The 56,944-nt window shown below is 67.7% G+C and carries 49 protein-coding genes, 2 pseudogenes and 1 riboswitch (2 of these 52 running past the window's edge); of the genes and pseudogenes, 23 read left to right on the plus strand and 28 right to left on the minus strand.

The window, feature by feature from the left end; genetic code table 11:
- Positions 1-656, minus strand: partial view of a CYTH and CHAD domain-containing protein gene (locus tag RHA1_RS23910; RefSeq protein ID WP_011597184.1) — the start only. 880 nt of this gene lie to the left of the window's left edge; only the first 656 of its 1,536 coding nucleotides appear in the window; it begins with the start codon at positions 654-656; the stop codon falls past the left edge of the window.
- 45 nt (positions 657-701) lie between these two features.
- Positions 702-1,601 carry a pseudouridine synthase gene (locus RHA1_RS23915; protein WP_050787367.1) on the minus strand — a complete coding sequence of 300 codons (900 nt, stop codon included), beginning with the start codon at positions 1,599-1,601 and terminating at the stop codon, positions 702-704.
- A 139-nt stretch (positions 1,602-1,740) separates the two neighbouring features.
- Here RHA1_RS23915 and RHA1_RS23920 point away from each other — a divergent pair, with 139 nt between their 5' ends.
- Both RHA1_RS23920 and RHA1_RS23925 read left to right on the plus strand, forming a co-directional pair.
- Positions 1,741-3,783: a CocE/NonD family hydrolase gene (locus tag RHA1_RS23920; protein WP_011597186.1), complete on the plus strand. Its 2,043-nt coding sequence runs from the start codon at positions 1,741-1,743 to the stop codon at positions 3,781-3,783.
- A gap of 40 nt (positions 3,784-3,823) precedes the next feature.
- Complete coding sequence (locus RHA1_RS23925) at positions 3,824-4,702, plus strand: oxidoreductase (RefSeq protein WP_011597187.1); 879 nt, start codon at positions 3,824-3,826, stop codon at positions 4,700-4,702.
- 21 nt (positions 4,703-4,723) lie between these two features.
- On the opposite strand, the gene RHA1_RS23930 is transcribed toward RHA1_RS23925, so the two are convergent.
- Entirely contained in the window at positions 4,724-5,146 is a 423-nt protein-coding gene (locus RHA1_RS23930) for an organic hydroperoxide resistance protein (protein ID WP_011597188.1), read from the minus strand.
- Positions 5,143-5,601, minus strand: a complete 459-nt coding sequence (locus RHA1_RS23935) for a MarR family winged helix-turn-helix transcriptional regulator (protein ID WP_029539588.1) — start codon at positions 5,599-5,601, stop codon at positions 5,143-5,145. The genes RHA1_RS23930 and RHA1_RS23935 overlap by 4 nt, the downstream gene beginning before the upstream one ends.
- Before the next feature lie 73 nt (positions 5,602-5,674).
- Positions 5,675-5,779: riboswitch (TPP riboswitch) on the plus strand.
- Between the two features lie 48 nt (positions 5,780-5,827).
- On the opposite strand from RHA1_RS23935, the gene RHA1_RS23940 reads away from it, so the two are divergent.
- The 3 genes from RHA1_RS23940 (at position 5,828) to RHA1_RS23950 (ending at position 9,413) form a co-directional block, all read left to right on the plus strand.
- Positions 5,828-6,592 (plus strand): 3-oxoacyl-ACP reductase, encoded by a 765-nt coding sequence (locus tag RHA1_RS23940; protein ID WP_050787514.1) that lies wholly within the window; start codon positions 5,828-5,830, stop codon positions 6,590-6,592.
- Between the two features lies 1 nt (position 6,593).
- Positions 6,594-7,889, plus strand: coding sequence for an LLM class flavin-dependent oxidoreductase (locus RHA1_RS23945; protein ID WP_011597191.1), 1,296 nt, complete (start codon positions 6,594-6,596; stop codon positions 7,887-7,889).
- Between the two features lie 120 nt (positions 7,890-8,009).
- On the plus strand, positions 8,010-9,413 hold the full coding sequence (locus tag RHA1_RS23950) for a CitMHS family transporter (protein WP_011597192.1): 1,404 nt from the start codon (positions 8,010-8,012) through the stop codon (positions 9,411-9,413).
- Position 9,414: 1 nt separating this feature from the next.
- Here RHA1_RS23950 and RHA1_RS23955 read toward each other — a convergent pair.
- Positions 9,415-9,596 (minus strand): annotated as a pseudogene (locus RHA1_RS23955) (hypothetical protein).
- Positions 9,597-9,736: 140 nt separating this feature from the next.
- Between RHA1_RS23955 and RHA1_RS23960 the strand changes: the two are divergent.
- A complete protein-coding gene (locus RHA1_RS23960) occupies positions 9,737-10,081 on the plus strand; it encodes a histone-like nucleoid-structuring protein Lsr2 (RefSeq protein WP_009477961.1) in 345 nt (114 codons plus the stop codon).
- Between the two features lie 68 nt (positions 10,082-10,149).
- Here RHA1_RS23960 and RHA1_RS23965 read toward each other — a convergent pair whose 3' ends face one another.
- A complete protein-coding gene (locus RHA1_RS23965) occupies positions 10,150-10,554 on the minus strand; it encodes a C40 family peptidase (RefSeq protein ID WP_011597193.1) in 405 nt (134 codons plus the stop codon).
- A 282-nt stretch (positions 10,555-10,836) separates the two neighbouring features.
- Here RHA1_RS23965 and RHA1_RS23970 point away from each other — a divergent pair, with 282 nt between their 5' ends.
- Complete coding sequence (locus RHA1_RS23970) at positions 10,837-11,058, plus strand: hypothetical protein (protein ID WP_016883895.1); 222 nt, start codon at positions 10,837-10,839, stop codon at positions 11,056-11,058.
- A 26-nt stretch (positions 11,059-11,084) separates the two neighbouring features.
- Here RHA1_RS23970 and RHA1_RS23975 read toward each other — a convergent pair whose 3' ends face one another.
- From RHA1_RS23975 to RHA1_RS23990, 4 genes are all read right to left on the minus strand, one after another.
- The gene (locus RHA1_RS23975; protein WP_011597194.1) at positions 11,085-12,011 is read right to left on the minus strand and encodes a VOC family protein; all 927 of its coding nucleotides are present in this window, start codon (positions 12,009-12,011) and stop codon (positions 11,085-11,087) included.
- Between the two features lie 11 nt (positions 12,012-12,022).
- Positions 12,023-12,904 (minus strand): fumarylacetoacetate hydrolase family protein, encoded by an 882-nt coding sequence (locus RHA1_RS23980; protein ID WP_011597195.1) that lies wholly within the window; start codon positions 12,902-12,904, stop codon positions 12,023-12,025.
- Between the two features lie 38 nt (positions 12,905-12,942).
- Positions 12,943-14,208 (minus strand): MFS transporter, encoded by a 1,266-nt coding sequence (locus RHA1_RS23985; protein ID WP_050787368.1) that lies wholly within the window; start codon positions 14,206-14,208, stop codon positions 12,943-12,945.
- Between the two features lie 144 nt (positions 14,209-14,352).
- Entirely contained in the window at positions 14,353-15,717 is a 1,365-nt protein-coding gene (locus RHA1_RS23990) for an amidohydrolase family protein (protein ID WP_011597197.1), read from the minus strand.
- 93 nt (positions 15,718-15,810) lie between these two features.
- Here RHA1_RS23990 and RHA1_RS23995 point away from each other — a divergent pair, with 93 nt between their 5' ends.
- Positions 15,811-16,734: a LysR family transcriptional regulator gene (locus tag RHA1_RS23995; protein ID WP_005572706.1), complete on the plus strand. Its 924-nt coding sequence runs from the start codon at positions 15,811-15,813 to the stop codon at positions 16,732-16,734.
- A 59-nt stretch (positions 16,735-16,793) separates the two neighbouring features.
- On the opposite strand, the gene RHA1_RS24000 is transcribed toward RHA1_RS23995, so the two are convergent.
- Both RHA1_RS24000 and RHA1_RS24005 read right to left on the minus strand, forming a co-directional pair.
- A complete protein-coding gene (locus RHA1_RS24000; protein WP_011597198.1) occupies positions 16,794-18,293 on the minus strand; it encodes an FAD-dependent oxidoreductase in 1,500 nt (499 codons plus the stop codon).
- A gap of 6 nt (positions 18,294-18,299) precedes the next feature.
- Positions 18,300-19,235: an alpha/beta hydrolase gene (locus tag RHA1_RS24005; RefSeq protein WP_011597199.1), complete on the minus strand. Its 936-nt coding sequence runs from the start codon at positions 19,233-19,235 to the stop codon at positions 18,300-18,302.
- Positions 19,236-19,474: 239 nt separating this feature from the next.
- On the opposite strand from RHA1_RS24005, the gene RHA1_RS24010 reads away from it, so the two are divergent.
- Positions 19,475-20,062, plus strand: a complete 588-nt coding sequence (locus RHA1_RS24010; RefSeq protein ID WP_041811924.1) for a carboxymuconolactone decarboxylase family protein — start codon at positions 19,475-19,477, stop codon at positions 20,060-20,062.
- Between the two features lie 18 nt (positions 20,063-20,080).
- Here RHA1_RS24010 and RHA1_RS24015 read toward each other — a convergent pair whose 3' ends face one another.
- Positions 20,081-22,402: an ATP-binding cassette domain-containing protein gene (locus RHA1_RS24015; RefSeq protein ID WP_011597201.1), complete on the minus strand. Its 2,322-nt coding sequence runs from the start codon at positions 22,400-22,402 to the stop codon at positions 20,081-20,083.
- Between the two features lie 133 nt (positions 22,403-22,535).
- Here RHA1_RS24015 and RHA1_RS24020 point away from each other — a divergent pair, with 133 nt between their 5' ends.
- Complete coding sequence (locus RHA1_RS24020; protein WP_011597202.1) at positions 22,536-23,300, plus strand: ABC transporter permease; 765 nt, start codon at positions 22,536-22,538, stop codon at positions 23,298-23,300.
- Between the two features lie 91 nt (positions 23,301-23,391).
- Entirely contained in the window at positions 23,392-25,008 is a 1,617-nt protein-coding gene (locus RHA1_RS24025) for an FAD-dependent monooxygenase (RefSeq protein WP_011597203.1), read from the plus strand.
- On the opposite strand, the gene RHA1_RS24030 is transcribed toward RHA1_RS24025, so the two are convergent.
- Positions 24,977-27,001: an APC family permease gene (locus RHA1_RS24030; RefSeq protein WP_009477967.1), complete on the minus strand. Its 2,025-nt coding sequence runs from the start codon at positions 26,999-27,001 to the stop codon at positions 24,977-24,979. The two genes, RHA1_RS24025 and RHA1_RS24030, sit on opposite strands and share 32 nt — an antisense overlap.
- Positions 27,002-27,095: 94 nt before the next feature.
- Between RHA1_RS24030 and RHA1_RS24035 the strand changes: the two genes are divergently transcribed.
- Both RHA1_RS24035 and RHA1_RS24040 read left to right on the plus strand, forming a co-directional pair.
- A complete protein-coding gene (locus tag RHA1_RS24035) occupies positions 27,096-27,494 on the plus strand; it encodes an arginase family protein (protein ID WP_011597204.1) in 399 nt (132 codons plus the stop codon).
- A gap of 37 nt (positions 27,495-27,531) precedes the next feature.
- Positions 27,532-29,955 (plus strand): ATP-dependent Clp protease ATP-binding subunit, encoded by a 2,424-nt coding sequence (locus RHA1_RS24040; protein ID WP_011597205.1) that lies wholly within the window; start codon positions 27,532-27,534, stop codon positions 29,953-29,955.
- A gap of 263 nt (positions 29,956-30,218) precedes the next feature.
- On the opposite strand, the gene RHA1_RS24045 is transcribed toward RHA1_RS24040, so the two are convergent.
- The gene (locus RHA1_RS24045; protein ID WP_011597206.1) at positions 30,219-30,686 is read right to left on the minus strand and encodes a DIP1984 family protein; all 468 of its coding nucleotides are present in this window, start codon (positions 30,684-30,686) and stop codon (positions 30,219-30,221) included.
- Positions 30,687-31,009: 323 nt separating this feature from the next.
- On the opposite strand from RHA1_RS24045, the gene RHA1_RS24050 reads away from it, so the two are divergent.
- Positions 31,010-31,795, plus strand: coding sequence for an IclR family transcriptional regulator (locus RHA1_RS24050; protein ID WP_011597208.1), 786 nt, complete (start codon positions 31,010-31,012; stop codon positions 31,793-31,795).
- Here RHA1_RS24050 and RHA1_RS24055 read toward each other — a convergent pair.
- The 5 genes from RHA1_RS24055 to RHA1_RS24075 are packed head-to-tail and all read right to left on the minus strand — an operon-like array spanning position 31,761 to position 37,395.
- Positions 31,761-32,753, minus strand: coding sequence for a glycerate kinase family protein (locus RHA1_RS24055; protein ID WP_009477973.1), 993 nt, complete (start codon positions 32,751-32,753; stop codon positions 31,761-31,763). The genes RHA1_RS24050 and RHA1_RS24055 overlap by 35 nt on opposite strands.
- Entirely contained in the window at positions 32,750-33,745 is a 996-nt protein-coding gene (locus tag RHA1_RS24060; protein ID WP_011597209.1) for a 2-hydroxyacid dehydrogenase, read from the minus strand. Before RHA1_RS24060 ends, RHA1_RS24055 begins: the two co-directional genes overlap by 4 nt.
- Positions 33,742-34,680 (minus strand): hydroxymethylglutaryl-CoA lyase, encoded by a 939-nt coding sequence (locus tag RHA1_RS24065; protein WP_011597210.1) that lies wholly within the window; start codon positions 34,678-34,680, stop codon positions 33,742-33,744. The genes RHA1_RS24060 and RHA1_RS24065 overlap by 4 nt, the downstream gene beginning before the upstream one ends.
- Positions 34,677-35,930: a CaiB/BaiF CoA transferase family protein gene (locus tag RHA1_RS24070; RefSeq protein ID WP_011597211.1), complete on the minus strand. Its 1,254-nt coding sequence runs from the start codon at positions 35,928-35,930 to the stop codon at positions 34,677-34,679. The genes RHA1_RS24065 and RHA1_RS24070 overlap by 4 nt, the downstream gene beginning before the upstream one ends.
- A gap of 25 nt (positions 35,931-35,955) precedes the next feature.
- Positions 35,956-37,395, minus strand: coding sequence for a GntP family permease (locus tag RHA1_RS24075; RefSeq protein ID WP_011597212.1), 1,440 nt, complete (start codon positions 37,393-37,395; stop codon positions 35,956-35,958).
- 123 nt (positions 37,396-37,518) lie between these two features.
- Between RHA1_RS24075 and RHA1_RS24080 the strand changes: the two genes are divergently transcribed.
- Positions 37,519-38,526 (plus strand): AraC family transcriptional regulator, encoded by a 1,008-nt coding sequence (locus RHA1_RS24080; RefSeq protein WP_009477978.1) that lies wholly within the window; start codon positions 37,519-37,521, stop codon positions 38,524-38,526.
- Between the two features lie 43 nt (positions 38,527-38,569).
- Here RHA1_RS24080 and metE read toward each other — a convergent pair whose 3' ends face one another.
- Together metE and RHA1_RS24090 are read right to left on the minus strand one after the other, a co-directional pair.
- Positions 38,570-40,831 (minus strand): 5-methyltetrahydropteroyltriglutamate--homocysteine S-methyltransferase, encoded by a 2,262-nt coding sequence (gene metE / locus RHA1_RS24085; protein WP_011597213.1) that lies wholly within the window; start codon positions 40,829-40,831, stop codon positions 38,570-38,572.
- A gap of 153 nt (positions 40,832-40,984) precedes the next feature.
- Positions 40,985-42,039, minus strand: a pseudogene (locus tag RHA1_RS24090) (ABC transporter ATP-binding protein).
- Between the two features lie 281 nt (positions 42,040-42,320).
- Between RHA1_RS24090 and RHA1_RS24095 the strand changes: the two are divergent.
- Positions 42,321-43,409, plus strand: a complete 1,089-nt coding sequence (locus tag RHA1_RS24095) for a 3-deoxy-7-phosphoheptulonate synthase (protein ID WP_011597216.1) — start codon at positions 42,321-42,323, stop codon at positions 43,407-43,409.
- Here RHA1_RS24095 and RHA1_RS24100 read toward each other — a convergent pair whose 3' ends face one another.
- The 3 genes from RHA1_RS24100 to thpD form a co-directional block, all read right to left on the minus strand.
- A complete protein-coding gene (locus RHA1_RS24100) occupies positions 43,410-44,057 on the minus strand; it encodes an alpha-ketoglutarate-dependent dioxygenase AlkB (RefSeq protein ID WP_011597217.1) in 648 nt (215 codons plus the stop codon).
- A gap of 167 nt (positions 44,058-44,224) precedes the next feature.
- Positions 44,225-46,375, minus strand: coding sequence for an MMPL family transporter (locus RHA1_RS24105; protein WP_041811929.1), 2,151 nt, complete (start codon positions 46,373-46,375; stop codon positions 44,225-44,227).
- A 169-nt stretch (positions 46,376-46,544) separates the two neighbouring features.
- On the minus strand, positions 46,545-47,456 hold the full coding sequence (thpD, locus tag RHA1_RS24110; RefSeq protein ID WP_011597219.1) for an ectoine hydroxylase: 912 nt from the start codon (positions 47,454-47,456) through the stop codon (positions 46,545-46,547).
- Between the two features lie 145 nt (positions 47,457-47,601).
- Here thpD and RHA1_RS24115 point away from each other — a divergent pair, with 145 nt between their 5' ends.
- The 3 genes from RHA1_RS24115 to RHA1_RS24125 all read left to right on the plus strand — a co-directional run bounded on the left by RHA1_RS24115 (position 47,602) and on the right by RHA1_RS24125 (position 49,862).
- Positions 47,602-48,249: a LysE family translocator gene (locus RHA1_RS24115; RefSeq protein WP_011597220.1), complete on the plus strand. Its 648-nt coding sequence runs from the start codon at positions 47,602-47,604 to the stop codon at positions 48,247-48,249.
- Positions 48,250-48,329: 80 nt separating this feature from the next.
- On the plus strand, positions 48,330-49,373 hold the full coding sequence (locus RHA1_RS24120; protein WP_011597221.1) for a zinc-binding dehydrogenase: 1,044 nt from the start codon (positions 48,330-48,332) through the stop codon (positions 49,371-49,373).
- A gap of 63 nt (positions 49,374-49,436) precedes the next feature.
- Positions 49,437-49,862, plus strand: a complete 426-nt coding sequence (locus RHA1_RS24125; RefSeq protein ID WP_011597222.1) for a VOC family protein — start codon at positions 49,437-49,439, stop codon at positions 49,860-49,862.
- A gap of 7 nt (positions 49,863-49,869) precedes the next feature.
- Here RHA1_RS24125 and RHA1_RS24130 read toward each other — a convergent pair whose 3' ends face one another.
- Both RHA1_RS24130 and RHA1_RS24135 read right to left on the minus strand, forming a co-directional pair.
- Positions 49,870-50,907, minus strand: a complete 1,038-nt coding sequence (locus RHA1_RS24130; RefSeq protein WP_011597223.1) for an AraC family transcriptional regulator — start codon at positions 50,905-50,907, stop codon at positions 49,870-49,872.
- Complete coding sequence (locus tag RHA1_RS24135) at positions 50,904-52,091, minus strand: pyridoxal phosphate-dependent aminotransferase (protein WP_041811931.1); 1,188 nt, start codon at positions 52,089-52,091, stop codon at positions 50,904-50,906. The genes RHA1_RS24130 and RHA1_RS24135 overlap by 4 nt, the downstream gene beginning before the upstream one ends.
- A gap of 120 nt (positions 52,092-52,211) precedes the next feature.
- Between RHA1_RS24135 and RHA1_RS24140 the strand changes: the two genes are divergently transcribed.
- Positions 52,212-52,811 (plus strand): carboxymuconolactone decarboxylase family protein, encoded by a 600-nt coding sequence (locus RHA1_RS24140; protein WP_041811934.1) that lies wholly within the window; start codon positions 52,212-52,214, stop codon positions 52,809-52,811.
- On the opposite strand, the gene RHA1_RS24145 is transcribed toward RHA1_RS24140, so the two are convergent.
- The gene (locus RHA1_RS24145) at positions 52,786-53,706 is read right to left on the minus strand and encodes a sigma-70 family RNA polymerase sigma factor (RefSeq protein WP_011597226.1); all 921 of its coding nucleotides are present in this window, start codon (positions 53,704-53,706) and stop codon (positions 52,786-52,788) included. The genes RHA1_RS24140 and RHA1_RS24145 overlap by 26 nt on opposite strands.
- A 281-nt stretch (positions 53,707-53,987) precedes the next feature.
- Between RHA1_RS24145 and RHA1_RS24150 the strand changes: the two genes are divergently transcribed.
- The 3 genes in view from RHA1_RS24150 to RHA1_RS24160 are tightly spaced (at most 38 nt apart) and all read left to right on the plus strand, a layout consistent with a single transcriptional unit that may run on beyond the window.
- Positions 53,988-55,058, plus strand: a complete 1,071-nt coding sequence (locus RHA1_RS24150) for an ABC transporter substrate-binding protein (protein WP_011597227.1) — start codon at positions 53,988-53,990, stop codon at positions 55,056-55,058.
- 38 nt (positions 55,059-55,096) lie between these two features.
- A complete protein-coding gene (locus tag RHA1_RS24155; RefSeq protein WP_011597228.1) occupies positions 55,097-56,185 on the plus strand; it encodes an ABC transporter substrate-binding protein in 1,089 nt (362 codons plus the stop codon).
- Positions 56,182-56,944, plus strand: partial view of an ABC transporter ATP-binding protein gene (locus tag RHA1_RS24160; protein WP_011597229.1) — the 5' portion only. Its footprint extends 74 nt past the window's final position; 763 of the gene's 837 nt are visible here — the first part of the coding sequence; the start codon lies at positions 56,182-56,184; its stop codon lies beyond the right edge, outside the window. The genes RHA1_RS24155 and RHA1_RS24160 overlap by 4 nt, the downstream gene beginning before the upstream one ends.

Genomic DNA, 56,944 nt, shown 5'->3' on the forward strand with positions numbered 1-56,944 from the left:
CGCTTCTTCCTACCCGCGGGGCGCGGGGTGCCGGTCACCGCGTCGCCGAGCGCCCGCCGCAACTTCGACGGCGCATCCGAACGGGTGATTCCGGCATCGGTCAGCCGGGAGTCGATGGCGTCGAACAGGTTTCGGTCACCGGCTGCGAGTTCGACCTCGACCTCACGCCACACCCGCTCGTCGGATCCGGTCCCCGTCTCGGGGACGGCGGCGATCACGACGTCCGAGACGACCTCGGCGAGCGTCGTTCCCGCCGCGTCCACGAGCCGCCGCCGCTCCCGGTCGGTGCTGATGAGCGCGACCGGGTTCAGGGCCGCGCCGCGGGTGACGGCCGTGAGCAGCTCCGCGAATTCCCGGGGCACCTCCGTCTCGGGGTGCTCGGCGTCGGGCGCCAACTGCAGCTCGGTCCGTTCGTCCGCGCCTGCCGGGATCTTCAGGTGCCAGCCGGCGTCGTCGCCGCCTTCCCGGCGGCGGAGGGTGATTCCGGCGCGGAGCAGCAGGAGTTCGCCCGTGTCGTAGTACAGGGCGGACAGCTGGATCGAGTCGAGCAGAGGTTCGCCGTCCACACCGGGCAGTCCCGAGAGGCTGGGTATCTGCTGCTCCGAACCGGCCTCGTACTTGCGTTCCACTTCGGAGACGGATGTCGCGGTACTCATGTCACCATCCTTCCGGCTGAGCGGGCCGGGGGAAAGAAGCCGAGGTCAGCTCGGCCAGTCGAGGCTACGGACGCTCGCGAAGCGTCGCGTGACTCCGGAGTAGGGGTCGACGAACTCGACGGACCGGGCCAGCAGCCGCAGCGGCGTCGAATAGTCGTCGGCGGCAACGTCGTAGAAGTCGGGATAGAAGTTGTCGCCGTGGATCGGGATGCCGAGCGAACTCATGTGCAACCGCAACTGGTGCGTCTTGCCGGTGTGCGGCAGCAGCCGGTACCGGGCCGCGTCGCCGTGGATCTCGAGAAGTTCGATGCGGCTTTCGCTGTTCGCGGGACCGTCCATCTCGTACGCCTTCAAGACGCCCCGCTCCTTGACGATTCGACTGCGGACGGTGGCGGGGAGCCGGAGATCGGGGTCGTAACGGGCGACCGCCTCGTACTCCTTGACCACCCGGCGCTGATCGAACAGCGACTGGTAGTCGCGCCGGACCTCCCGCCGCACCGTGAAGATCAGCACCCCGGCGGTCAACCGGTCGAGCCGGTGCGCGGGTGTCAGTTCCGGAAGGTCGAAGTCTCGGCGCAACCGGACCAGCGCCGACTCCGCGACGTACGCGCCGCGCGGCGTGCTGGCCAGGAAGTGGGGCTTGTCCACGACGAGGAGATCCTCGTCGCGGTGCAGGATCTCGATGTCGAACGGGACCCGCTTCTCGACCGGCGGATCCCGGTACAGGTACACGAATTTGCGGGGTGCGAACGGGGTGGCCTCGGTGATCGGCTGCCCACGCTCGTCGACGACTTCCGCTGCGGCGACCTTCTCGCGGAGGCGGGTTTCGTCGTGCGGAAAACGTGCGACCAGGTACTCGAGCACGGTGGGCCACGCGCCGACGTCCGGCATCCTCAGCCGCGTCGGGTTGAGGCCGTCGCGGACGGGAAGCGGGGCGTCGGGCACCTCGTCACGGTAGTCGACAGGCTGCGGAAATCCGTCGTTGACCGCCGGGGGACTCGAGGTTACTATCCGGTAAGTTTGTGACGCGGGCCACCCTGACTGGCCGCTGAGGCGCGTCATCGGGATTTCACGGGGGTTCGAAGTGATCGTGCGTCGATGGGCGTTTCGACCGGGCGCGGTGGCAGTCGCTCTGGCGGTGGGGGTGGGGCTCGCGGTGGTGCCCACGGTGACGGCGTCGGCGGATCCGACGGGTGGGGCGGCCGGGGCCGCGTGGACCGCGGCGGTCGACGCGCCGCCCGAGTACCCGGTGATCGCGATCGACTGGGACGTCCCCATCACCATGAGCGACGGAACGGTGCTGAAGGCCAACGTCTATCGCCCCGCGGACGCCTCCGGCACGCCGATCGACACCAGGATGCCGTCGGTTCTGGGCGTCACGCCGTACACGAAGCTGGTCGGCAACGTCGTCGATTCCGTGTTCGCGGTGCCGGGACTCGAGGACACGGTCGTCGACCTGGTGAACTCGTTCGATCTCGCCGGCACCCCGTTCGACGGTGTCGGGGAAGCGGCGAAGGTGCTCACCGGTGGCGGCATGCGCGTCTTCGGCATCAACCGCGACCTCATCCGGAACGGGTACACCCAGGTGGTGGTCGATGCCCGGGGCACCGGCTTCTCCCAGGGGGAATGGCAGGCGCTCGGTCCGCTCGAGCAGCAGGACTCCGTCGAGATCATCGACTGGATGAGCAAGCAGGGATGGTCCGACGGCAGGGTCGGCATGGCGGGGGTGTCCTATTCGGGAATCAACTCGCTGCAGGCCGCGGGGCATCAGCCGCCGGCATTGAAGGCCATCTTCCCGACCGAACCGGGCAACGATCTGCTCCGCGACATCGTCGGAACGGGCGGTGGTCTCGGTGTGGGATTCATGCCGCTGTGGCTGTCGCTGGTCAACGGTCTCAAGTTCGTTCCCGACATCCAGGCCATCGCGCAGGGGCGTTTCGACCAGCGGTGGCTGCAGGATCGGTTGCGGGATCCGCTGACGCTCTTCCCCGCGCTGATCGAGGCCATGACCGCGCCGGACATCAACGGTCTCGACCCTGGCACGCTGCGGGTGGCGCAGGACGGCCAGTTCTACGAGGAGCGGAAGGCGCAGGCCGCGAACATCGAGGTGCCGACGATGCTCTACGGCGCGTGGCACGACATCTTCGCGAACAGCGAGCCGCGGGTCTACAACGACATCCCGCTGCCCGCCGGGGAGAAGCAGCTGATCATGAGCGACGCCTACCACATCTCGTTCGGGGGCGGCTTCGGTGAGCAGGGTGCCCCGCCGCGACTCGACGTCCTCGAACGCGCCTGGTTCGACAAGTGGCTGAAGGGCATCGACAACGGCATCGACGAGTACGGTCCGGTCACGCTGTATCAGCAGGGCAACGGCTGGACCACCACCGATCAGTTCCCGCGGGCGGGTGTCGACTACCAGCGGATGTACCTGTCGGGTGTCTCCAGCGGCACCGCCGGGCACGCCGCCCACGACGGCAGCCTGGTGTCGGCGAAACCCGGCGACGCGGCACAGCTCACCGTCGCACCCGGACTTCGCGGGCTCTGTTCCCGCGACGGCGCGCAGGGCACCGCAGGCGCGGCCGTCGTCTTCGGATCGGTGTGCAGCAAGGACTCCCGGTTCGCCGAGGCCGAGGGACTGACGTTCACCAGTGCCCCGGTCACGCAGCCGACCGAGCTGTCGGGTCCGGTCAATCTGCACCTCGAAACCGTGCTCGACGCCCCGGACGGATTCTGGGCGGTGACGCTCAACGACGTCGCACCGGACGGCACGTCGACTCCGCTCACCAACGGCGCTCTCACCGCTTCCATGCGGGCCGTGGACGATTCGAAGAGCACCAAGTCGGCGAACGGCGACTACACCGAACCGCACCACTCTCTGACGGTGGACGCCCGTCAGCCGCTGGTCCCGGGTGAAGTGACACCGGTCGATATCAACTTCGTGCCCACCGACGCGGTCCTCGAACCGGGGCATCGGCTGCGCGTCGACGTGTACGCGGGCAGCGTCCCCCGGTACCTGCCGCTCGGACCGATGCTGGCCGACAGCCAACTGAAGCCGCAGCACGTCGCGTTGTCCCCGGATCGCCCGAGTTTCCTCAATCTGCCGCTGGTCGGAGCGCAGGCGTGGTGAAAGGTTCACGCCATGTCCCGAGATCCGTAGGGTTGACGCCATGACCAAGTGGACAGCTTCGGACATCGTCGATCAGAGCGGCCGCACGTTCGTCGTCACGGGCGCCAACAGTGGTCTGGGGGAGGTGGCCGCGCGGGCTCTGGGCAAGGCTGGCGCGCACGTCGTGCTGGCCTGTCGTAACACCCACAAGGGGGAGGTCGTCGCCCGGTCGATCGGTGACAACGCCGAGGTGCGCCGCCTCGATCTGTCCGACCTCGCCTCGGTGCGCGAGTTCGCCGCCGGCGTCGAGTCCGTCGACGTGCTCGTGAACAACGCCGGCGTGATGGCGGTGCCGCAGCGCACGACCGCCGACGGATTCGAAATGCAGATCGGCACAAACCATCTCGGGCACTTCGCGTTGACCGGCCTGCTGCTCGACAAGATCACCGACCGGGTCGCCACCATGTCGAGTGCCGCACATCAGGCGGGAACAATTCACCTCGACGACCTCAACTGGGAACGCCGCAAGTACAACCGCTGGAGCGCGTACGGACAGTCGAAGCTCGCGAATCTGCTGTTCACGTACGAGTTGCAGCGCAGGCTGTCCGCGGCGGGGTCACCCGTCAAAGCGGTGGCCGCGCACCCCGGTTACGCGTCGACCAATCTGCAGGCCCACACCGAGTCGGTGCAGGACAAGCTGATGGCCGTCGGCAACCGGATCTTCGCGCAGTCGGCGGAGATGGGGGCGCTGCCGATGCTGTACGCGGCCACCGCACCCGACGTGATCGGCGGCAGCTACATCGGGCCGGACGGCCTGTTCGAGCAGCGTGGCCACCCGAAGGTGGTGGGCTCCAACAAGAAGTCGCGGGACGAGCACACCGCGGGGGCGTTGTGGTCTCTGTCGGAGGACCTGACGGGCGTCGAGTTCACGTTCCGGTGACCCGACGCCCGTGAGGGTCTCTCAGTCTTCGGTGACCTCGAGGGTGACGTCGATGTTGCCGCGGGTGGCGTTGGAGTAGGGGCACACCTGGTGTGCCTTCTCGGTCAGTTCGAGCGCCTCGGCGCGGGGCAGGTGGGGGAGGGAGACCTCGAGGGTGACGGCGAGACCGAAGCCGCCGCCGTCCGTGGCGCCGATGCCGACGCGGGCGCCGACGGCGGAGTCGGCGACGTTCGCCTTCGCCTGACGGGCGACCAGCTGGAGTGCGGAGTGGAAGCAGGCCGCGTATCCGGCGGCGAACAACTGCTCAGGGTTGGTGCCGTCGCCGGACCCGCCCATCTCGGTGGGGATCGCGAGATTCAGGTCGAGCCGGCCGTCGGACGTGCGGGCGTGGCCGTTGCGGCCTTCTCCGGTGGCGAGAGCCTCGGCGGTGTAGACGATCTTCATGGTTTCTTCTCTCCTGTAGGGGTGTTGAAGCGGTGGAGCGATTCGGTGAGCTGCGACAGGGTGTCCCGCAGGGCGACGAGTTCGTCGACCTCCATTCCTGTCGACTGAGCGAGTTCCGCGGGGATGCCCTCCGCGGCGGCGCGGAGGGCCGCGCCCTTTTCGGTGAGGTGGATCCCGACCCGGCGCTCGTCGGCCGAGGAGCGCCGGCGTTCGACCAGGCCCAGGGTGTCGAGCCGCTTGAGCAGTGGCGACAGCGTGCCGGTGTCGAGTTCGAGGGCGTCGCAGATCTCACGTACTCCGCGGCCGTCCTGTTCCCAGAGCACCAGCAGCACGAGGTACTGCGGGTAGGTCACTCCCAGCGAGTCGAGCATCGACCGGTATCTCGCCGTCATGGCGCGGGAAGCCGAGTACAGCGCGAAGCACACCTGGCGGTCGAGGGCGAGGTTGTCGGTCACCACTGAATAGTTGCACACAACTAGGTTGTGCACAATAGAAAAAGGTCAACCGGTGAGGGGGCTTACACTGTTGGCCAGTGACACGGGGTGCTGCCCGGCGACGAGCCGGGCGGCTGAGACCACACCCGTCGAACCTGAACTGGGTAATGCCGGCGAAGGGATGTCGCGGAGACGGCCGTATGCGCTCATCCGATGTCTCGTCGCCGACCGAACGGAAGGTGACAGCATGCAGCTCGACAAGCAGATCGTCCTGGTGACCGGCGGTGGGCGGGGCCTCGGCGCCGCCATCGTGCGGTCGTTCGCGGCGCAGAACGCGCGGGTGATCGTGAACTACCGGAACAGCCGGGATGCGGCCGAGGAACTCGCGGCGTCCCTGGGCGCGGACCGTGCGGTCGCGCTCCGGGCCGATGTCACCGACGCCGAACAGGTGGCGGCGCTGTTCTCCGCGGCGGAGGAGCACTTCGGTTCCCCGGTGACCACGGTGATCAACAACGCGCTCGCCGACTTCTCCTTCAACGGCGACGCACGCGACAAGGCGGACGTCATCACATGGGAGTCCTTCGACTCGCAGCTGCGTGGCAGCGTGAAGGCGACATTGCACACGACGCAGGCCGCGCTGCCGGGAATGCGTTCGCTCGGGTTCGGCCGGATCGTGAACATCGGCACCAACCTGTTCCAGAACCCTGTCGTCCCGTACCACGACTACACGGCCGCCAAGGCCGCGGCGCTGTCGCTGACCCGCACCCTCGCCGCCGACCTCGGTCCCGACGGCATCACCGTCAACATGGTCTCGGGCGGGCTGCTCCGCACCACCGACGCGAGCGCCGCCACTCCCGACGAGGTGTTCGACCTCATCGCGGCGAGCACCCCGCTGCAGCGCGTCACCACCCCGGACGAATTCGCCGACGCGGTGCTGTTCTTCGCGTCCCCGTGGTCGCGGTCGGTGACCGGCCAGAACCTCGTCGTCGACGGCGGACTGGTCAAGGACTGACATGACCGACGCCCGGCAACTGCACTTCAACGCATTCCTCTACAGCTGCGGGCACCACGGTGCCGCGTGGCGGCACCCCTCGTCCCCGGTGGAGCGACTCTGCGACATCGCCTACTACGAGGAGTTGGCGCAGATCGCGGAGCGGGGCTGCCTCGACGCGGTGTTCTTCGCGGACGGGCATTCGGTGCGCGACCCCGCATCCGGAGGCATGTGGTTCCTCGAACCGCTCACCGCGCTGTCCGCGATGGCGCGGGCGACGGAGCGGGTCGGACTGGTGACGACGGTGTCCACTACGTTCTACACACCGTTCCACGCCGCCCGGATGCTGGCGTCGCTCGACCACATCAGCGGCGGCCGCGTCGGCTGGAACGTGGTGACGTCGATGTTCGACGCCGAAGCGCGCAACCACGGGCTCGACGAGATGCCGCCGCACGACGAACGCTATTCGCGTGCCGCGGAATTCGTCGACGTGGCACTCGCTCTGTGGGATTCGTGGGGGCCCGACGCGCTCGTACTCGACCGGGACGGCATCTTCGCGGACCCGGCCGAGGTGAAGGCGGTCGAGCATCGGGGCAAGCACTTTCTCGTGGACGGTCCGCTGAACGTGCCGCGCTCGCCGCAGGGTCGTCCCGTGCTGTTCCAGGCGGGCGCGTCCGATCAGGGCCGCGACCTGGCCGCCCGGTGCGCCGAGGGAATCTACGCCGTCGCCTACGACCTCACGGCCGCGCAGAGCTACTACGACGACGTGAAGCGGCGCATCCGCGCGGCAGGCCGCGACGCCGACGCGGTGACCGTGATGCCCGGTCTCGTGACCTACGTCGGCTCCACCACCGAGGAGGCCCGACGGAAGAAGGCGGAACTCGACGCGCTCCTGCCCGTCGAACAGTCGCTGGCGCAGTTGTCGATGTTCGTCCAGCAGGACTGCAGTGCCTGGGAATTGGATGCACCCGTTCCCGCGCTGCCGCAGCTGTCGGAGTTCACCGGGCCGCAGGGCCGGTACGACACGATCCTGCGGATCATCGAGAAGGACCGTCCCACCGTGCGGTCGCTGCTGGGCACGTTGGCGGCCGGCGGCGGGCACTGCACCATGATCGGAACCCCGGAATCGATCGCCGACGAGATCGAAACGTGGTTCCGCGACGGCGGGGCCGACGGCTTCAACCTGATGCCGCCGCTCTACCCGAACGGCCTCGCCGACTTCGTCGACGAGGTGATCCCCGTCCTGCAGAAGCGGGGGCTGTTCCGCGCGGAGTATGAGACAGAGACTCTGCGCGACCATCTCCGGGGGCGCCCGTAGTTGCCACCACAAAGAACACAACCTTCTCTAAGTACGCAACAGTGACTGTGAGCGTCCCTCCCCCCGACACTGGCTGTTATCGCGATCACACCACGACGCGAGTTCGGACGAGGAGTGGCAATGCTGGTAGCACTCGGCTTTCTGATGGTGGCCGTGTTCATGTTCCTGATCATGTCCAAACGGGCCACTCCCGTGGTCGGGTTGATCGCCGTCCCGGTCGCATTCGGCATCGCGGCCGGGGCGGGCCTCGGAATCGGCGACATGATCACCGACGGGATCAAGGCGCTGGCACCGACGGCCGCGTTGCTGTTCTTCGCGATCATCTTCTTCGGAATCATGATCGACGTCGGCCTGTTCGACCCGCTGGTGAAACTCATCCTCCGGCTCGTCCGCAACGACCCCATGCGGCTCGTCGTCGGCACCGCGGTGCTCGCGATGGTGGTGTCGCTGGACGGTGACGGATCCACGACGTTCATCATCGTGACGTCCGCGCTGTTGCCGCTGTACATGAAGCTGAAGGTCAGCCCCGTGGTCCTCACGGTGGTCGCCGGCCTGGCGAACGGCGCGATGAACATCGTCCCCTGGGGCGGACCGACGGTCCGGGCCGCCGCCGCACTGGGTATCTCGCCGTCGGACGTGTTCGTCCCGATGATCCCGTCGCTGGTGGTCGGACTGCTCGTCGTGCTGCTGTTCGCCGTGCAGTTGGGCTACAGCGAACGCCGCCGCATCGGCACGCTCGAACTCACCGACGAGCGCCTCCTCGTCTCCGCGGGCTCCGGCCTCCGGCGGTCCGCGACCGGCTCCGGGGGTAACGGCGACGCGCCCCGAACCGGTGGCGGCTCCGGCGATGCCGGATCGGACAACGGCCAGGGCTTCGTCGACGGTCTCGACCCCCAGCGGCCCACGCTGCGCCCGAAGCTGCTGTGGTTCAACGCGCTCGTGACCGTGGCGCTCCTCGTCGTGCTCGTGATGGACGTGCTGCCGATTCCGGTCCTGTTCATGGTGGCCGCATCGATCGCGCTGACGGTGAACTTCCCGCGGGTCAAGGAACAGCAGGAAGCGATCACCCGCCACTCGTCGAGCATCGTCTCCGTGGTCGCGATGGTGTTCGCCGCCGCTGTCCTCACCGGCGTGTTCCAGGGCACCGGAATGGTCGAGGCCATGGCGCAGTGGCTGCTCGAGATCATCCCGGCCTCGCTCGGACCGCACCTGGCCGTCATCACGGGCATCCTGAGCCTGCCGTTCACGTTCTTCATGAGCAACGACGCCTTCTACTTCGGCATCATGCCCGTGCTCGCCGAGACGGCGGCCACGTACGGCATCGAGCCGGTCGAGATGGCCCGCGCATCCATCACCGGCCAGACGTTCCACATGCAGAGCCCCCTCGTCCCGGCCATCCTCCTACTCGTGACCCTGGCGGGTGTCCCGCTGGCGGACCATCACAAGAAGGTGCTGTGGCGCGCAGCGCTGGTGTCGCTGTCGATGCTGGTGATCGGTGTGGTCCTCGGACAGATTCCCTGGTGACCTAGTCCTCTGTGTCGGTGTCGGTGGCGGGCCCCTCGGGGGTCGCGCCACCTTCGCCGCTCCAGTCGGCGCCCGAACTCTTGTCATCCTCGGCCGGATCGGACATCACGTCCTTGTCCGCGCCCGGGGGCGCCGCTGTCGGGTGGTCGTCGTCTTCGGTCCGGATGAATCCTTCGGTGTCATGTCCGACGAATACCCCGACAACGGGGTGCTCCAATCAGGCGGACCCCGTTCTGTAGTTCGAAAACTCCGTCGGGGATTGGCAGGTGAACAATACTTCGACGTAGTGTTCCCCGGGTTATCGACGATGAAGGAGTGGAACTGTGGCGCGGAAAGTTGTTGTCGAACGCATCGACGACATCGACGGAACTCCGATCAAGAACGGTAAGGGGGAGACCATTCCGTTCTCTGTCGACGGCGTCGACTACGAGATCGATCTGAAGGTCAAGAACGCCAGGGAATTCCACAAGACTCTCGACTACTACATCGAACATGCAACTCGGGTCGGTGGAAGGAAGCGTCGGTCGACTCCTGCAGTGGCATCACCGTCGCAGGGGCGTAGCCAGGCGAAGGAAATTCGAGAATGGGCGACGTCGCAGGGGTATGAGTTGTCCACGCGTGGACGTATTCCTGCCGAGATCGAGGAAGCGTACAACGCCGCTCACTGAGCCCATGGCGTCGCGGGTGGTCACGCCTCTGGCCGCTGTTCAGGTCGGCCGGGGGCCGTGGTCGGTTGTCAGTATCGGCGTGCTGCGTGAAATGACATGGAGCTCATGGCTACTCGCGTGACCGGGCGTCCCGGAGCGGGTGCGTGGACGACCGTGTCGTTTCCCGCGTAGATCCCCGCGTGGCCGCCCCCGTAGAAGAGAACGACGTCACCGGGCTGCAGGTTTCTCGCGTCCACGGCGGTCCCGTGTCGGAGTTGCTCGTAGGTAGTGCGCGGAACCGACATGCCGGCCTGCTTGAAGGCCCACTGAACGAGGCCGGAGCTGTCGAAGGCGCGGTGGTCGCCGGCCCCGAGGGTGCACGGGATTCCGATCCTGGACGCGGCGGCGTGGAGGGCCTGGTGTCCCGGCCGAACCCTGGGCGGGCGGAACGTGTGAACCAGGTGATATCCGTGGTTCCCGGTGTGTGGGCTCATGCCGTCGTTGCTCCAGTGCACTCGCTGTGGTGTCGCGTCGCGGAGGACGCCTGTTTACAGAGTGGTCCCGTTGCGGTCCGGGCGCATCGGCTGAACTACCCGGGTACGTGCCTGTCTTCTCTGCCTCCGTCGCCCGGACTCGACGGCCTCCGGGTAAATCATTCGATCTGGTCGGTTTGGTACTCGCGAGTAGTGCAGGCCCCTCGTAACGTCGGACGGGTAATTGTCAGGTCAAAGGGAGTGGTCCGCTACGTCCCGTGGACTGGGATGAAGGAGCGGGCGATGACGGTCAGAGAATCGGCGAACTGTGCTTTCGGTGTCGCACGCTTGGCGTTCGACGCAGGAGCTGCCCTCCTGTCCGTCGCCGTGGCGGTACCGGTCGCCTTCGCTGCGGGCGAGGCGCGATCGATGGCACACGCGGCACGTGGCGACATCACGCCGGCCACCGAACCGTCGGACAGCGAGCACGTGCACGACCTGGGAACCGTCGTCGAACTGATCTAGCCGGCACGAAGTCCTCGACCGGCTCGTCACCCGGTGGCGGAGTGAGCTCCGGTCATCAGGGCGGCGAGATCGTCCGGCTCGAGGAACGACGACGGCGGGGGTGGTCCCCAGGCGTACAGACCTTGCAGGCCGTGCAGCACTTCCGGGCTCCAGAGTTCGTCCTCGGGGACGGTGTCCATGTCGGAGTAGTACTCGGAGAAGTTCCCCGCCGGGTCCTTGAGGTACCAGAAGAAGTTCGCGCCGGCGTGGTGCCGGCCGAGACCCCAGATGTGGCGTTCGGGGTTGTTCTCGAGCATCGCGTGGGCGCCGCGGCCGACCTCGTCGATGTCGTCGACCTGCCAGCTGGTGTGGTGCATGAAGTTCACCGGTGCGGCCATGACGAGCACGTTGTGGTGCTCGACGGAGCAGCGCAGGAATGCCGCCTTGTCGCCCATGTAGTCGCTGACCTTGAAGCCGAGACCGTCGGTGAAGAATTTCTTTGTGGTTTCGAGGTCGGTGGACCCGATCACTGCGTGTCCGAGTTTGCGGGGGCGCACCGGCTCGGTGCGGGTGAGGAACGGGGCCCGCCCCCAGCGGTCGATCCGGCCCGGACCGTTGTACGGCGTCGGCGACACCGCGGGTTCGATGACGATCCGGGACCGGACCTGCACCCGCACCCGGGTGCCGGTGGCCGGTTCCACGGCACTGACGGACGTGCCGTTCTGACGGGTCGCCACACCGAGTCCGGTCAGCCGCGCGGTGACGGCGGCGATGTCGTCGGGGTCGTCGGCGGCGACCGTCAACTCGACCAGTCGACGCGTGGGTGCGTTGACGATCTCGAGTTGTTCGCCGCCGTTGCGGGTGGCGAACACCCCGCCCCCGCGGTGTTCGAGTCCGAATTCGACGTAGTAGGCGATGGTCTCGTCGACGTTGGGGACGCCGAGGGTGACCTTGCCCAGTCCGTGCAGTGCCATGATCGCGTCCTCTACTTCGCGCCGGGGTCGGCGACGAAACGCTGATGAAGTGTGCCGATGCCGTCGATCCAGCTGTCGAGCTCCTCGCCGGGCTGCAGGAACCTTTGCGGATCGCGGCCGACGCCGACGCCGGCCGGGGTGCCGGTGAAGATCACATCCCCGGGGTAGAGGGTGACGGTGCGGGAGAGGGCGGCGATCAGCTTCGAGACCGGGAAGATCAGGTCGCGGGTGCGACCCTTCTGCACTTCCTCGCCGTCGACGGTGCAGCCGAGTTCGAGGTCGTCGGGGTCGGCGAACTCGTCCGGGGTCACCAGCCACGGACCTTGCGGGGAGAACCCGGCGAAGGACTTGCCGAGACCGAATTGCGGTGCCGGACCACGGGTCTGGGTGATCCGTTCGGAGATGTCCTGGCCGGCGGTGAGACCGGCGATGTGGGACCAGGCGTCGGCCTCGTCGATGTTGCTGGTCGCGCGGCCGATGACGGCGACGAGTTCGATCTCCCAGTCGACGTTGCCGCCGGCAGGAATTACGACGTCGCTGTCGGGGCCGGTGAAGCTGGACGCGTACTTGGTGAACACGGGCGGCAGGTGCGTGGGGGATTCGAAGCCGGATTCGGTGGCGTGGGCGTGGTAGTTCAGCCCGAACGCGAACACCTGCCGGGGAGCCGGCGACGGTGCGCGGAGACGGGACCGGTCGATGGGGACGCTGTTCCCCGTCAGCTCCTGGATGTCCTGTTCCGCCACCCATCCGGTGATGTCGTCCCAAGCCTGGTAGACGGCGGGCAGTTCGGGGCCGAACCGGCCGCGGGAGGCGTGGGCGAGGTCGACGGCTCGTTCGGAACCCTCGTCTCCGAAGACGAGAGCGGCACGGCCGTCGATGTTGGCGATACGCATGAAAGTGGTTCTCCTGGAGCGTTGTCTGTGGTGTGTGGTCAGAGGTCTGCGTTGACGGAGGCGGGCGTGGGCCTCGTATCGGAAGGGCCGGTGGTTACCTGCCTCGGTCCCCGCGGGGACGGCAGGGCCACGAAGGCGACGGCGCACAGCACCGTCAGCGCGGCGACGAGGTAGAGGACTGCGGTGTAGCTTCCTGTTCGGTCCACCACGGCACCGACCCACAGGGGCGCGATGCCGCCGCCGAGGACGAACGCCATGTAGGGGCCTGCATAAGCTTTTCCGAACGCGGCGAGCCCGAAATAGCGGGACGTGAAGAAGCCCACCATATCCAGCTCGGCGCCGAGCATGCACCCCAGCGTAAAGGCCAGGACGGGGGCGAATCCGACTCCGCCGACCGCGAACAGCACGACACCGGTGGCGCACAGCACGCAGAGCGAGGCCGCGACCGCGGTCGGCCGGAGGACGTCGATGAGCAGTCCGATCATCAGTCGGCTCAGGATGACTGCGAGTCCCATGATCGATGCGATCGATGCCGCACCGCCGACGCTCATCCCGTACTGCCGAAGCATCGGGACCAGGTAGGGGACGAGGCCGGTGAAGGCGACCGACATCAGGCCGAATGTGAGGACCAACCGCCAGTAGAGCGGGTTCCGGCGGATGGTGGCGAAGTCGTCACCGTCGTCGGCCGCCAGTCCGGGCGTTCCCTGCATGCTTCCGCGTCGCGGTGCGATCTTCAGGAGGAAGAGGGTGGGGAGGGTTCCGGCGAGCGCGATGCAGGCCAACGTGAGGTAGCCGAGCCGCCATCCTTCGAGTTCGATGACGCGGCCGATGGCGACCGGAATGATGGCGCCGGAAAGTCCCATTCCCATCATCGTGATGCCGAGCGCGAGGCCCCTGGCGCGGTCGAACCAGCTGCTCACCGCCCGGGTGAAGGCAATCGGTCCGGAACTTGCACCGAAGAATCCGATCAACGCCATCGCTGTCATGTAGGCCGGCACGGAGTGCACGACCGCTCCCAGTGCGGCGAATCCGGTTGCCAGGCACAGTGCTCCGGCAATCGTCGGGGCCTTGACTCCGAACTTGTCGACGGCGTAGCCGACGACGGGGGCGGCGAGTGCCATCCCGAAGGTCAGCAAGGTGATGGACAGCCCGTACATCGCAGCGCTGAGGCCGATCTCCCTACCGAGATCGCTGGTGAACAGACCCGCCGAGTAGATGGCGAGCCCGGATACCCCAGTGCCGACACCCACGGCGGCCGCTGACAGAGTCGGCCACCCGCGCCGGAATTCGTCCCCGCGTGACATGGTCAATGCCTTGCTCCTTTGTTGCGGTGGTGATGACCATCACTGTTCCTGTTCTCGGGTTATCCGGGAAGCGGTAAGTCGTGATGGAGGGAATTCGTGCGACGAATACACCCAGTTCGGCCAGGGGACACGTGCACACGAGTGCTAGCTGCCGGCGCGTCTTCCCAGGATCCGTCGTTGCGATGCCGCCGCCGCGCTCACGAGAGCGGACGGGTCACACCCGAGCACGACTCCGCCGCGCTTGACGAATCGGCCGCCGATGAGCACCGAATCGACATTGCCCTCGTGAGCGGCGAGAACCACCGAGGCCACCGGATCGAGGACGGGCACGAGGTTCAGGTCCGTTGCACGCACCAGGACGATGTCGGCCTGCTTGCCGGGAGTGAGCGAGCCGATGCGGTCGCCCTGTCCGAGAGCTCTCGCCCCCTCGATGGTGGCGAATGCGAGCACATCGCTCAGGAGGAGCTGTGCGCGATCGGCCGCGAGCGAGCTGTGGCCGCCGCCCATCCACGAACGGTGATAACCGAAGAGCATCCGCATCTGCGTGAACATGTCTCCGCTGCATTTGGTTTCGGTATCCCCGCTGAGGCTCGGTCGTACGCCGGCGGCGAGCATCCGGTCGAGCGGGACGTCGCCGATGCCTTGCGAGTTGAGCTCGCAGTGCACGCCGATCGACACGGTGGCACCGGCCTCGGCGATCATCGCGAGTTCGGCGTCGGAGGAGCGGCAACAGTGCACGAACGTCAGGTCGTCGGCGAGAAGGCCCGCCTTGTCGTACTGGGCCACGGCGTGGACCGGTTCGTTGTGCGGGTACGCACCGGCATGCACCGACGTGCGGATGCCCAGGTCGCGCGCGAGGGCGAGGTCGGCCTGCCACACGCCGGACGCCGTCATCTCGGGGCCCCTGGCCGCCATGGCCAACGTCACGAGTCCGCCCGGGTCGGTGAAGTGCTGCTTCTGCAGCCGTTCGATGTCGGCCGGGTGGGTGAGCGTGCTGTTCTCGGTCCAGCGCCCGTCGCCCTGCAGTGGCCATCCGTGGCCGAAGACGGCACGGATACCCGCCTCGCGCAGACCGCTGACCGCAGCGTCGGAATGCTCGGGTGAATTCTGGATGTGGGACCAATCGAAGAGGGTGGTCGTCCCGGCACTCGACGCCGACACCGCGCCGAGGAGGTTTCCGATCCGGACGTCCTCGGGCTCGTACGCCGCCCCGATTCCCCTGAGTATTTCGTCGAAGTACTGGAGGGGATCGAGTTCGGCGTATCCATGCCGCATGACGCTCTGCCAGGTGTGGCGGTGAGTGTCGACAAATCCGGGAAGCGCGATCATTCCGTCGGTGTCGACGACCTCGACCTCCGGCTCGACGTCGATCCGCGTGTCGATTCCTGCGATCAGATCGTCGCTGATCAAAATGTCGGCTCGATCGAGGTTTCCGATGGCCGGATCGACACTGACGACCGTTGCTCCCCGGAGGAGAGTGCGGCGCGGTTGGGCATGACTCGGGTCCATGAGTGTCCTGTTCGGAGAGAGGCAGAGTGACTGCCCTCAGTCTCATTTTCCCGCGGTTATTTGGGAACGACGGGTTGCCTATAGTTTGTATCCATGAGCTCGATACAGCGGATCTCCGGTCATCGCGCCAAGCTGGACCTCAACCTCATCGTGTCTCTGGACGCGCTTCTGCGCGAGCGAAGCGTGAGCCGCGCGGCGATCGAAGTCGGTCTGAGTCAGCCGGCAATGAGTGCGGCGCTCGCGCGGCTTCGGAGGTACTTCGGGGATCCGCTACTGGCCCGGGTCGGCAACTCGTATCAGCTCACGCCGCTCGCCCGCAGCCTGGTCGAGCGCACGACGGTGGCGATCTCGGCGGTCGATCGGGTGCTCGACGCCGAGCCGGGTATCGAGATCGAACGGTCCAGCCGCGAGTTCACCCTGATCATGTCCGACTACATGCTCGCCGCCGTCGGAGACACCATCACCCGCGATCTGCTGGCGCAGGCTCCGCACCTGCGCATCAACTTCGTCCAGTTGCGACCGGAGATCGTCGACCGTGCATCGGACAGCCTCCGTACCGCTGATGCCCTCGTCGTACCCCGTGGCTTCGTCAGCGACCTGCCCTCGGTCGACCTCTTCTCCGACCGGTGGGTCTGCGTGGTGGCCGAGGACAACGAGCACGTCGGGGACGCCATACGGCTGGACCAGCTCACCGAATACCCGTGGGCTGTGTTTCAGACGCATCCCCACGCCGCGACGACACCGTTGCATCAGGTCCGGGCTCAGGGGGTCGAACCGTATGTGCAGGTTGTCGGCGAAAATTACCTGGCGCTGCCGTATTTCGTCGCCCACACCGATCGGATCGCGCTTCTGCCGGAGCGATTGGCGGCCCGGATGAGCGGCGGAATGGGAATTCGGTCGGTCGACTTCCCCTTGAATCTCGCCCCACTGAACCATGCCCTGTGGTGGCACCCGATGTACAACGCGGATCCCGAACACCGCTGGCTCCGAGCGCAACTCGTCAAGTCTCTGGAGTGAGTGCAGAACCCGTGTGGGTAGGGTCGTCTCGGGTACACCGAGACGACCCTCCCGGCATTTCATTCGACGGCGAGGCACCGCTTGATCGCCAGCTGAGCATCTTCACGCGCGGGGGCGCCGGCGCTGGCCCACGCGATGTACCCGTCAGGCCTGACCAGGAGGCTCGCGACGTCGCCCAGGCCAGTGGGTGCGAGAACGATGTGGCCGGTGTATGCGCGCACCGGCGCGCCCTGCAGAGCGAGGTCTGCGTAGGTGCCCGCCCCGGTGGCGTCGATGAGGACGAGTGAAGAATCGCGCAGCATTTCACCCATCCTCATCGGACCGGTCGCGGTGACGAGATCCAGGTCGGGGCAGCGCAATCCGACCATCGGATGGTGGTGTGACTCAGCAGGGTACGGGAAGGACAGCCCGTTGAGTTCGAGCCCGATTCGGCGATTGACTTCCGGAATGGGCAACAGGTCGCGTTCGAAAATCCGCTTGAATGCCACCCCCTCCGGCGTGAAGTCGAACTGGACCGAACACTGTGCCGCGACGCTTCTCAGCAGCGCCTCGGCCACTGGGCGGCGTTCGGACTCGTAGGTTTCCAGGAGTGCCGGTCCCGCGTGTTCGTTGATCACCGCGGCGAGCTTCCACCCGAGATTGAACGCGTCCTGGATGCAGAAGTTCATCCCGACGCCGCTGGCGGGGTAGTGGATGCGAGCCGATTCGCCGACGAGGAACACTCGACCCTGCTGGAATTTCGTTGCGATTCTGAGCGAATCGGTGAAGCGGGACGCCCACACCAGATCGTCGAACGGCAGGTCCTTCTCGAGGACATCGGTGAGGCATCGGCGAACCTCGTCGGCCGTGACCGGCTCCGCCGCAGGGGCGTGCCTGCGCTCGGCGTGCACGATGTTGAACCGGGTGACGGATTCGTTCTCGCCGAACGGAAACGAGGTGACCCACCCCTTGTCGTTGTCGATCATCCGCCGCGCTTCGGGCCAGGGCCGATCCATCCTCAGGTCTGCCACGATTCCGGTGAAGGTCGGCCCGTGCCCCTCGAAACCGAGACCGAGTTGCGACCGCACGATACTTCGCCCACCGTCGGCGCCGACCAGGTAGTCGGCTGACAGGCTCACGGGTCCGTCCTCGGCCACCGCGGTCGCGGTCACGGCGGTGGACTGCTGAACGACGGATTCGACGGTCACGCCGTGCCTGACGACGACTCCGAGACGGAGCGCTTCCTCGAGCAACAGTTCCTCGGTGTGGTTCTGGGGAAGAACCAGCCGAAATCCGAACCTCGATTCGAGGTGGCGCCATTCCACGGGTTGCATCCCGGCCCAGATATGCACGGGAATCAGCGGATTGGAGCGAATCTTCGCGGCCCTGTCGATGAACTTCTGCGCAAGGCCCCGAGAATCGAGTAGCTCGAGAACTCTCGGCAGAACAGTCCCGGCTCGCGACTGCACCGGCTGCGTTCGACGTTCGAGGACGACGACGTCGACTCCGGCCCGGGCCAGTTCGGTCGCGACCGTCAGACCCGACGGTCCGCCGCCGACGACTATTACTCGAGCGGTCATTTCGAATCAATCTCCTTGTTGTACGGCATCGTGGGAAGCGGGGGGTGTGGGGCAGGACCGGTCCAGGTGTTCGTGTAGGAACCCGGCGACTTCGGCGATCGTGGCGTCCGTGTCGAACGCGGGGTCCTCGTGATCGGCGCCCTCGAGAAGGCGCAGGCGCACCGCCTCCCCTCGGCGTCGAAGTTCCTGCGCCATCCGCCGGCTCTGCTGCACCGACGTGACCGAGTCGCGTGTTCCGTGGAGCAGGAAGACCGGCACGTGGATGTCGTGCGCCTTCGCAAATGGGCTGATGGCGGCGAGGTCGCGATCGCTCACCGTCAACTCGTCGACTCCCAGCAATCGGGCCCTCAGGTAGCGAGACGACGGCGGTGCGGGGACCCCTGGCGGCCAGTCCTGCTCGCGGATTTCACGCGGTACCGGCGACCCGTCATCCGGACGGTCGAGGTCGCCCCGCGAGGTGAGGTCGTAACATCCGAAAAAGCCGACAGCGGCCTGCACGGGTGGACCGGGCAGGTCGTGCGCTGCCCGCGGAATCGCCGAAGTGGCGGTGGCCAGAAGCGCGAGATGGGCACCTGCCGATGCTCCCCAGAGCGCGACACGAGTCGCGTCGACACCGAAGCCTTGCCCGGGACCTTTCAGCCACTCGAGCGCGGTCGCGATGTCGATGATCTGGGCGGGGAGGGGAGCGGCGGTGGAGGGGCGGTAGTCGATGCTCGCGACGGCAAATCCGTGCCGCGCGAGCCGCTCCGCCCGCGCGGCATGACTCTTGCGAGAGCCGATCATCCAACCACCGCCGTGCAGGTAGAGGACGACGGCGGGTTTCGCAACGTCGATCGGCAGAGTCAGATCGAGTCGGAGGACGTGCCCGCCGGGACGCCCGAACTCGATGTCGGGACAGGATTGGGTCTCGTATCGGGCGGGCTGCCCGACCGGGGTTCTCACGCTGACGTCACCTCTTCGCCTGGTCGCGGGTCCACTCGGCGAGGTGGCCCGTGGCTCAAGGGTGGCGGATCAGGGAATATTCGGGAATCGGCAGTTCGATATGGAGGGAATCCAGCGGACGAATAGCTACAGTTCGGGGTGCGATTCGATGCCGGCGGAGGGCAACAGCGCCGGGCGCGGCATACTCTGACTCGTCACCGCGCCTCCCCGCGCCGAAATCGTTGAAAGATGGTACTTACATGGCAGATTCACGGATCGCGTCCCTGGCGCCCGCCGAGCTGGACGTCGAGCAGAAGGCGTTGTACGACAGCATTGTGACGGGGCCGCGTGCTCAGGGGCCTCAGTTGTTCGCGCTTCAGGATGACCACGGCAGGCTCAACGGGCCGTTCGGGTTGATGCTGCATGTGCCCGGGCTCGGTTTTGCGTTGCAGGAACTCGGAAGTGCGTTGCGCTATCGGACGGCGATGACCGCCCGGATCAGAGAAATCGCGATACTGGCGGTCGCGGCCGCAACGGAAAGCGAATTCGAACGTTACGCCCACGAACGGGTCGGACACGCCGTCGGACTGAGCGACGAAGAGATGACGGCACTTCGGGGTGGCGACTTCGGTTCCGAAGACGCCACCGAACAGGCCGCGTACGACGTGTGCCGTCATCTGCTCGAGGGCACCAACACCCTCGGAGACGAGGAATTCCGCCGATTCGAAGCCCGCCTCGGTTCCTCGGCGCTGCTCGAACTCGTGGTACTCGTGGGTTATTACCGGACCCTGTCTCAGATGATGAACGTCTTCGACGTCGGGGCACCGGCGGGTCTCGGCGACGAGTAGAACACCGCAGCATCTGTTTCAGCCCCGGCGGGAACGGCGCAGCCGGAGCCGGCTGTAGGTGACGACCGCGAGCACGCAACTGATGAGCACCAGCATGGCGATGCTGAGCAGCCACCACGATGCGGCGTGCTGCCAGAGCGTATCGGGCTCGGTGCCCGTGGCGTTCGTGCGCAGGTCCACCGTCGATGCGGCGGCCGCGAACCCCCAGCGCGACGGGAAGAGCCACGACACCTGTTCGAGCACCGCGCGTCCGGTGATCGTGATCAGTCCTCCGCACATCACCAGCTGCACCATGATCGTGACCACCAGCATCGGCATCACCTGCTCGTTCGAGCGGGCGACCGACGACAACGCCAGTCCGACCAGGACGCAGGAGCAGGTGGTGACGGCGATGTCCACGATCAATTCGACGGAGCCGGAGGGGATCACGCTGCCCCGGCCCGGAAAACCCTTGCCCACGAAGACGATCATCACCATGATCGCCGACTGCACGATGGCAGCGGCGCAGAATACGACGATCTTCGCCGTCAGGTAGGCGGACGGGAGCAGACCGGCGGCACGTTCGCGGTGATAGATCATGCGCTCTCCGACCAGATCGCGGATGGTCAGTGAGCAACCCATGAAGGCGGCGCCGAGGATCAGCACGACCAGGATCTGGGTGAGTTCGCCGGATTCGTCGAGGCCCGACGGCCCGAATCCGGTGTCGCCGGGCACGAGCACGGCCAGGCCGCCGAGCACGAACGGGAGAAGGGACAGGAAGATCAGGTACCCACGGTCGGCGCGGATGAGCCGCGCCTGGCGGCGGACGACGGTGCTCAACTGCTTGCGTCGCGACGTGTGCGCGGGACTGCCGAGAGGTCCGGGCGGACTCGGTGGTGGCACCTCTACGGCGGGGCGGGTGGCGCGGTACTCGGCGAACACCCCGTCGGGGTCGGCCGCGACGCGGGCGAAGATGTCGGCCCAATCGGTGCTGCCCAGCGCGGCCCCGACCCGGTCCGGCGGGCCCACGTAGGCGGTCTTGCCGCCCGGTGCGAGGAGCAGGACCTGATCGCACATCTCGAGATACGACAGCGAATGCGTGACGATGACGATGACGCGGCCCGAATCGGCGAGGCGGCGCAACGTCGCCATGATCTGCCGGTCGAGCGCGGGGTCGAGACCCGAGGTCGGTTCGTCGAGGATCAGCAGGGACGGGCCGGTGAGCAACTCCATTGCGACGGACGCGCGTTTGCGTTGTCCGCCGGACAGCCGGTCGACCCTCGTGTCGGCGTGTTCGGACAGCTGCAGTTCGTCGAGCACCGTCTCGATCACCTCCTCGCGGTCGGCCCGGGTGGTGTCCGGCGGCAGCCTCAGCTCGGCGGCGTAGCCGAGCGCCTGCCGGATGGTCAGCTGCCGGTGCACGACGTCGTCCTGGGGGACCATCCCGATGCGGGAGCGGAGCACCTGGTATTCGGCGTGCACGCTGCGTCCCTCGAACTCGACCACACCTTCCGTGGGGCGTTCCGAACCGGAGATGATGGTGGCCACCGTGGTCTTTCCCGCGCCGGAGGGGCCGATCACCGCGGTGAGACTCCCCGGCTGGGCCGTGAACGTGACGTCCTCGAGCAGCCGCCGCCCGCCTTCGATGGTGAGCCCGACGCCGTCCACCCGCAGCCCACCTGCGGTCGGAGCCACCGCCTGCCGTGGAACGAGCCGGCCGTCCTTCACACTGAGATCGGTGTTGCCGATCGTGACGACGTCACCTTCGGTCAGCTGCGCGCGCGACACCCGGGCGCCGCCGACGAACGTGCCGTTGACGCTCCCCAGGTCGTCGATCTCGAGGCCGGACGGCACGTTGTGGACGATCGCGTGATGGCGTGAGGCCAGCACGTCCCGGACGACGATGTCGTTGTCGGGTGACCGTCCCACCGTGAGTGATCCCGTCGGGACCGCCTCGTGCGGTGTCGGGGGTGGGGCGCTCGATGCCCCCACGTCGATCGTCGACTCGTCCCATCGGCCGCCCACGTCCTGTCGCGTCGCGTCGGGATCCTCGACCGAGATCCGCACGATCGGTCCCTCGACCGCGTCGCCCAGGCGGACGACGACGTGGTTCGTGACGGGAACCTTTTCTCGACGCTCGCCGTCGACGAAGATCCCGTTCTTGCTGTCGGAATCGACGAGCTGCCATCCCTCGTCCCACGTCAGCCGTGCATGCTCACGTGACACCACGGGATCGATGATCGTGATCTCCAATTGCGGATCCCGGCCGATGCGGACGGCCTTGCCCGCGCGGTAGCTCGCCCGGCCGTGTTCGGTCTCGACCACGACCCGCGGGTGCGCTGTGTTCGCCCGGTCGTCCATCGCCACGGCCTCCGGTCAGGTTCTCGGGCGTAGAGCGTCGACTCCTTCCATGGTCGCACGCACACCCCGGGATACGTCGGCATAACGCTCACTCGGTATCGCCGTGGCCAGGAAGTGAGGAACACTGAGCCGGGTGAGTACGTCCCTGGCGAATCCCGGTGTCGGACTGGCTGTGCTGTGCACCGTGATGGTCGTGTGCGCGGCGGTGGTCTACCGCTTCACCCACCTCGGTAGCCCACTCGTCGTGCCCGGTGCGGCGATTCGAGGTGCTGCCCAGCTCGCCGCGGTGTCCCTGATCCTGGCCGCGGCGCTCGCGCATCTGTGGTCGTCGATCCTCGTGCTCGTCGTGATGTTCGCGGCGGCGGTGGGAACGTCCGCTCGCCGCGCGAAAGCCGGGCGGTCCGCCGGGTGGCTGGCGCTGTCCCTCGCCGCGGGTGTCGGCATCGTGTTGCCGTTGATGCTGGTCAGCCGGGTGGTGCCGCTCGAAGGTGTCGCTCTCGTTCCCATCGGGGGAATCGTGCTCGGTGGTGCGATGACGGCCACCTCCCTCGCCGCGCGACGCGCGCTCGATGCGGTCGATCAACGGTGGGGTGAGGTGGAGGCGGGGCTCAGTCTCGGACTCGACGTCCGTGATGCCCGCATGGAAGTGGTCCGGTATGCCGCCTCGGACGCGTTGCTCCCGGGACTCGACCAGACCCGGACCGTCGGGCTGGTCACCCTGCCGGGGGCGTTCGTCGGGGTGCTGCTGGCAAGCGGTTCTGCCGTTCAGGCCGGGGCGGTGCAGATCCTCGTCCTCGTCGGGCTGCTGCTCGCGCAGACGTGTGCGGTGGCCGTCACGATCGAACTGGTGGCCCGGGAAGCCGTTCACCGGCCGAGACTCCACACCCCGCGAACGTGACGGATCCGAGTCTGGCCCGAACGCCGGTCACGTGCATCGTCGGTCCCGCATACTGATCGGTGGTCGGTCCCTGCTGACGAGGCGGTGTCTTGTGGTGCATCCCGAGGTATTGGTGGTCGGAGCTGGTCCGGTCGGTCTGACGGCGGCGATCGAACTGCGCAGGCGAGGTGTCGCCTGCCGCATCATCGATCCCCTGCTCGAGCCACCGCGGTACGCGAAGGCGGTGGGGATCCAACCCCGCAGCCTCGAGGTCTTCGAGAGCATGGGCGTGCTGCGGCACATCCTGGACGCGGCGATCCAGATGCGCGGGCAGATCGTGTACGTCAACGGCGACGAGGTCGCCCGTCTGGAGTTGTCGCTGCCGGCCGACGTCCCGTTCGAATTCATCGGGCTGCCCCAGTACGAGACCGAACGCATCCTCACCGAATACCTGGCCACGTTCGGCACCACGATCGAACGAGGAACGAGACTGACGACGTTCGAACAGGACGACGACGGCGTCGTCGCCACGGTCACCGGCGCGGACGGCGACGAAACCGTCCGAACCCAGTACCTTTTCGGCTGCGACGGCGCCCACAGCGTGGTCCGCAAGGGCCTCGGCCTCACCTTCGAGGGCGGTGCGTTCCTCGAGCAGTACATGCTCGGCGACGTCGAAGTCGACTGGAGGATGCCCCGCGGCTACGGGATCCGGTCGATGCACCAGACGGACGGCGAGACCGACGACCTGCTCGTGTGCATTCCGCTGCCCGGGCGCCGCCGCTACCGGATGTCGATGCTGGTGCCCAGCGACCTGGCCGGCACCGGCACCCCGGCGGCCGACAAGATCGCGCACGGTTTCGAGGCGGGACCGAAACCGGAGCTGAGCCACATCCAGGCCGTGCTCGACCGCCTGTCGCCCGAGCCGACGCGGGCGTCGAACCTCCGCTGGTCGTCCATCTTCCGGATCAGCCACCGCATCGTCGACTCGTACGGGCGCGGGCGGGTGTTCGTCGCGGGCGACGCCGCCCACATTCATCCGCCGACCGGCGCGCAGGGCATGAACACCGGCATCCAGGACGCGCACAACCTGGCGTGGAAGGTCGCGCTGGCCGTGTCCGGCGCCGCGGCCCCCGACCTGCTGGACAGTTACGACGCCGAACGGCGACCCATCGGGGAGGAGGTGGTGGGACGCACCGTGCGCAGCGCCCGGGAGGGGATCGGGGCGGGGTCGTCGGATCCCGACTATGTGATCCGACGCGAGGCCCAACTCCTCATCAGCTACGCGGACAGTCCGATCGTCGCCCAACCGGAGTCGAATGCGGCGCTCGCGCCCGGCAGTCGGGCGCCAGACGCCCGCGGGCTGACCCGCGCCGCGGTCGCATCCCCCCTCCGGCTGTTCACTCTCCTCGCGGGACGCAACCACACGTTGCTGCTGTACGCCGACGAATCGGTCGACGCGCGCGGGCTGGAACTGCTCGAGGCCGCGGCGACGTCGGTGGGCGCGGCGACCCAGGGACTCGTCGACACGTACCTCGTCGCGTCGCCTTCCGCCGAGGTCGGGGAAACGGTGCTTCCCCTCGTCCGGGACCGTGACGGCGAGTTCGCGCACGCGTACGGCGCGGAGGGTTCCGCCGCGTTCGTCGTCCGCCCGGACGGCTATCTGGGGTTCCGGCAGAGTCCGGTCGCGGTCGACGGTCTCACGGAGTACCTGAAGTCGACTTTCCGCTGAGCTCGGGAGTGGTGGGCAGGCCGCGCCGGATGTCACCCGGCGCGGGCTTGCCGAGCGGCGCCCCGACCCGGGTGGCCGAATCGAGCAGCCACGGCACGCTTGTGACCATCACGCCGGACGTGAACAGCAACCTGCCCTTGAGGCGCAGCGCATTCTGGTTGTGCAGCAGGTGTTCCCACCATCGACCGACCACGTACTCGGGGATGAAGATGGTGACGACGCCGTCCGGGATCCGCTTCCGGACGGATTTCACGTACCCGACGATGGGCCGGGTGACTTCACGGTAGGGCGATTCGAGGACTTTCAACGGCACCGGAATTTCGTACTTCTCCCACTCCCGCTGCAGTTTTCCGGTGTTGTCGCCCAGTACGGTGACGGCTTCCAGGGTCGTCGGATGGGTGGCGCGGGCGTAGGCGAGGGCCCGGGCGGTGGGTTTGTTGAGCACGGACACCAGCACGATCGTGTGCACCTGGGAGGGGAGGGTGAAGCTGTCCTCGTCGACGACGAGGGCAGCTGCAATCCGGTCGTAGTGCCGCCGCACCCCGCGCATCAGGAAGAACAGGATCGGCATGGCGATGACCACAAGGTAGGCGCCCTGGGTGAACTTCGTGATCGTGACGATGATCAGGACGGTGCCGGTGAGGACGGCGCCGGTGCCGTTGAGGGCCCGCCGGCCGTGGATGCGACGACGTTCACGGGCGTCGGATTCGGTTGCCAGCACACCATTCCAGTGCCGGACCATGCCCGCCTGGCTGAGGGTGAAGGACGTGAACACGCCGAGGATGTACAGCTGGATGAGGTGGGTGACGGACGCGTCGAACAGGACGATCAATCCGCCCGCCGTCACGGCGAGGAGCACGATGCCGTTGCTGAACGCCAGCCGGTCGCCGCGGGTGTTCAGCTGGACCGGGAGGTAGCGGTCGCGGCCGAGCACCGAGGCGAGCAGTGGGAAACCGTTGTAGGCGGTGTTCGCGGCGAGCACGAGGATCAGCACGGTCGCGGCCTGGACGTAGAAGAAGCCGATGTTGGTGGTGCCACCGAACACGGCCGCCGCGATCTGGGCGATGACGGTGCGCTGCGGATCGGTCTCGCAGTTTCCGGCGAACCCGATCAGATCGCACGGGTTCACCGCGACGTGCACCTTGGCGACGATGGCCAGCGCGGTGATTCCCGCGAACATCACGATCGCTGTGGCCGCCATCGCCATGAGTGTCTTCGCGGCGTTGGCGCTCTTGGGTTTACGGAACGCGGGCACCCCGTTGGAGATCGCCTCCACACCGGTCAGCGCGGTACATCCGGACGAGAACGCGCGCAGCGCGAAGAACACGAGGGCCAGACCGGTCAGCCCGGACAGTTCCGGTTCGATGGTGTACCCGGCACTTTCGGCGACGGGTGTCGAACCGGCCGCGACACGGACGAACCCCGTCACGATCAGGATCATCACCCCGGCGATGAACCCGTACGTCGGGAAGGCGAACGTGGTTCCCGATTCGCGGATCCCGCGCAGGTTCATCACCGTCAGCAGCACGACGAACGCCACGGCCAGCGCCACCCGGTGCGTGTTCAGCGCGGGCACGGCGGAGATGAGATTGTCGACACCCGCCGACACCGACACCGCCACCGTCATGACGTAATCGATGAGCAGTGCCGACGCCACCGTCAGACCCGCGGACGGCCCGAGGTTCTTCGTTGCCACCTCGTACGAGCCGCCCCCGCTGGGGTAGGCGTACACCACCTGGCGGTACGACAGGGCGACCACGGCGAGAAGCACCACGACCCCGGCCGCCAGATACGGCGTCAGGTAGAAATAGGCGAGTCCGCCCAGGGACAGGATCAGCAGGATCTCCTGCGTCGCGTACGCCACGGACGACAGAGGGTCGGACGCGAAGATCGGCAGCGCCAGACGCTTGGTCAGCAACTGCTCCCCGAGGTCGTCACTGCGCAGGGGCCGTCCCAGAGCCAGCCGCCGGACCGCTCGAACGAGAGCCACCACCTGTTCAGGGTAGAACCAGGCGCTTCGCGCCCGTGCGCCTTTCCGGTTGTTCCCGCTACCGAAAAGGCGCACGGGTGCGGAGCGCCTGTCCGCGATGGTCGGCCGAGATCTCGGCGACGCCGCGACCGTGATCGACCGCACCGACCGGGTCGAACCGACGGGCGTGGTTGCACTGTCCGAGACGGTGCGGGCCGCTCACGCGCTGGCGGACGATCTGGCGGTCGCCAGGGCGGACCTGCCAGGCCTGCGACCGCTGGTGGTCCGCGGCGACCGCAGCATTCTGCTCGGGATCTTTCCCGCGCTGCGCAGGCACCTGGGTTCGGTGGGACTGTGGTGGCCACCCGAGTGCTCGACTTTCTCGGACGCACCCTGCCGTGAGCGGGAAGATCCGGGTTCCTGTCGTCGTTGGACTGGGTCGGTACCTGCCACGGACCTACGTGATCGAGCTCACATCCACCCCCGCCGGGAATTGATCGCAGGGTTGGCACGTTAGTTGAGTGATTAACGCTCAACTTTTAGGAGGCTGAGGAATGCCAGCATTCTTCGGGCCGGAGGGCCCAGGTCGCATCGACATCAGTCGGCTCATGAGTCGCTCCACCCAGGAGCTCATGGCTGCTGCTGCCCGCTTCGCCGCAGGTCGTGGTGATGCGGAACTCGATGCGCTCCACGTTCTGCGCGTCATGACAGAACACGAACCCGTCGCGTCTCTGATGCGCCGCGCAGGCGCGAACGCGTCGGCCGTCGCCGACGCAGTCGAACTGCGTCTGCCCCAGGGGCGTGACACCTCAGGCTTTGCAACGCCCGCACTGAGCGGCGCGCTGAAGACGGCGCTGCTCGAGGCGCACCAACTCGCGCGCGCCCTCGGGTCCACCTACATCGATCCCGAGCACCTCTTCCTGGCGCTCGCCGCGGATCAGGACCACGCCGCCGGCCGACTGCTCGCGTCCGAGGGAATCACCCCGGAGCGGCTGCAGACCGCGGTGCAGGGTGGATCGGTGGAGGAGTCGTCGAACTCCGAGACCCCCACGCTCGACAAGTACGGCTTCGACCTCACCGAACGCGCACGCGGCGGCGGAGTCGACCCGGTGATCGGGCGCGCCGACGAGATCGAGCAGACCATCGAGATCCTGTCGCGCCGCACCAAGAACAACCCCGTGCTGGTCGGTGAGGCCGGCGTCGGCAAGACGGCGGTCGTCGAGGGCCTGGCCCAGCGCATCGTCGACGGCGACGTCCCCGACCGGCTGACGGGTAAGCGCATCGTCCAGCTCGACCTGTCGAGCATGGTGTCGGGCACCCGGTACCGCGGCGACTTCGAGGAACGTCTCAACAAGGTGATCGACGAGATCTCGGCCCACTCGGACGAGCTGATCGTCTTCATCGACGAGGTCCACTCCATCGCCGGTGCCGGTGGCGGCGCCGAGGGTGCGATGGATGCGGGCAACATCCTCAAGCCGAAGCTCGCCCGTGGTGAGCTGCACATCGTCGGTGCGACGACGCTCGACGAGTACCGCAAGCACATCGAGAAGGATCCGGCGCTCGAACGCCGGTTCCAGCCGGTGACGGTTGCGGAGCCGAGTGTGGAGGATGCGGTGGCGATCCTGTCCGGTCTGCGTGACCGGTACGAGGAGCACCACGGCGTCCGCTACACGGACGAGGCGATTTCGGCGGCCGTCGAGTTGTCGGCCCGTTACATCGGTGACCGCTTCCTGCCGGACAAGGCGATCGACCTGATCGATCAGGCCGGGGCCCGGTTGCGGCTGCGGATGCCGAGCGTCGACGTGGATGCTCTGCGGGCGAAGCTCGCGGAACTCGAGCAGGCCAAGGAACAGGCTGTCGCCGACGAGCAGTACGAGAAGGCGTCGCGACTGCGTGACGAGGCCATGGAGGTTCAGGCCCGGATCGACGGGAAGGCGGTCGGCGCGTCCGACACCGCTCCCGAGGTGACCGCCGAGCAGATCGCCGAGGTCGTGTCGCGGGCCACCGGAATCCCGGCCAGCCAGATGACCGAGGAGGAGAAGGAACGGCTCCGCCGGCTCGAGGACGAACTGCATCGTCGTGTCATCGGCCAGGACGACGCCGTGCGGGCCATAGCCCGGGCGGTGCGCCGCAGCCGTACCGGCATGAGCGATCCGGATCGCCCCGTGGGTAGCTTCCTGTTCCTCGGACCGACCGGTGTCGGTAAGACCGAGCTGGCGAAGGCGCTGGCCGCCACGCTGTTCGGTGACGAGAACAAGATGCTGCGACTCGACATGAGCGAGTTCGGTGAACGTCACACGGTCAGCCGGCTCGTCGGTGCTCCTCCCGGCTACGTCGGATACGGGGAGGCGGGGCAGCTCACCGAGCAGGTCCGCCGGAACCCGTACTCGGTGATCCTGCTCGACGAGATCGAGAAGGCGCACCCCGACGTGTTCAACACGCTGCTGCAGGTGCTCGACGACGGTCGGCTCACGGACGGTCAGGGCCGGACGGTGGATTTCAAGAACACCGTTCTGATCATGACCAGCAACCTGGGGTCCGACATCATCTCCAGCAAGTCGGGTGCGCTGGGCTTCAGCACCGGTGACGCGGAGGCTTCGGAGAAGCCGCTGCGGGATCGGGTGATGGGCCGGCTGCGTGAGTCGATGCGTCCGGAGTTCCTGAACCGGATCGACGAGATCGTGATCTTCCGCAAGCTCGACAACGAGCAGCTGCACCGGATCACCGACCTGCTGCTGGATGACAGCCGGAAGCGGCTGCAGTCCAAGGGCATCGAGATCTCGTTCAGCGAGGCCGCGGTCGATTGGATTGCCGAGCACGGACACCAGCCCGAGTTCGGGGCGCGTCCGTTGCGCCGGTCGATCCAGCGGGCCGTCGACGATCGGATCGCCGATCTGTTGCTCGACGACGTCCTCGTCGAGGGTGGCAGCATCGCGGTCGGAGTGTCCGACGACGAGTTGGATCTCGTAGTCGGCTGATCCCCGACGTGAGTGGCAGAGCGTGCTTCGGCACGCTCTGCCACTCACGTGTGTGGGTAGCCCCTTGCCCGCCCTCGCCGTCTCGGATCAGCACCCGGTGATGAGGTGTGCGTCGTGCACCGTCACCTGTGCGGTGTGCAGGGCTGCACTGTGATCCGGGTGTGTGCCCGGAGCGTTGCCCTCCACGCCGGAGAAGAGCCGAATTACCGTCGACTCGCGGTGCGTGCTCGCCTCCGAAACGGTTACCTACCACCCAGCATCGGTCAGTCGAGCAACTCGACTTCCCAATTCTCCTTCTGCACTTGCAGATCGATCTCCCGGATCTGCCGGGCGAGATCGTCTGCAGTCCGCCGCAGCTCCCGGACGGGCAACGCCGCGACGAAGACGAGTTCGGAGCGGAGTTGCCTGCCGTATCGGTCCTGCTCACGACCGGAGGCGGCATCCGCGGCGGCGGACACCACCCGGTGCCGGATTCGCAGCATGTCCCGGCGGGCCAGCGCGTCCGTGATGCTCGCGTCGCCCAGTGGTGCAGCGGTATTCGTCCGATTGATCCTTCGGACCAGGACCTCCAGGCGGTCCAGGACCTCGTCGAGTTCGACGAGCAGCGCCGCGGCATCCTCCGCCGGCGACTCGCCCTCCTGATGTCGTGCATTTGTGAGAATGCGCGACTTCAGATGCTCCACCCGACGGGTCAGATCGCCGCGTTCGGCCAGTGCCTCAGCCAACTTCACGGTTACCTCCTTTCTCGAAGTCGTTGTAGGGCAGCGTCAATGGTGAATGGAGAAGTGTCCGGCAGGGAGCGGACGGGTCGCGGCACCGTGAAGGTGGCGATCGAAGCGCGTCGAACGCGCGGGTGAATTCCCCGAACCATCGTGTCGGAGAGATATCTCGGTGGGCGCTCATGCGCCTTTCGTCGAGTCGAATTCGAGCATCTTCAATAGGTACCACATCCCCGCCCGTGTGGCGACAATCGATTCGCCCCAGGTGAGTGCCGAAGTGTGTTCCGCCGTTCGTTGGCACTCACGTGCTGGTGGGGGCGACTATCGTCGAGGGTATGCGAGCGGAAGACGGCGAATTGGCCTCCAAGCACCAACCGTTGCTGGTGCTGAGCAAGATCACGGAGATCCTCGATGCCTTCAGCCTGACGCGTCCGTCGATGACGCTGGGCGAGATCCACCAGGCGACGGGTCTGCCGACGTCGACGGTCCAACGGCTGGTCAGCAACCTGGTGGCGCAGGAATTCCTCGACCGGACCGGCGACCAGATCCGGATCGGCGTGAAGATGGCGTTCTGGGCTGCGACGGCCACCAAGGGACTCGACGTGCTGGCTGTCGTCACGCCGGTGCTGAAGGAGATCCGCGACGCCACCGGCGAGACCGCCAGCTTCTTCCGGGTCGAGCAGGGCTACCGCGTGTGCGTGGCCATCGCGGAAACCGAGCACGCGCTGCGCCGCAACATGTACGTCGGGAAGATCGTCCCCCTGCCCGCGGGATCGGCGGGCCGGGTTCTGCTCGCCTGGAACCCGGACCTCACCGAACAGGTCCTCGCCGGCCCCATCGAGCCGATGACGGAGGGCACCGTCACCGACACCGCGGTGCTGCGCGAACTGATCCACCAGGCCCGGGCCGACGGGTACGCCATCACCGCGGGGGAGCGGGAGGACAGCGCCTCGGGATTGGCTGCGCCCGTGTTCGATTCGTCCGCCGACGTGATCGGTGCACTGGCGATCAGCGGGCCGACACTGCGCATGCCACGCGAACAGTGCGAGAAGTGGGTGGATCTGCTCGTCGGCAGCGCCGAGCAGGTCACCCGGACGCTGGGTGGCCGCTACCCGTCATGAGTTGCGCCGCGATCGTGCGGCCGGCGTCGTGCATGGCCACGGCGTCCGTGGCGACGAGTACGCCGGCGAACCGGGACCGGTAGTCGCCGAGATCGTCGCCGACGGAGCCGACGACGGCGTACACCGGCGTGGCGCCCGCGCGGGCGAGGATCGCGGAGATGATCTTGCCCGCCTTCGTCTGTCCGTCCAGCCTGCCCTCGCCGACGACGATCGCCGACGCGTCCGCGGCCACGGTGTCGAAGCCGATCACGTCGAGGATGTAATCGGCGCCCGAGCGGAGTTCGGCGCCGTACCGTGCCCACATCCCACCGGAGAACCCGCCGGCGGCGCCGGTCGCGTCGACACTCGACGGGTCGCGGGGCAGGGCCCGCGCCTTCGCTTCGAGTTGCCGGGTGAGGAGTTGCACGGCGCCCGCGTCGGCTCCCTTCTGCGGTCCGAACACCCTGGCCGCGTCCACGTACCGGGTGGTGACGTCGGTCAGCACGGTGACGGAGGCGCCCCTGAGTCCGCCGCCCGCCTCGATGGCAGCGATGGCCCCGGTGCCGCCGTCCGTGGTGGCGGACCCGCCGGCCGCGACGACGATGCGCCGGGCACCGCGCCGGGCGGCGTCCGCGACGAGCATCCCGGTGCCGTAGGTGGTGGCGGTGACCGGGTCGCGGGGGCCGTCGTGCGGCGTGGTGATCCCGGAGGCGGCGGCGATCTCGATGACCGCGGTCCCGTCGTCGGACAGTCCGTACGTCGGCCGGCACGGACTGCCCCAGGGATTGCGGGACCGGGTGGTGATCGGGCGCAGTCCGAGGGGGACGGTGAGAACGTCGAGGGTGCCCTCACCCCCGTCGGCGACCGGCAGCCGGATCGCGGTACCGCCGGACGACTCGACCCCCGTCGCGACCGCGTCGGCGACCTCTCCGGCGGTGTAGGTGCCCTTGAAGCTGTCGGGGGCGATCAGGACGGTCATGAGTTCCAGGCTTCCGGGTTCACCGGATGCGGGGGAATCCGGTGCTGCGCCAGGGCCACAGCGTTCTCGGCGCACAGCCTCGCCATCTCGGCGCGCACCGACACCGTGGCGCTGCCGAGGTGGGGGAGCAGGACCGTGTTCGACAGTTCCGCGAGCCCCGGGGCGAGCGCGGGTTCGTCCTCGTAGACGTCCAGCCCGGCCCCGGCGATCTCCCCGGATTTCAGGGCGGCGACGAGGGCGGCTTCGTCGACGACGGGACCGCGGGCGGTGTTGATCAGGATCGCGGAGGGCTTCATCGCGGCCAGTACGCCGGCGTCGACCAGGTGGCGGGTCTGTGCGTTGAGGGGCACGTGCAGCGACAGGAAGTCGCTGGTGGTGACGAGGGTGTCCCAATCGGTGTGGGTGACGAGTCCGGCGAATTCGCCGAGTTCCTCGTCCGAGACCGGCCGGTCGCCGGGCGGCCGTGGGCAGAACAGCACCTGCATCCCGAAGGCCAGTGCCCGTTTCGCGGTCGCCCGCGCGATCCGACCGAATCCGGCGAGACCGAGCGTGCGCCCCGAAACATCCTGGCCGAGGAGCAGGTTCGGTTCCCATCCGGTGAACCGTCCGGCGCGGACGAACGTGTCGGCCTCCACGGCGCGGCGGGCGGTGGCCATGATCAGCAGCATCGCGACGTCGGCGGTGGCGTCGGTGAGCACACCGGGTGTGTTGCCGACCAGTATCGAGTTCGCGGTCGCCGCCCCGATGTCGACGTTGTTGAACCCGACCGCGTAGTTGGAGATACCGCGGATCTTCGCGGCGGCCAGGAGATCGGCGTCGAACGTGTCGCGAAGCTGGGACACCACCACGTCGTAGTCGCCGGACACGCAGACCTCCCGCAGCCGGGCGGCGTCCGGAAGCTCGTCGGGAACGTCGACGCTGCCCGCGGCGCGCAGCAGCGTGAGAGCGGGTTCGGGGATCGGGGTGGTGACGTAGAACCGGCCGCCGCTCATCGGCCGCCGCCGATGACCCACTCGAACGCGGTGGCATTGGAGCGTGCGCCCTGCGCGGCCTTGGACCGATTGGCTTCGCCGAGTTCGGCGAGAGTCTTCTCGGACAGTTCCACGAGGGATCCGAACGTGGTGGGGTTCAGCCAGTCCGGGCGCGTGGCGAACAACAGGTCCTCGCTGGCGGTGTTGCCGCTGGCACCGGGTGCGAACGGGCAGCCGCCGAGTCCGCCGAGGGCGCCGTCGACGGTCATCGCGCCGGCCGCGACCGCGGCGAGGCTGTTCGCGACCCCGAGACCCCAGGTGTCGTGACCGTGGAAGACGATTCCGCGCTGCGGGGTTTCGAGCCGGACCCGGGAGACGAGCGAGTACACCTCGGCGGGGACGGCCTGGCCGAGGGTGTCGCAGACGACGACATCGACGGCGCCGTGGGCGCGCGGGTCGTTGGCGATGTCGATGACCCGCTGCTCCGGTACCCGGCCCTCGAACGGGCAGGTGAACGACGTCGCGATGCACAGCTGGATGCTGCCGCCGACCTGCTGCGCGAGTTCGATCGCGGAGGGCATCGCGGCGAGGCTCTCCTCGGTGGAGCGTCCGATGTTCGCCTGATTGTGGGAATCGGAGGCGGAGAAGCAGTACTGGAAATGTCGTGCGCCGGCCGCGGCGGCCTTCTCCACGTGCCGGGGCGTCGCCACCCACACCCAGCAGTGGTCCAGTTCATCCGGGGTCAGTTCCGAGATCACCTCGACGGTGTTCGCCATCGGCGGGACCAGGTCGGGGCGGGCCATCGACCCGATCTCCAGCGCGGGCACGCCGAGTTCGAAAAGCCGCCGGGCGATCTCGAGCTTCCGGGCGGTGGGCAGCATCTTGCCCGTCAACTGCAACCCGTCACGCAAGGTGACGTCGCGGAGCAGGGTGCGTGATTCGAAGGACTGCGTCATGAGAGGCCACCTACCGTGTCGTTGACGATGGAGTCGATCTGTTCCGGGGTCTTGCCGAGCACCGTTTCCAGGACCTCCCGGGTGTGCTCGCCGAGGTCCGGTCCGACGTTGCGGATGGGCAGCGACTTCCCACCGATGACCGGGACGATGCCGGGGAACCCGACCTGCTTCGGCTCGGCCTCACCGGTGTCGACGCTGAACTGCTGAATCATGTTGCGGGCCGCGTACTGCTCGTCGCTGCAGATGTCGGCGGCGGTGTTGATCGGACCCGACGGCACCCCGGCCGCGTCCAGGATCTTCAGCGCCTCGTCGCGCGAGTACTGAATCGTCCACCGGCCGATCGCCGTGTCGAGTTCGTCGCGGCGCGCCCACCGCCCGGCGTTGGTGGACAGGTCCGGGTCGGCACCGAGGTCGGGGCGGCCGATGGTGTCCATGTAGCGCTGGAAGATGGCGTCACCGTTGCCGGCGATGATGATGCTGTCACCGTCGCTGCAGATGTACGCGTTCGACGGGGCGATGCCCTCCATCCGGCCGCCGACGCGTTCGCGTTTGATACCGTACGCGAGGTAGTCGGGGATCAGCGACTCCATCATCGACAGGATCGATTCGTTGAGCGCGACGTCGATGATCCGATGCGGCAGGGACGGGCCCGGCGTTCCGGCGACCTTCGCGGCCTCCCGCTGGAACAGGGCCATCACCGCACCGAACGCCGCGTAGAGGCCGGCGATCGAGTCGCCGATCGACACCCCCACCCGCACCGGTGGCCGGTCCGGGTCGCCGACGAGTTCGCGGAATCCGCCCGCGGCCTCCGCGACCGCGGCGAACCCCGGCCGCTGCGACATCGGTCCGGTCTGCCCGAACGCGGAGATGCGGGTGATCACCAGGTCCGGATTGGCCGCGTTCAACGCGTCCGGTCCGATGCCCCACTTCTCCAGGGTGCCGGGCCGGAAGTTCTCCAGCAGGATGTCGCACTTGGCGGCGAGGTCCAGGACGAGCTGCCTGCCTTCCTCGGTGCGCAGGTCCAGCACGATCGACTTCTTGTTGCGGTTGATCGTGCGGTACAGCATCGAGGTGTCGCCGGAGTAGAGCCGCCAGTTGCGCAGTTCGTCGCCGGTCTTCGGGCGCTCCACTTTGATGACCTCGGCCCCGAAGTCGGCGAGCATCCGGCCCGCGGTCGGGGCGGCGATGTAATTGCCCAGCTCGAGTACCCGAACCCCGTCGAGGGGCCGAATGGTGTTGTCGGAGAACATGGTGATCCTTAACTGATAGTGACGCTCAGAGAACGAGGCTCATGGGCAGGACGAGCAGTATTGCGACGACCGATGCCACCGATACTCCCACCGAACATGTCTTCAGCGTGCCTCGTGTGGTCTGACCCATCAAGGACTGCAGCAGCCAGAACGTGTTGCTCGTGACGTGCACCGCGAACAGGGAGCCGGCGCCGGCCGCGAGGGCGATGAGGACGGGGTCGAGGCCGAGGGTCGGTGCGATGGGTGCGAGGACGCCCGCGGCGGTGATGGCGGAGATGGTCACCGAGCCGACGGCGACGTGCAGGACGGCGGCGATCACCCAGACCATGAGCAGCGGAGCGGCGTGATTGGCGGTGAAGTACTTGCCGAGGATGTCGCCGAGGCCGACGGCTGCGATCGTCGCGGCGAGGGACCCGCCGACGCCGGTGAGGATGAGGATCTGGCCGCTCTCGCTGAAACCGCTGGCGATCGCCTTCTGGATGCGGTGCTGGCCGACGGTGAGGCGTCCGACGAAGCTGGTGCCGATCAGTCCGATCAGCAACGCGATGAGCGGCTCGGACACGAACGCGACGACCGGATTGGTGATCTCGGCGATGTCCAGGATCGCGCCGGTCGCGATGAGCAGGAGGGAAACGAGCAGCGGAGCGAGGAGCAGGATGAGGGGGCGGTCGTGCGCCGCGCGCCCGGCCGTGACCTCGGTGACGGTCGCGGCGCGTTGCGCCTGGGCGACGCCGCCGCCGGCGTCGGGCCGCGGGGTGGTCCCGCCGCTGCCGCCGTCGGTCCGCTGGTCTTCTTCGTCGTCGACGACCGTCTGATGGAAGTGCTCTTCGTCCTTCTCCGGGTTCCACCAACCGCGGGTGAACAGGAACGACATGATCGCGACCGAGATCGCCACGGTCGGGATCACCAGAATGAGTCCGAAGATCAGCATCTTGCCGAGCGGCACACCGAGAAGTCCGGCGAGGGCGAGGGCGCCGACACCGGGAACCATGAGCACGATGCCGCACTCCAGGCCGATGGCGAGGGCGGTGGCCATGCGTGCGGTCCCGACCCGGCCGACCTTCGGGGCGAGGTTGCGGGCGAGCGGGGCGGAGATGACGAGCAGGACGTCGAGGAAGATGGACTGCAGCAACGTCGCGATCGTCAGCGATAGCGCATAGGGCATTCGTTTCGGCCCGAACACGCGCAGAAGTGTCCCGACCAGGCGCTGGATCGCGCCCATTTCTTTCAGCATGGCGCCCATCAGGACGCCGAAGGCGATCAGAAGTCCCACTTCGGCCATGATGTCGCCGAAGCCGGTGCTGATGACGTCCACCGTTTCGGCCGTGCCGAGTCCCGTCGTGAGTCCGAGGTAGGCGGATCCGACGACCAGTGACACCACTGGGTTGAACTTGAAACGCACGATCATCAGAACGACCGCCGCTACGGCGACCGTGGTGTTGATCAGGATTGCTACGTCTGACATGTGCGCGTCCTTATCGAGGAGGCGGGGTAGTGACTGGTGTCACAGGTACACCCATATTATGAGCACACACTCACGATATAAGCAATGGGCCTCCGAAGGGCCTGCGGGTGGGATACTCGACGCATGGTCGCGCTGGATCCGTTTGCTGTGGGACGGCCACCGGCCGCCGAGCGCAGAACGTCGGAGGACTGGAGCGAGATCCAGCTCTGGTCCGACCGCGTGTACATGCCCTATGTCGTGCGTCCGCTCGGTGTCGGGCTGTCGCCCCGGTCGAGCATGTACTCCACGAAGATCGGCGACATCACCGTCACCCGGTTCTCCTACGGAATCCCCGTCTCGGTCGGCGACTTCTCGTCCGACGCCGGAAACGCGCTCGTCCTCACGACCATTCGGGGCAACGCCCGGCACCACCTCGACCACGACGCCACCGCGGACACACCGGCGGGCGACACGTTCGTCGCCGACTGCAGTCGCGTCGACTACCTCGTCGAGTTCTCGCCCGACCACGTCCAGCTCAATCTCACCGTTCCCCACACGCTGCTCGCGGACACGGCCGTGCGGTGGTGGGGATTCGACCCCGGAGGTCTTCTCTGGCAACGCAAATGCGTCATCGGGGGCGGTGGATCCGGCTGGCAGGCCCTGCTCGGGTACGCCATGCGGACGACGGGAGAGCTACCCGGACACGCCACCGAGGGGCGCATCGGTCTCAACCTGCAGGAGTTGCTGGTCGGTCACCTGCTCACCGAATGGGCGGCTCGCGCCGGAGTGGACCCGGACAGGTCCACCGGCCCGGCGGCGCCCGGCTATGTGCGGCACGCCGTCCAGTACATCCGGGAGTACGCCCGCGAACTGCCGACCGCCTCCGACATCGCCGACGCGGTGGGGGTCAGCGTCCGGACCCTGTCCGGGGCGTTCCGGAAATACCTCGACACCACGCCCGCCGAATACGTGCGTGAGCAGCGACTCCAGGGCATCCGCGAGGAACTGCTCACCGCATCACCGGGGGAGACCGTCGCCTCGATCGCCGGCGCGTGGGGATACGTCAACCTCGGCCTCTTCGCGGCGGCCTACCGTCGCCGGTTCGGCGAGAATCCGTCGCAGACCAGGGCCTTCGGCCCCGTGAGTGGTTGACGAGTCCAGAGACTCCTCAACCACTCACGGGTGGCGGAGCCGCCTACAGCTCCGCGCGGACCAGCTTCGCCGCGTCGACGAGGTTGCGCAGCGACGCCTCGACCTCGGCGGGACCGCGGGTCTTCAGCCCGCAGTCGGGGTTGACCCACAGCCGTTCCACCGGCACCGCCTTCAGCGCCTCCCGCAGCGACGCCGCGATCTCCTCGACACCGGGCACCCGCGGCGAGTGGATGTCGTACACGCCCGGGCCGACGCCGAGGTCGAAGCCGACGGCACTGAGGTCGTCGAGGACCTCCATGTGCGAACGCGCAGCCTCGATGGAGGTGACGTCGGCGTCGAGCCTCGCGATGGCCTCGATGACCTCACCGAACTCCGAATAGCAGAGGTGGGTGTGGATCTGCGTCGAGTCCGAGACCCCGGACGTCGCGAGACGGAACGCCCCGACCGACCAGTCGAGGTACCCCGGCTGATCCGCGGCCCGCAGGGGCAGCAATTCGCGCAGCGCGGGCTCGTCCACCTGGACGATCCGGATGCCCGCCCCCTGCAGATCCACCGTTTCGTCCCGGATGGCCAGCGCCACCTGGTTGGCGGAGTCGGCCAGCGGCTGGTCATCGCGCACGAACGACCACGCCAGGATCGTCACCGGACCGGTGAGCATGCCCTTCACCGGACGCTGCGTCAGCGACTGCGCGTACGTGATCCATTCGACGGTCATCGGGTTGCTGCGTCGCACATCGCCGTACAGGATCGGCGGACGGACGCAGCGGCTGCCGTACGACTGCACCCAGCCGTTGTCCGTCGCGAAGAACCCGTCCAACTGTTCGGCGAAGTACTGCACCATGTCGTTGCGTTCCGGTTCGCCGTGCACCAGCACGTCGAGGTCCAGCTTCTCCTGCAGCGCAACCACATCGGCGACCTCGGCGCGCATCCGCTTCAGGTACTCGGCCTCGTCGATCTCACCCTTGCGCCGCGCGGCGCGCGCGACGCGGATCTGCGTCGTCTGCGGGTAGGAGCCGATCGTCGTGGTCGGCAGCACCGGAAGCGACAGCGCCGACTGGGCTTCCCGACGTTCCGCCGCGGGACTGCGCCCCGGATCGGACGCGGTGAGCGCGTCCAGCCGGGCACGGACCGTGGCGTCGTGCAGACGCCGGTCGGTGTTGCGGGTGGACGCCGCCGCGCGGGCGAGCGCGAACTCGTCGTCCACGGACTCGCGACCGCTGGTCAGTGCGGTGCCGAGTGTGACGACCTCGCGGACCTTTTCGGTGCCGAACGCCAGCCACGACCGCAGCGCCTTGTCGATGCCGGTTTCCGCGTCGAGCGTGTACGGGACGTGCAGCAGCGAGCACGACGTCGACACGGCAAGCGAACCGGTACTGCCCAGCAGGGTGCCGAGCGACGCCAGGGCCGCGTCCAAGTCGGTGCGCCAGATGTTGCGTCCGTCGACGACACCGGCGACGACGTGCTTGCGGGTCAGATCGGGAACCGTGGCGAGAGTGTCGGATCCGGCAACCAGATCGATTGCGATCCCCTCGACACCGGTCGACGCGATCGCGGGAAGTGCGTCACCCAGGCTGCCGAAGTACGACGCGACGAGGATCGCCGGTCGCAACTCCAGCCCGGACAACCGGTCGTAGGCCCGCTTGGCCGCCGCGATCTCCTTCGGGTTGCGGTCGGCGACCAGCGCGGGTTCGTCGATCTGCACCCAGTCGGCGCCCGCGCCGGCGAGCCGACCGAGCAGGTCCGCATACAGCGGGACCAGTTCGTCGAGGCGGTCGAGGAGGGGTGCGTCCGAGCCGACAGCCTTCGACAGCAGCAGGAACGTGACCGGACCCACCACCACCGGGCGGGCCGGAATGTCCAGGGCACGTGCCTCTTCGAGTTCGCGGAGCACCTTCGACGGGTCGAGGGCGAACGTCGTCGTCGGGGAGATCTCCGGCACCAGGTAGTGGTAGTTGGTGTCGAACCACCTGGTCATCTCGAGCGGGGCGACCGTGTCGTTGCCGCGGGCGGCGGCGAAGTAGCGGTCGAGGTCGCTCTCGATACCGGCGACACGGTCGGGCAGGGCGCCGAGCATCGCAGCGGTGTCCAGCACATGGTCGTAGTACGAGAACGTGTTGACGGGCACGGAGTCGAGGCCGGCGTCACGCAGGCTCGTCCAGGTCCGGCGTCGCAGATCCCGGGCGAGAGCGTCGAGCCCTTCGGCGTCGAGGCGGCCTGCCCAGTACGACTCGACGGCCTTCTTCAGTTCGCGATTCGGACCGATGCGAGGTGAGCCCAGCACGGTCGCAGTGAAAGAAAATGTCACGGTATCTCCAGTTGCGTACGCGGTACGGCTACCGCCGGCAAACGGGTACACCTCTCGAGCCCAGGGACGTGCTGCAGCGCGAGAAGGTCTGCACCGGCCAGCATAGGCCTTCGGCCCGTGCGCGGTTAAGGGGTCCCTGGACTCGTCAAGCACTCACGGGTGCGAAGCGCCTACACGCCGAGGACAGGAACAGTGCGGCCGCGACGGAGGCGACCGGCGCACCGTCCCGCGCCGCGCGCAGCACGTCGGTCTCCCGGTCGGTGAGCGGCGATTCCCCACCGACGAGGCGTCGGAGGTGAGCGCGATGAACGCGTCTTCGAGCCCTCGGGAGACGATTTCGAGGTCGCAGGCAGGTGTCTGCGTGAGGAGGTGGCGGGCGACGGCGTCGGTGTCCGTCGAGTGGACGAGGACGCTGTCACCGCGAACCTCGATGCTGTCGGCGCCGGGAATCGCGAACAATTGTTCCCTGTCGGCGCCCGGGAGGTGGGCGCGCACCGTGCGTCCCGCGGCCAGCGCCTTCACCTCGGCGGCGGTGCCGTCGGCGACCACTTTTCCCTTGCGCACCAGCACGATCCGATCGGCGTAGGCGTCGGCCTCCTCGAGGTAGTGCGTCGCGAAGACGACAGTCCGGCCGCTGTCCGCGTCGGCGCGGATCGCCGACCAGAAGTCCCGCCTGCCCTCGACGTCCATGCCCGTGGTCGGCTCGTCGAGGATCAACAGCTCGGGATCGGACAGCAGTGCCATCGCGAACCGCAGTCGCTGTTGCTGACCTCCGGAACATTTGCCCACCAACCGGTTTGCGAGATCGGCGATACCGGCCCGGGTGAGGACCTCGTCGACCGGCCGCGTGTCGGCGAACAGGCTCGCGGTGAGCCGGACGGTCTCCTCGACCGTCAGCTCCTTCAGCAGCCCGCCGTCTGCATGACCGCCGAGACCAGGCCCTGTGCGATCGCGGTGCGCGGATCGGTGCCGAACACGGACACCTCGCCGGCCGTGGGGCGGGACAGTCCGAGGACCATGTCGACGGTGGTGGTCTTGCCGGCGCCGTTGGGGCCGAGGAACGCGACGATCTCGCCGGGCCGGATCTCGAGGTCCAGGCCCCGGACGGCGTGAACGTCACCGAAGTACTTGTGGACGCCTCGCAGGCTGACTGCCGGAGCCGGCGACGCGGAGGCCTTCGTGGAGGTGCGGAGCTCTGTCGATGTCATGCATTCAGCGTGCGAGCCGGACGGCCGCCGACCCCACACGTCCGTCACGACCTCACCGTGACGAATGTCAGGGGCCCGGGGTGGGTGTGGCGCCGATCAGGGGCAGCCGTTACTGTGGGCGCCATGCAGCGCGCATATTTCTGGTTTAGCAGGCCGGCCCCGGGTGGGCCGGTCAGCGTAACCACGCGCTGACTTCTTCCACCCCAGAGCCGGATTACAGACCGGCTCGCGGGAATCTCCACAGTCTTCGAGGGCCGGCCTGAGAACAGGAACCCGAACCCATGACTGTCACTCTCGACACCACTACCAGCAGTGACCGGCTGGACGACCAGCGCACCGCCAGCATCAGCCCGCTGGTGGCCCCGTCGGTTGTGCGCCGCGAATACGCCCCCGACGACGTCGCGTCCGCGACCGTCCGCTCCGGCCGCGCCGACACGGTGAACGTGCTGAACGGCGAGGACGATCGACTGCTCGTCGTGGTGGGCCCGTGCTCGGTGCACGACCCGGACGCCGCCATGGACTACGCCCGCCGGCTCGCCGCGAAGGCCGAGGAATTGCGCGACGACCTGCACATCGTGATGCGGGTCTACTTCGAGAAGCCGCGCACCACGCTCGGCTGGAAGGGTCTGCTCAACGACCCGCACCTGGACGGCACGTTCGACATCGACACCGGGATCCGCATGGGCCGCAAGCTGCTGCTCGACGTGTCCTCGCTCGGCCTGCCGGTCGGCTGTGAGTTCCTCGACCCGATCATGCCGCAGTACATCGCGGACCTCGTCACGTACGGCGCGATCGGTGCCCGCACCGCCGCCAGCCAGGTGCACCGGCAGCTGTGCAGCGCGCTGTCGATGCCGGTCGGAATCAAGAACTCGACGGAAGGTGACGTGCAGGTGGCGGTCGACGGCACCCGCGCCGCCGCGGCGAGCCACGTGTTCCCCGGCACCGACCTCGACGGGCAGGCCGCGCTGATCCGCACGGTCGGCAACCCCGACTGCCACGTCATCCTCCGCGGCGGCAGCGACGGACCGAACTACGACGCGGAGACGGTGGCGGACACGCTCGCCCGGCTGCGCAAGGGCGGTCTGCCGGAGCGAGTCGTCATCGACGCCAGCCACGGCAACAGCAGCAAGAACCACGAGAAGCAGGTCGACGTGCTGAACGACATCGCGGCCCGGCTCGAGGACGGCGAGAAGGGGATCGTCGGTGTGATGGTGGAAAGCTTCATCGAAGCCGGTCGTCAGGACCTCACCCTCGGAAAGGCCGAGGACCTCACGTACGGCCAGTCCATCACCGACGCGTGCATCGACTGGAACACGACGGCATCGCAGCTGGACCGTCTCGCCCAGGCAGTCGCCGCGCGCCGGAAGTGATCACCGCACGCCTCTCGTGCGGAACTGCACGCTGATCCGCGGTCCGAGCGGGCGGGTGCTCTTCGGTACACAATGCTCCCAGGTGCGCTGGCAGGAACCACCCATCACCAGCAGGTCGCCGTGGCCGAGCGAGTACCGGATCGAGTGCCCGCCGCCGCGCGGACGCAGCAGCAGCGGACGCGCGGCGCCGAGCGAGAGGATCGCGACCAGGGTGTCTTCGGTGCGGCTCCGGCCGGTGTCGTCACCGTGCCAGGCGACGCTGTCGGAACCGTCGCGGTAGAAGCACAGCCCGGAAGTGGCGAACTTCTCGCCCAGTTCGGGCAGGTAATGCCTGCTCAGGGTGTCCCGTGCCGTCTCCAGCAGCGGGTCGGGGAGCGGCTCACCCTCCGGGTAGAACCGCACGAGGCGTGGAACATCGACCACCCGGTCGTACATCTGGCGCCGCTCCGCCTTCCACGGCACCGTCTCGGCGAGCGTCGTGAACAACTCGTCGGAACCGGTCAGCCACCCCGGTCGCACGTCGACCCACGCTCCCGCGGTCAGCGTGCGACGCTGCACCGCCGACCCGAGCTCACCCAGTTCGACACCGAACGACGCGTCGTCGAACAGTGAAGCCTGGAGCGCATACCGCGCATCCGCGGAAGTCATGCCGCCATGCTACCGGATATTCGAACGTATGTTCACATCATTTGTGAGGCAGCGATCGCCGATCGGACGCACCCCTTCTTGGTTCGCGCACTCTTTTTCGGGCCCTGGAAGGAGTGCGGCTGCGGAGAAGTGGTGCGTCTATCCGGAAACCCGGGGAACGGCGGCGGTTACCGCGGCACCGCCGGCTCGCGGTCGTCGCCGGTGTCGACGGTCGCCTTCTGCCTGCTCGGCCACCAGAAGGCGCGACGTTCGAGTGCAGACAGGCTCGGTACCAGCATCGGGGCCATTGCGAAGGCGGCGATGGCGACACCGATCGCGACGCCGAAGCCGAGTTCGGCGAGGTTGGCCAGTCCGGTGAGGGTCAGCGAAGCGAACGTCAGCGCCAGAATCAGACCGGCGGCGGCCACGGTGGGAGCGTCGTTGGAGACGGCGATCCGCGCCGCCTCGCGCGGGGTGTACCCGTTGCGGAATTCCTCGCGCAGTCGCGAGGCCAGCAGGATGTTGTAGTCGGTTCCGATCGCGACGACGAACAGGTAGAGCACGATCGGAATCGAGAAGTCGATCCCGTCGTAGCCGAGGCCGTGCAGGAACAGGAGCACCACGGCGCCGAGTGTGGCGACGAATGTGAGTGCCACGCACACCAGCAGGTTGAGCGGGGCCAGGACGGCGAGCAGCAGCAGGGCGAGAATCAGCGCGATCGCGACTGCGGCGACGGGGAACACGAGGCGCGTATCGGCCGCGAGTTGTGCGCGGACGTCGACGAACGTGGACGTCTGCCCGCCCACAACGACTTCCGAACCGGGGACCGCGCCGTGGGCGGCGTCGCGGATCGGGCCCTCGACGAGGTCGAGGGACGCGTTCGAATAGGGATCGTCGGCGAGCACGACGTTGACGAGCGCGGCGCGACCGTCCTGACTGGGCCGCGGCGGGGCGACCGAGGACACTCCCGGCACCTGTGTCAGAGCGGTGACGAGCGGGGTCAGCGACGCGGGATCGAGCGGCCCGGGAGCGACGACGTACACCTGCGTCGGGCTCAGCGCGCCCGCGGGGAAGGATCGGTCGAGGGTGTCGAACGCCTGCTGTGACGGCGTGTCGGAGGGCAGTTCGCCCAGCGTGTTGTACGTCGACTTGTAGCCGGACGCGAAGGCGCCGAGCGTGATCAACACGACGCCGATCGCAACGGCGAACACGGCGGGACGGCGCCCGATCGCGGCGCCGATCGAGGCGAACGGTGTGTGGGGGCTGTCGTGCCCCGGTCCGAGCGGCCAGAACAGGTGGCGGCCCAGCACGGTGAACACCGCGGGGATGAGCGTCAGCGCCGTCACCAGCATGACGGCCACGGCGACGATGAGTCCCGGCGCCAGCGTGGTCAGCGAGCCGAGTTTCGCCAGCAGCAGGGCGGCGAACGCGACGATGACCGTGAGTGCCGACGACGCGACGACGCGCCCGACGACGTCGGTGGAGAACACGAGGGCTTCTCGATGCGTGTCGGTGGTGGACCCAGCCGCGGCCTGCTGCCGGAGACGTTCGCGATAGCGGAACAACAGGAAGACGATGTAGTCGGTGCCGACACCGAAGAGCACGACCACGAGGATGGATTGCAGCGACGTGCTGACCTGGAAGTCGAACAGATCGGCGAGCACGGCGGTCAGTCCGGTGACCACCGACAGCACCACGCCGATCACGAGAACCGGCAGGACGGCGATGACGGGGCTGCGGAAGATCAGGCCGAGCAGGGCGAGGATCACGATCACCGTGGCGATCGTGATGACCTTGTCGGCGTGGTCGTATGCGGCGGTGGTGTCGACCTGAATGGCCGCGTTCCCGGTCAGCCCGCTCACCAGTCCGGTGCCGTTCAGCTGCTGCTCGGCGTCGCCCCGGATGACCGGCACGGCGTCGTTGACCCGGTCGTCGCCGGGTTGTCCGTCGAACACCACCTGCAGTGCGGCGGCCTTCCCGTCGGCGGACAGCGACGCGGGGGACCCCTGCACGCTCACCACTCCCGGGATCGCCGAATTCTGCAGCGAGGCCGCGAGATTCAGTGCCGTCTGCTGGTCGGCGGGTGACAGCGGGGCGGCATCGGCGCGGACCACCACCAGGCTGCCGGTGGCACCGGACAGGCTGGGGAAGTATTCGTTGCCGACGGCCTGCGCCTCGGACGACTCGAAAGTGCTGGGCAGGAACGTCTGCTGGTTACCGGTGGTGTAGTCGTCGAGACTCGGCGCGAACAGGATGACGGCTATTGCGGCGACTACCCAGGCCGCGATGACCTGCCACGGGTGTGCGACGACGGTGCGCGCGATGTAGGCAAACATCATTCCCCGTTCCGGGAGATGAAGGTTCGGCCGGCGCCCGGCCGGGCGGTCGAACCGTGCCAAGCCATCGTCGCATGCAGGGCGGCGCGAAGGCTACGGGTTTCACGGCATCGACAGACCGCGGCCCCGCTCCGACATCAGGGAGCGGGGCCGCGGTACGTCATGGTGCTCGTTACCGCAAGGGGGTGAAATCCCGGCTGCCGAGGTAGTCGGGGCGCGGGGCGGGCGCCGAGAACGGATCCGTCAGGGTGTTCTCGACACTGTTGAACACGATGAAGAGGTTGGACCGCGCGAACGGCGTGATGTTGCCGTTCGACCCGTGCATGCAGTTGGAATCGAACACGGTGGCGGAGCCTGCCGGTCCGGTCATCGTGTCGATGCCGTACTCGTTCGCCATCCGGGTGAGCGTCGGCTGATCGGGCGACCCGGTGGGGGGAACGTAACTGACCAGTGATTCCTTGTAGTAGTCCTCGGGGGTTTCGCCGGCGCAGGAGACGAAGGCGCGGTGCGATCCGGGCATGATCATCAGGCCGCCGTTGTGCCCGTAGTTCTCGGTGAGCGCGATCGAGATACTCGCGGCGCGGGGAGTGGGCATGCCGTCCTCGGCGTGCCAGGTCTCGAAGTCGGAGTGCCAGTAGAACGGTCCACCGGTGAAACCGGGCTTGAAATTGAGGCGCGACTGGTGGACGTAGACGTCCGAACCGAGGATCTGCCGGGCGATGCCCACCACCTCTGGGCGTCGGATGATCTCGTCGACGACGTCGCTGAGCCGGTGGACGTCGAACACGGAACGGACGGCGCCGTCGCCGTTCTCCCGCACGACCCGGCCGTCGCCGCGGAGGGAGTCGGTCTCGGCGAGGCGGGTCATCTCGTCGACCAGGTTGAACACGTCGCGTGGCGGGATGATCGCGTCGGCGGAGTGATACCCGCGTGCGTCGTAGTCGGCAATCTGATTCGCGGTGAGCGGACCGGACCGGGTATCACCCCGTTTCCCGTCCGACCAGGTGACCGGATCCTGACGGACTGTCATCGTGCACTCGTTGCGGTCCCTCGTGGGGTAGGTGTCGGCTACGGCCGTACGCATAACTCGTGTTTCACCCTTTCGGATTGGACAACGCTCTACTCTTCCGACGTTCCCACTGGTCGTCGACGAATGCAACCCGGACGCAGGTCCACCGAGGCCGGACTGGACCGCGACGGCGCGTCGCCGCGGTGGGATCGTCACGGACATGATCGATTCGGCGGCGGTACTCGGAGTGGCGGCGATCGCCCTCGGTATGGTTCTCACACCTGGACCCAACATGGTGTATCTGGTCTCGCGCAGCATCACTCAGGGCAGGGCGGCGGGACTGCTCTCGCTGGCCGGAGTCGCTCTCGGATTCCTGTGCTATCTGGCTGCTGCGACACTGGGCATTTCGGCGGTGTTCTCCGCCGTCCCGCAGGCGTACACCGCGCTGAAGCTGGCGGGCGCGTGCTATCTGGGCTGGCTGGCCTGGAAGGCGTTGCGGCCCGGCGGGCACACGCCGTTCGCTCCGTCCCGGGCGCTGCCCCGGGATTCGTCCGCCCGGCTGTTCCTGATGGGACTCACGACCAACCTGCTCAATCCGAAGATCGCGGTGATGTATCTGGCGCTGATCCCGCAGTTCGTCCACCCCGGCGCCGGGCCCGTGTGGTTGCAGAGCCTGCTGCTGGGCAGTGTCCAGATCGTGGTGGCGCTCACCGTGAACGCGCTGATCGTCTGCGTCGCAGGAGCTGTCGCGGCGTTCCTGTCCGGACGCCCGACGTGGCTGCGCGCGCAGAAGTTCGTGATGGGAAGCGTCCTCGGCGGCCTCGCCGTTCACCTCGCCCTCGACCGGACGCGGCCCGCGACGGTCTGAATCGGCAGTGGCCTGAATCATGCACACCTGAGCATGTTTCGCGGGTACCGTCGGGAGCGACGACGACGAAGGGGTGAGAGATGGCCGGGACCATGCGGGCGCAGCGATTCCATGCTGACACGAAAACCATTGCTGTGGAGGATGTTCCGATTCCGGAACCCGGGCCCGGTGAAGTGCTCGTCAAAGTGGAGTTCTGCGGCATCTGCCATTCCGACCTGAGTCTGATCGACGGCACGTTCCCCACGCTGCTGCCCGAGGTGACCCAGGGGCACGAGGCGTCGGGCACCATTGCGAAGCTCGGTGCCGGAGTAACCGGCTGGTCCGAAGGAGACCGCGTCGTGCCGTCCGCGGGCAGGCCCTGCTTCGGGTGCCGCAACTGCCGCCGCGGGGACCTCACGAACTGCCTGAACATCCAGCTCATGGCGTTCGCCTACGACGGCGCGTGGGCCGAGTACACGGTGGCGCAGGCCGGGGGACTGACCCGTATTCCGGACAACGTTCCGTTCGAGCAGGCGGCCATCCTCGCCGACGCGGTGTCGACGCCGTTCGGCGCGGTCGTGCGCACCGGCAAGGTGGTGGTCGGGGAGACCGTGGGGGTGTGGGGTGTGGGCGGAGTCGGCACCCACATCGTGCAGCTGGCACGCCTCGTCGGCGCCGTCCCGGTGATCGCGTTCGACATCAATCCCGCTGTGCGGGAACGCGCCCTGGAACTCGGGGCCGATTACGCGTTCGACTCCCGGGACGAGAACCTGAAGGAGAAGGTCGCCGAGGCTACGGGCGGCCGGATGCTGGACGTCGCGTTCGACGCGGCCGGGCTGAAGGTGACGTTCGAGCAGGCACTCGACTGCCTGACGGTCGGTGGCCGACTCGTCGCGGTCGGGCTGAGCGCGCAGGAGGCGTCGGTGGGCACCACCGCGCAGTTCGGGCTGTCGCAGAAGCAGGTACTCGGCCACCTGGGCTACAAGAACGTGGACATCGAAACCCTCGCCGAACTGGTGTCCCGTGGCCGCCTCGACCTGTCGCGGTCGATCAGCGAGATCGTCCCGCTCGAGGACGTCGCGAAGGGCATCGAGAAACTCGCGAACCACGAGGGCGATCCCATCCGGATCCTCGTCAAACCCTGATACCGGCAGATCCCGGGATTCGGCTCGTCGGGACCTGTCGGTGCACCGCTGTACCGTCGGGCCATGGGATATGAATTTCAAGTCACAGTGGACTCGGAGAACCCGCATACCCTGGCCAAATGGTGGGCGCAGACGCTCGGCTGGGAGGTGGAGCCGAGCAACGAGGAGTTCATCCGCGGGCTCGTCGAGGCCGGCCACGCGCAGGAGTCCGACACCATGGAGTTCGAGGGTGTCCTGGTCTGGCGGGAGGGTCAGGCGATCCGCGATCCGGAGCACCCGGAGCGCCCGCGTGTGCTGTTCCAGCTGGTTCCCGAACGGAAGACGGTGAAGAACCGGCTCCACCTGGACATCCGGGTCGGGGACGCCCGGTACGAGGTGGCCGAGAAGCTGGAGCAGTCCGGCGCCACCGTGCTCCACCGCGGCCGCCAGGGACCGAGCGAGTGGGTCACCATGGCAGACCCCGAGGGCAACGAGTTCTGCGTCAGCTGACGCGCTGTCACGCTCCGCGGTAGGAACTCGGGGTGCTGCCGGTCCAGCGTTTGAAGGCGCGACGGAACGCGCTGGGCTCGGAGAAGCCGAGCCGCGCCGACAGGTCCTCCACGGTCTCGCCGCGCCGGAGCCCGGCGACGGCGGCGTCCCGGAGCACTTCCTCCCGCAGCTGGTTCAGCGACGTCCCCTCCTGCCGGAGCAGGCGGCGCAGGTGTGGGACGCTGATCGACAGCATCTCCGCGATGTCCTCGGCCGTCGACGTCCGGCCTTTCATACCGAGTTCGAGGACCCGGCGCACCTGCGCCGACGCCGTGCTGTCGTAGTCACGCTCCGACATCAGCAACGTCGGTGACTCCCGGAGATAGTCCGCGAGCGTGTCCTCGGTCTGGATGATGGGCGCCCGCATGACCGCGTTGTCGAATTCGATTGCGGGAATGTCGGAATCGAATGTCACCGGGACGCCGAAGATGTGATCGTAGTTCTCGGCGAGCTGCGGCAGCGGCGCCGGATACGGCAGTTCCACCGCCAGCAACCGGACCCTCTTGCCCACGAGCCACGCCGCGAAACGGTGAAGCAGGATCAGTAGGAAATCGGTGGTCACCCGCGTCGCCTCGAGCGACGACTGCACGTCCTCGGTGGACCGTTCGGCCGCGGCCGGGCGGATGTCGATGGTCATCCGGGTTCCACCGTTGACACCGGGACCGATGTGCAGGGCCGGAAGTGACGGCAGGGCGCGCAGGATGTCGGCCATCCGCTCGAGGGCCGCGGACAGGTCCGCGGTGTGGATCAGGGCGAGGCAGACGAGCCGAAACGTGCCGCGGGGGACCGGGGCCGGCCCGAGGCCGAACAATTCGTCGCCCGTGATCTGCCAAACCGCCTGGGTGAACGCCGTGACCTGGGTCGGCGTCAACCGGGCCAGCGGATCCTCGAGCGACGCCGCCGTGATTCCCGCCGCCGACAGCGCGGGGGAGAGGTCGACCCCACTGCGCGCCGACAGTTCGAGCGACCGCCGCACGAAGTCGGCGGGGATGGTGCGGGCAGTCACGATCCGGGCTCCCCGAGGGTCCGGAGCCGCCGCGCAGCCTCCTCGAGCACGTGATCCTGCTTGCAGAACGCGAACCGCACCAGCGGGTTCCACGGCACCGGATGGTCGGTGAACACACTGACCGGCACCGCGGCCACGCCGATGCGCTCCGGAAGCCTGCGGCAGAAGTCGATGCCGTCGCGTTCCCCGATCGCGGTGATGTCGGCGCACAGGTAGTACGTGCCGCCACCCGAATGGACCTCCAGACCGGACGCGACGAGCGCGTCGTACAGCACGTCCCGCTTGGCCTGGAGACTGTCCCGCAATTCCTTCACCCACTGCTGCTCGTGGCTCAGCGCATGCGCCACCGCGGGCTGGAACGGTCCGCCGCCGACGAAGGACATGTACTGCTTCGCGGTCCGGACGGCGTCGATCAGTTCCGCCGGACCGCACGCCCAGCCGATCTTCCAGCCGGTGACATTGAACGTCTTGGCGGCGCTCGACACCGAGACGGTCCGTTCGTACATTCCCGGCAGAGTGGCCAGGGCGGTGTGCGTCCGGCCGTCGAAGACCAGGTGCTCGTACACCTCGTCGCTGAGAACCAGCAGGTCGTGCTCGCAGGCCACCTCCGCGACGGCGGCGATCTCCTCCGGGGTGAACACGGTGCCGGTCGGATTGTGCGGGGTGTTGATCACCAGCATCCGGGTCTTCGGGGTGATCGCCGCCCGCAGAGCGTCGAGGTCGACGACGAACTTCGTGCCGGAGCGGGCGAGCGGCACGCTGCGTCGCACCGCCCCCGCCAGCGCGACAGACGCCGCGTAGGAGTCGTAGTACGGCTCGATCAGCACCACTTCCTCACCCGGTTCGACGAGCCCCAGAATGGCGGCGCTGATGGCCTCGGTTGCGCCGACGGTGACCAGCACCTCCGAGTCTGGGTCGTGGTCGAGCCCGTACCTGGCGAGCCTGTCGGCCGCGACCGCCTGGCGGAGCACGGGCATGCCGGGGCCGGGCGGGTACTGGTTGAGCCCGTCCGCAATAGCTCGGCGCGCGGTGTCGAGCATGGACGCGGGACCGTCGGTGTCGGGGAAACCCTGACCGAGGTTGATGGCGTGGTGGCGCACGGCGAGCGCGGTCATCTCGGCAAAGATGGTGGACGCGAACGGCTGCAAGCGCTGGACGGTGCGGTTGCGCGGCGTTGCGGGCATTACTGCAGCGTAGTCGGTGTGACGGCGAGGGTTGCACACGGCCGCGTCACGTTCTGCAGGGCTGTCTCGTCTTCTCTGTAGACGGCGCGCGAAGGGCGCCCGGTGACGATGGAGGACGCAATGCCCCGCATTCCCGCAGTGGCCCCGGCGGTCGCGAGCCCGCTGGTGAAGGTCGCCTACAAATATGCTGCCCACAAGTTCGACGAGGTGCCCGAGCCGTTCACCGTGCTCGCCCATCACCGCAAGCTGTTCGTCGCGTCGGCCCGGCACGAGCTGGCAGTGCAGAAGGCGTCGACCGTGCTTCCCGCGAACGTGCGGGAGATCGCCGTCTACCGCGTGGCGTGGACGATCGGCTGTTCGTGGTGCGTGGACTTCGGCACGATGCTGCAACGCCTCGACGGCCTGGACGTGGAGCGGCTCCAGCACATCGTCGACTACGCCGACTCGCCCGCGTACAGCGAGGACGAGCGCGCGGCCATCGCATACGCCGACGCGATGACGTCGACGCCCACCACGGTCACCGACGAACAGGTGGCGGACCTCGAGCGCCGGTTCGGCCGGGCCGGTGTCGTCGAACTGTCCTATCAGATCGGCATCGAGAACATGCGCGCCCGGATGTACTCGGCGCTGGGCATCACGGAACAGGGTTTCGGCACCGATTCGTGCCGGGTGCCGTGGGCCGACGACGCCGCGGTCACGAAGGAAGGTCCGGGAGCCTGATCCCGCCGAACTTCTCCGGATTGGCGATGTCGTACGCCGCGTAGACGAGTCCGTCCCGGACGGTGAACCCACCCACTCGCGGCGGCGAGCTGCGGTGGGCATCGTCGCCGGTGAGTGCGGCACTGAAGAAGCCCAGCTGGCCGTTGACCAGGACCGGCTGCATGACGGTGAACACCGCCGGCCCGTACCGCTTGATGAGGCCGAGGAAGAAGCGGGCGAACTTGTCCGCGCCGTGGATGACGTTGACGGCGGTGCTCGTGGTGCCGTTGGCGTCGCCGATGACGAGGGCGTCCGGGTGCAGCGCCGCGATCACCGCGTCGAGGTCGCCGGCGGCGAGTGCCTCGAGCAGTCGCTGCACGGCGACGGCATGCTCGTCGTCGGGAACGGCGGGTGTGGTTGTGGCAGCGGCCTTGCGGGCCCGCGACGCGAGCTGACGTGCCGCGGGCGTCTCGATGCCGAGAATCCCGGCCACCTCGTCGAACGGGACCCCGAAACCGTCGTGCAGCACGAAAGCGACCCGTTGCGCAGGGGTGAGCGTGTCGAGCACGATCAGCGCGGCGAGGCGGTTGTCCTCGTCCCGGACGACCGCTTCCAGCGGGTCCGGCTCGGCCGACGGTGACAGTCCGGTGACGATGGGTTCCGGAAGCCATTGGCCGACATACTGTTCCCTCCGCACCGCCGCCGACCGCAACCGGTCGAGGCAGATCCGCCCGACCACCGTCGTGAGCCACGGCCGGAGGTCGCGGATATTCGCGGCGTCCGCGTCGTCGAGTCGTAGCCACGACTCCTGCACAGCGTCCTCCGCGTCGCTGACGCTTCCCGTCAGCCGGTACGCTACGGAGAGCAGATGCGGCCGGTGGGACTCGAATTCGTCTACCAGCGTCGCAGTGGGCATGCCGATATCCTACGTGCGGTCCAGACATAAAATCCGTCGTGTGCGTAACCGTTGACCCTGGTGGTGGGTCCGGACGTATGGTGTGGCGACCACACCACCTCCAGGGAGTCTGCCATGTTCCAGTGTTTCGGCTGTCGTAGCTGACCTGGCTTTTTCGCACCCCTTTTTCTTCTGCACGTCCTGCTGACCCGTCCGGCGACCGCCGGTCGGGGTTCGCCGAGTGCGCTCGCACGACCCGCCGCTTCGTCGTGTGCGGGCATCACACACTAGGAAGACCTTCGATGATTCGTCCACGTTTCGCGCGGACTCTGGCCGCAGCGGCCGCCCTTCTCACGTTCACCAGCCTTGCTGTCGCGTGCTCCGGTTCGGAGACGACCACGACAGCCGACGGGAAGACGGTACTTCGCTACGAGGGGACCACGGGACAGGTCTCCTTCCCGGAACTCGCGGCCGACCTGGGCTACTACCAAAAGGTCGAACTGAACTGGATCGGCGACACCACCAGTGGGCCGCAGAGCATTCAGAATGCCGCCACGGGGCAGACCGACTTCGGTGGCGCGTTCAACGGTGCGGTGTTGAAGCTGGCCGCGGCCGACTCGCCGATCACGTCCGTCATCGGCTACTACGGCTCCGACAAGGAGACCTTCAACGGGTACTACGTGCTCGACGGAAGCCCGATCACGTCGGCACGTGACCTGATCGGCAAGAAGGTCGGCATGAACACGCTCGGCGCACACCACGAGTTCCTCGTGCGGGAGTGGCTGGCGCGGGAAGGGCTGACCCCGGACGAGATCAAGCAGGTCGAGCTGACCGTGGTGCCGCCGGTGAACACCGAACAGGCGCTGCGGCAGGGTCAGATCGACGTCGGCACGCTCGGAAGCGTGTTCCGCGACAAGGCAGTCGAACGCGGCGGCATCCGCCCCCTGTTCACCGACGAATCGATCTTCGGTTCCTTCACCTACGGTTCGCTGCTGTTCCGCGACGACTTCATCGCGAAGAACAAGGACGCCGTCGCTGACTTCGTGCAGGGCACGGCCCGCGCGATCCGCTGGACCCAGACCACGCCCCGCGACGACGTGATCGCGAAGTTCAGGGACATCATCACCAAGCGCGGCCGCAACGAGACCACCGACCTCATCGGCTACTGGAAGACGCCGGGTGTGGCGGGTCCCGGTGGCGTGATCACCGACAAGGAGATCCAGACCTGGATCGACTGGCTCGTCCGCAACGGTGAGCTCGAGGACGGCAAGCTCACGCCGGCCGACGTCTACACCAACGAGTACAACCCGTATGCCAACGGCACGTACCCCGCCGACAGCGGCCCCGACGGACAAGCACTGGCCGCCAAGTGAACTCCACCCCAGGTCCCCACGAGAAGAAAGTGACGTCGATGTCCCACTCCCGGTTCCGGCGCGGCGCCGTGCGCGCCCTCGCGGCGACCGCAGCACTGTTCACGTTGGCCTCGGGAGTGGCGGGGTGTGCCGGCTCGTCGGATACCGCCACCACCGAGGACGGAAAGACGGTCCTGCGCTACCAGGGGTGGGCCGGGGACGTGGGCTTCCACGAACTCGCCGAGGACCTGGGGTATTACGACAAGATCAAGCTCGAATGGGTCGGCGACACCACCAGCGGCCCGCAGGACATCCAGTCGGCGGCCACGGGTGACATCGAGTTCGGCTCGGCCTTCAACGGAGCCGTCGTCAAGCTCAATGCCGCGGGGGCACCGATCACGTCGGTGCTGAGTTCCTACGGCGCCGATGCCGGCGAGTACACGGGATACTTCGTCCTCGACGGCAGCCCCATTCGCTCGGCGCGTGACCTGATCGGCAAGAAGGTCGGGATGAACACGCTCGGTGCGCACCACGAGTTCCTGGTCCGGGAGTGGCTGGCCCAGCAGGGGTTGACCCAGGACGAGATCAAGCAGGTGGAGCTGACCGTCGTCCCGCCGGTGAACAACGAAACGGCCCTGCGCGAAGGTCAGATCGACGTGGCGGCCATCAACGGCATCTTCCGCGAAACAGCCCAGGAGCGTGGGGGTATCCGGCCGCTGTTCACGGACCGGGATCTGTTCGGCGCCTTCAGTTACGGCACCTACGTGGTGCGCGACGACTTCCTGGCGAAGAACAAGGACGCCGTCGCGGACTTCGTGCAGGGCACGGCCCGGGCCATCCGATGGACCCAGGTGACTCCGCGTGAGGAGGTCGTCGCACGGTTCAAGAGCATCATCGACAAGCGTGGCCGCAACGAGAGCGACGAGGCCATCGACTACTGGCGCAGCTCCGGTATTCCCGTCGCCGGGGCCGTGATCCAGGAGAAGGAGCTGCAGACCTGGATCGACTGGCTCGTCCGCAACGGTGAGCTCGACGAGGGCAAGTTGACCGCAACCGACCTCTACACCAACGAATTCAACCCGTACGCCAACGGCACGTTCCAGCCCGAGAGCGGGCCCGACGGAGAAGTACTGGAAGGACAGAAATGAGCATCACCGCCTCGAACCCCGAGCGGGTTCAGACGCCCAAGCTCCGCCTCGAGCACGTCACCAAACAGTTCGACGTGCGCGGGTCCAAGGACAAGTTCACCGCGATCGAGGACATCGACATCGATCTCGCGGACGGCGAGTTCCTCGTCCTCGTCGGTCCGAGTGGTTGCGGGAAGTCCACGCTGCTCGACCTGCTCGGCGGGCTCAGCACCCCCACGTCGGGCCGGATCCTGCTCGACGGGCAGCCGGTGACCGGGCCGGGTCTCGACCGCGGAATCGTCTTCCAGCAGTACGCACTCCTGCCGTGGCGGACGGCTCGGCACAACATCGAATTCGGGCTCGAGGCCAAGGGACTGCCCAAGAAGGAACGGCGCGAACTCGCTGAGCACTACCTCGAGCTCGTCGGCCTGAAGGGCTTCGGCGACCGGTACCCGCACGAGCTGTCGGGCGGCATGAAGCAGCGCGTCGCGATCGCCCGCAGCCTCGCGTTCGATCCCGAGGTGCTGCTGATGGACGAGCCGTTCGCCGCGCTCGACGCGCAGACCCGTGAGTCGCTGCAGGACGAACTGCTGCGCATCTGGAAGGCCACCGGCAAGACCATCCTGTTCATCACGCACGGCATCGACGAGGCCATCTACCTCGGGCAGCGGGTCGCCGTCCTGACGTCGCGGCCCGGCCGGGTGAAGACGTTCGTGGACATCGACATCGACCGCAGCGGCGAGGACGTCCGGTCCAACGAGCAGTTCCGGCACTACCGCC

It is taken from the genome of Rhodococcus jostii RHA1 (assembly GCF_000014565.1).
In the GTDB taxonomy this organism is placed as follows: Bacteria; Actinomycetota; Actinomycetes; order Mycobacteriales; family Mycobacteriaceae; genus Rhodococcus_F; species Rhodococcus_F jostii_A.

What these genes read in the sequence shown, in the direction of transcription:
- RHA1_RS23930 (WP_011597188.1), bottom strand. Translation starts at nt 5,146, where the DNA reads ATGAAGATCGTCTACACCGCCGAGGCTCTCGCCACCGGAGAAGGCCGC.
- RHA1_RS23945 (WP_011597191.1), top strand. Translation starts at nt 6,594, where the DNA reads ATGACCGACGCCCGGCAACTGCACTTCAACGCATTCCTCTACAGCTGC.
- RHA1_RS23980 (WP_011597195.1), bottom strand. Translation starts at nt 12,904, where the DNA reads ATGCGTATCGCCAACATCGACGGCCGTGCCGCTCTCGTCTTCGGAGAC.
- RHA1_RS23990 (WP_011597197.1), bottom strand. Translation starts at nt 15,717, where the DNA reads ATGGACCCGAGTCATGCCCAACCGCGCCGCACTCTCCTCCGGGGAGCA.
- RHA1_RS24055 (WP_009477973.1), bottom strand. Translation starts at nt 32,753, where the DNA reads ATGACCGTCCTGATCGCCCCCGACAGCTTCAAGGGCACCTACACCGCC.
- RHA1_RS23970 (WP_016883895.1), top strand. Translation starts at nt 10,837, where the DNA reads ATGACGGTCAGAGAATCGGCGAACTGTGCTTTCGGTGTCGCACGCTTG.
- RHA1_RS24050 (WP_011597208.1), top strand. Translation starts at nt 31,010, where the DNA reads ATGCGAGCGGAAGACGGCGAATTGGCCTCCAAGCACCAACCGTTGCTG.
- RHA1_RS24140 (WP_041811934.1), top strand. Translation starts at nt 52,212, where the DNA reads ATGCCCCGCATTCCCGCAGTGGCCCCGGCGGTCGCGAGCCCGCTGGTG.
- RHA1_RS24035 (WP_011597204.1), top strand. Translation starts at nt 27,096, where the DNA reads ATGGTCGGCCGAGATCTCGGCGACGCCGCGACCGTGATCGACCGCACC.
- RHA1_RS24060 (WP_011597209.1), bottom strand. Translation starts at nt 33,745, where the DNA reads ATGAGCGGCGGCCGGTTCTACGTCACCACCCCGATCCCCGAACCCGCT.
- RHA1_RS23965 (WP_011597193.1), bottom strand. Translation starts at nt 10,554, where the DNA reads ATGAGCCCACACACCGGGAACCACGGATATCACCTGGTTCACACGTTC.
- RHA1_RS24120 (WP_011597221.1), top strand. Translation starts at nt 48,330, where the DNA reads ATGGCCGGGACCATGCGGGCGCAGCGATTCCATGCTGACACGAAAACC.
- RHA1_RS23995 (WP_005572706.1), top strand. Translation starts at nt 15,811, where the DNA reads ATGAGCTCGATACAGCGGATCTCCGGTCATCGCGCCAAGCTGGACCTC.
- RHA1_RS24015 (WP_011597201.1), bottom strand. Translation starts at nt 22,402, where the DNA reads ATGGACGACCGGGCGAACACAGCGCACCCGCGGGTCGTGGTCGAGACC.
- RHA1_RS24095 (WP_011597216.1), top strand. Translation starts at nt 42,321, where the DNA reads ATGACTGTCACTCTCGACACCACTACCAGCAGTGACCGGCTGGACGAC.
- RHA1_RS24010 (WP_041811924.1), top strand. Translation starts at nt 19,475, where the DNA reads ATGGCAGATTCACGGATCGCGTCCCTGGCGCCCGCCGAGCTGGACGTC.
- RHA1_RS24115 (WP_011597220.1), top strand. Translation starts at nt 47,602, where the DNA reads ATGATCGATTCGGCGGCGGTACTCGGAGTGGCGGCGATCGCCCTCGGT.
- thpD (WP_011597219.1), bottom strand. Translation starts at nt 47,456, where the DNA reads ATGCGTACGGCCGTAGCCGACACCTACCCCACGAGGGACCGCAACGAG.
- RHA1_RS24075 (WP_011597212.1), bottom strand. Translation starts at nt 37,395, where the DNA reads ATGTCAGACGTAGCAATCCTGATCAACACCACGGTCGCCGTAGCGGCG.
- RHA1_RS24080 (WP_009477978.1), top strand. Translation starts at nt 37,519, where the DNA reads ATGGTCGCGCTGGATCCGTTTGCTGTGGGACGGCCACCGGCCGCCGAG.
- RHA1_RS24125 (WP_011597222.1), top strand. Translation starts at nt 49,437, where the DNA reads ATGGGATATGAATTTCAAGTCACAGTGGACTCGGAGAACCCGCATACC.
- RHA1_RS23975 (WP_011597194.1), bottom strand. Translation starts at nt 12,011, where the DNA reads ATGGCACTGCACGGACTGGGCAAGGTCACCCTCGGCGTCCCCAACGTC.
- RHA1_RS24155 (WP_011597228.1), top strand. Translation starts at nt 55,097, where the DNA reads ATGTCCCACTCCCGGTTCCGGCGCGGCGCCGTGCGCGCCCTCGCGGCG.
- RHA1_RS23925 (WP_011597187.1), top strand. Translation starts at nt 3,824, where the DNA reads ATGACCAAGTGGACAGCTTCGGACATCGTCGATCAGAGCGGCCGCACG.
- RHA1_RS24150 (WP_011597227.1), top strand. Translation starts at nt 53,988, where the DNA reads ATGATTCGTCCACGTTTCGCGCGGACTCTGGCCGCAGCGGCCGCCCTT.
- RHA1_RS24105 (WP_041811929.1), bottom strand. Translation starts at nt 46,375, where the DNA reads ATGATGTTTGCCTACATCGCGCGCACCGTCGTCGCACACCCGTGGCAG.
- RHA1_RS24135 (WP_041811931.1), bottom strand. Translation starts at nt 52,091, where the DNA reads ATGCCCGCAACGCCGCGCAACCGCACCGTCCAGCGCTTGCAGCCGTTC.
- RHA1_RS23985 (WP_050787368.1), bottom strand. Translation starts at nt 14,208, where the DNA reads ATGTCACGCGGGGACGAATTCCGGCGCGGGTGGCCGACTCTGTCAGCG.
- RHA1_RS24000 (WP_011597198.1), bottom strand. Translation starts at nt 18,293, where the DNA reads ATGACCGCTCGAGTAATAGTCGTCGGCGGCGGACCGTCGGGTCTGACG.
- RHA1_RS24065 (WP_011597210.1), bottom strand. Translation starts at nt 34,680, where the DNA reads ATGACGCAGTCCTTCGAATCACGCACCCTGCTCCGCGACGTCACCTTG.
- RHA1_RS23940 (WP_050787514.1), top strand. Translation starts at nt 5,828, where the DNA reads ATGCAGCTCGACAAGCAGATCGTCCTGGTGACCGGCGGTGGGCGGGGC.
- RHA1_RS24145 (WP_011597226.1), bottom strand. Translation starts at nt 53,706, where the DNA reads ATGCCCACTGCGACGCTGGTAGACGAATTCGAGTCCCACCGGCCGCAT.
- RHA1_RS24040 (WP_011597205.1), top strand. Translation starts at nt 27,532, where the DNA reads ATGCCAGCATTCTTCGGGCCGGAGGGCCCAGGTCGCATCGACATCAGT.
- RHA1_RS24100 (WP_011597217.1), bottom strand. Translation starts at nt 44,057, where the DNA reads ATGACTTCCGCGGATGCGCGGTATGCGCTCCAGGCTTCACTGTTCGAC.
- RHA1_RS24070 (WP_011597211.1), bottom strand. Translation starts at nt 35,930, where the DNA reads ATGTTCTCCGACAACACCATTCGGCCCCTCGACGGGGTTCGGGTACTC.
- RHA1_RS23950 (WP_011597192.1), top strand. Translation starts at nt 8,010, where the DNA reads ATGCTGGTAGCACTCGGCTTTCTGATGGTGGCCGTGTTCATGTTCCTG.